This window comes from Streptomyces phaeochromogenes (assembly GCF_001418655.1).
Taxonomy (GTDB): domain Bacteria; phylum Actinomycetota; class Actinomycetes; order Streptomycetales; family Streptomycetaceae; genus Streptomyces; species Streptomyces phaeochromogenes.
This window is the reverse complement of record NZ_LIQZ01000204.1, coordinates 1-48313: the sequence shown is the minus strand read 5'-3', so window position 1 is coordinate 48313 and position 48313 is coordinate 1. Positions and strand designations below refer to the sequence as shown.

Below are 48313 nucleotides of genomic sequence, written 5' to 3'. Positions count from 1 at the left end.
GCCCCAGCCCCTGCAGGAAACGCAGCACAAGGAGCAGCACGGGAGCGGCCGTACCGATGGAGTCGTACGTCGGTACGCAGCCGACCGCGACGGTCGCGGCGCCGGTCAGCAGCAAGGAGAGGACGAGAACGGGCCGCCGTCCGTGCCGGTCCCCGATGTGCCCGAACAGGACCGAGCCCAACGGCCGCGCCACGAACCCGACCCCGAACGTCCCGAAGGCCGCCAGCGTCCCCGCCACCGGCGAGAACGTGGGGAAGAAGAGCGGGCCCAGGACGAGCGCTGCCGCCGTCCCGTAGACGAAGAAGTCGTAGAACTCGATGGCCGTCCCCGCGAGGGAGGCCGCCGCGAGCCGCGGCATGGAAGGGGGCTTTACTGTGCGTGCACGGTGCATGCCGCGTCAACTACCCACGGTCACCAAGGGTTACGGGGGGCGCACGGGGGCCCGGTGGCCTCAGTAGGTCACCGTGATGCGCCGGGCGGGACCGTCCACGCGAATCACGCCCCCGTAGGGGATGACGATCTGTGGGTCGGTGTGTCCGAGGTCCACATCGAAGACGATCGTGGTGTCGGGGGCGTACGCCCGCATGGCGCGCAGTACGGCCTCGCGCTGTTCCGCCGCGTAACGGGCGCCCTCCTGAGGGCTGTTGGGGCGTTCGAAGGACCATGTCTTCGCCCGGCCCATCAGCAGCGCGGAGAAACGCTGGAGCAGTCCGCGCTCGCCCATGTTCCGCAGGACGCGGAACACCTCCTCGCTGCTGGGCAGTTCCTCCGAGGTCTCCAGGAAGAGCACGCCGCCGTCGTGGACCGAGAGGTCGTGCGGGATCTCCCGGTCGGCCATCAGCAGCCCGGCCAGGATCTCCAGACAGCCGCCCCAACTGCGGCCCTCCACCACCCGGTCGGCGTTGACCCAGGTCCATCCGGTGCCGGGCCGGGTCCCCGGTTCCGACTCGAAGGTCGCCGGGTCCGCCCAGTCGCGGTCGACGTCGCGCCACCGCTCGGCCGGACGCAGTTCGTACTCGCCCGAGGTGAAGAGCGCCGCCCGCACGGATTCGGCGGTCAGCGGGTCCATGGCGCCGGGCCGGCCCAGTTCGCCCATCACACTCGCGCCGTGGTAGCCGACGATCCCCGTGTTCCACAGGTGGGCGAGCAGGTTCGTGTTGTCGCTGTACCCGAAGAACGGCTTCGGGTTGGCGCGGATCAACTCCCGGTCGAGCAGCGGCAGCACGGTGATCTGGTCGTCACCGCCGATCGACGCCATGACCGCCTTGACGTCCGGGTCGGCGAACGCCGCGTGGATGTCGTCGGCCCGCTCCCGAGGCGTGGAACCCATCCTCCGGGTCGCCGGATACTCGACCGGTTCGAGGCCGTACTCCGTGCGCAGCCGCTCCAGGCCCAACTCGTACGGGAGCGGAAGGATCCCCGGCAGCCCCGCGGACGGCGAGATCACGGCCACCCGGTCGCCAGGCACGGGCTTGGGCGGGTACGCGGGAGTCGTCATGCGAGGGAGGGTAGGGGCCGTCCCGGTGTCGGCGCACCGTGATAAACCGGGTCTGAGCAGCGGTCCCGAACGGGCCGAGCCATCCGACCGGACCGGAGGAACCGTGCCCCGCACCCTCGCCAACGCCCCGATCATGATTCTCAACGGCCCCAACCTGAACCTCCTCGGGCAGCGCCAGCCGGAGATCTACGGCTCCGACACCCTCGCCGACGTCGAGGAGATGTGCGCCAAGGCGGCGGCCGTGCACGGCGGCACGGTGGACTTCCGCCAGTCCAACCACGAGGGCCAGCTGGTCGACTGGATCCACGAGGCACGCCTCGGGCACTCCGGGATCGTGATCAACCCCGGCGCCTACTCACACACCTCCGTCGCGATCCTGGACGCCCTCAACACCTGCGACGGGCTGCCCGTGCTGGAGGTCCACATCTCCAACATCCACAAGCGCGAGGAGTTCCGGCACCACTCGTACGTCTCGCTCCGCGCCGACGGCGTGATCGCGGGCTGCGGAGTGCAGGGTTACGTGTTCGGCGTGGAGCGGGTCGCGGCGCTGGCGGGAGCGGCTCGGGCGGAGGCCTGACGGGAGCGGATGACCGGCGGCCTGACGGGAGGTGCCGGGCGGACGGCGGCCGATTGTCAGTGGCGGGTGCCACCATCGACGCATGACCTCGATCCAGGATTTCCGAACGCCGTCCACGTCCACCCCGGGCCGTGAATCCCTCCCCGCCCCGCGCCAGGCCGTCGACTACAGCCGGCCCGCCTCCACGATCCGGCGCAGAAAGCGCCGCGTGCGTTCCTCGCGCGGGTCGCCGAACACCTCCTCGGCCGTGCCCCGTTCCAGTACGACACCGCCGTCGAGGAAGCAGACCTGGTCCGCGACGTCGCGGGCGAAGCCCATCTCGTGCGTGGCCAGCACCATGGTCATGCCGTCGTCCTTCAAGTCCCGCACGACAGCGAGGACTTCACCCACCAGCTCCGGGTCGAGGGCCGCGGTGATCTCGTCGAGGAGCAGCAGCCTGGGGCGTACGGCCAGGGCGCGGACGATCGCGGCCCGCTGCTGCTGGCCACCGCTCAGCCGGTCCGGGTACTCGCCCGCCTTGGCGCCGAGCCCGAGCCGGTCGAGCAGCTCACGGGCGTGCGCCTCCGCCTCCGCGCGGTCCACGCCGTGCACGCGGCGCGGGGCCAGCGTGATGTTCTGCAGGACGGTCATGTGCGGAAAGAGGTTGTACGCCTGGAAGACCACACCGATCCGGCGGCGCACCGCGTCCTGGTCGGCCCGGGGGTCGGTGATCTCCTCGTCGTCCAGCCAGATCGCGCCGTCGTCGATCTCCTCCAGCAGGTTCGCGCAGCGCAGGAGCGTCGACTTGCCCGAGCCTGAGGCACCGATCAGCGCTGTCACCGTGTGCGGGGCGACCTCCAGATCGACGTCCCGCAGGACGACCGAGTCGCCGAAGGTCTTGCGGACGGCCTCCATCCGCAGCACGGGCACGCCGGAGTCCACGGGTGCCTTGCCGGGCGTCTCGCTCATATGCTCCCTCCCTGCGCCTGCCGCCGGTCCATCCGTGCCGTGACCCAGTCGGTGAAGCGGGTCATCGGGATGGTCAGCGCGACGAAGACGAGTCCCGCGACGATGTACGGCGTGTAGTTGAGGCTGCGGCCCACGATGATGTCCGCGGCGCGTACGGCGTCGACCGCGCCGCCGATCGAGACGAGCCCGGTGTCCTTCTGCAGGGATACCAGGTCGTTGAGCAGCGGCGGCACCTGACGGCGTACGGCCTGGGGGAGCACCACGTACCGCAGGGCCTGCCGGTTGCTCAGCCCCAGCGAGCGGGCCGCGGCGCGCTGCGAGGGGTGGACCGACTCGATCCCGGCGCGGAACACCTCGGCGACGTACGCCGAGTAGGTCAGGGTGAGCGCCGTCCCGCCAAGCAGCACCGGATCGACCGTGATGCCCTGCAGCCGCAGCGCCGGCACGCCCAGGACCACGATCATCAGGTTGATGATCAGCGGCAGCCCGCGGAAGAAGTCGGTGTACGCGGCGGCCAGCGCCCTCAGCGGGAAGAACACCGGACCGCGCAGGGTGCGGGCGACGGCGATCAGCATGCCGAGGACGAGGACCGCGGCGCCGCACACCAGCAGGAGCCGGACGTTCAGCCACAGCCCCTCCAGGACCTTGGGGAACGCCTCGCGCGCGTACTGCGCGCTGAAGAACGTCTCCTTGGTGCGCGGCCAGCCGGGCGCGTTGACGACGACGAGGTAGAGGACGACGCCGGTCACGAGGGTGGACAGCGCGGCGATCGCCGTCGCGCGGCGGGCACGGGAGCGCTTGTACCGCTCCCGCTCGATCCGCCGCGGCGACGGGACGTACGCCTCGCGTGCCTCTCCCTCGCCGGAGTCTCCTTCCGGCTCCCCGGCCGACTCCTCCTTCACGAGCGTCACTTGAGGACCGGTGCGTCGACGGCGTCGGACAGCCACTGCTTCTCGACGGCGGCGAGGGTGCCGTCCTCGCGCAGGGCGTCCACGGCGTCCGTCACGCACGAGGTGAGAGCGCTGCCCTTGTCCAGGACGAGTCCGAACTGCTCGGGCGCACCGCCCTGGTTCTCGAACTGTCCGACGATCCGCGCGTCCGTCACCTCGGCCGCGGTGATGTAGAACGCGGTCGGCAGGTCGACCACGATGGCGTCCACCTGGCCGTTCTTCAGCGCGGACTTGGCCTGGTCGTTCTTCGCGTACGCGGCCGGCTGCTCGGTCGGCTTCACCACGTCGTTGATGTAGTTCAGGCTGGTGGTGCCGACCTGGGCGCCCAGCTTCACGCCCTTGAGGTCGGCGATGCTCTTCGCCTTCGCGGCCTTGGAGTCCTTCAGCGCGATGACGGCCTGGCGCACGTCGTAGTAGCCGGACGAGAAGTCGACGGCCTTCTTGCGCTCGTCGCTGATCGACACCTGGTTGATGTCGAAGTCGAAGGTCTTCTCGCCGGGCGCGAAGGCCTTGTTGAAGGGCACGCTCTGCCAGACGACATCACCCTTGTCGTAGCCGAGCTGCTTCGCCACGGCGTACGCGACGGCCGACTCGAAGCCCTTGCCGTTGGCCGGCTTGTCGTCCTTGAACCACGGCTCGTACGCGGGTTGGTCGGTCGCGATGGTCAGTTTCCCGGAGACTTCCGTGCCCAGTTCGCCCTTGGCGCACGCTTCGGCGCCGGAGCCGGAGGGCTTGTCGGAGGCCTTCTCCTCGGGCTGCGGGGCGCAGCCGACGGCGACGGCGAGCAGAGCGACGGTGGCGGTGGACGCGGCGCGGCGCAAGGCGCGTTGGGCAAGATGCATGGCGGGAGAGTGACAGTGGGCAGGCCCGTCTGTCGAGGTCACAGGGGCAACTGTCCGCATGATGGGAACGGGTGTTGCAATGTTGTGAACTCGTGGGGCGCCGGGGCGTCATGGTGTCCTGGGCGGTGGCCGCCGGACGTCGGCCACCGCTGCCAGGGCGGGGCCGCCGGCCGAGGGCGGGGATCGACAGGCCGGCGACCCGTCCGCGCAGGAGCCGTCATCCTGTGCGGGACCAGCTACCAGTGGACCGCGCGCTCCCCGTGCGCCGGGAGCGCGTGCGGGGCACCGGAGTGTGCGCTCCGTTCACACGGGGCGCGCACCGGCGCGCACGGCCGGGGACCGCACACCTGCCATCGGACGCCTCACCAACGCCTTGCCCGGACCAACGCCCCGCCCGGGCCAACGCTCGCCCGGCGATCGGCGATTCGCCTCCGCACGGGCGTGGTTCACCAACCCCGCGCGTGCCACTCCGGCAGATGCGGACGCTCGGCGCCCAGCGTCGTGTCGTCGCCGTGTCCCGGGTAGACCCAGGTCTCGTCCGGCAGCGGGTCGAAGATCTTCGTCTCGACGTCGTGGATCAGGCTGGCGAACGCCTTCGCGTCCTTACGTGTGTTGCCCACACCACCCGGGAAGAGACAGTCCCCCGTGAACACATGCGGGTGCCCGTGCGGGTCGTCGTAGACCAGGGCGATCGAGCCGGGCGTGTGGCCCACCAGGTGGCGGGCGGTCAGTTCCACGTGCCCCACCCGGATCGTGTCGCCGTCCTGGACGGGTACGTCCGTCGGTACGGGGATGCCGTCGGCGTCGTCCCGTCCCGCGTACGTGCGCGCGCCCGTGGCCGTCACGACCTCCGCGAGTGCCTGCCAGTGGTCGCCGTGCTGATGCGTGGTGACGACGGACGCGATGCCGTCGTCACCGATCAGCGTGAGCAGCGTACCGGCGTCGTTGGCCGCGTCGATCAGCAACTGCTCGTCCGTCGCCCGGCAGCGCAGCAGATAGGCGTTGTTGTTCATCGGGCCGACCGCGACCTTGGAGATCATCAGGTCCCGCAACTCGTGCACATCCGCAGGGCCGCCGACCGTCACCACTCCGCTGTACGTCATGACGCTCAGCCTATAGCGGGGGGAGTGCGGGCAGCGGACCGCCGTCGACGCTGAGCGCGGACCCGTCGCGGCGGCCCGCGAGCCAGCCGAGGAGGGCGGGCGCGGGGCCGGTCACGGTCACCTCCGGACCATCCCCGGAGCCCTCGGCTCCCTCCGCGCCGCCGTCTCCGGAGACGCGTCCCGTGCTCCACGCGCGCGTGCCGTCGGTGACGCGCGTGTGCGGCACCTCGGGGTGCCCGGCGAAACGGTCCGTGAGGAAGACGATCTCCCGCTCCACGAACTCCTCCGGGAGGTCCTCCAGGTCGTATCCGATCCCCAGATCGACGTGGTGCAGCTCGACCTCGATCCACCGTCGGAACGGCACCCCGGACGCCGAGTCGGTGACGCCGTTGCGCAGCTCCACCGTGCGGGACCAGTCCGCGGGCGCGGCGCCCGTCTCCTGGAAGCGGACCGCGCTCTCGCGGAGGTCGGTGAGCTGTGTCTCCACGGGGCGCGGGGCGTCCCGCCCGATGTCGGCGTCCCGGGCCTCCCCGGAGATGTACATCGGCCGGCCTTCGAGGACGTTCACGAGGGCGTCCGCGTTGCGGGCGAGGTGGGCCAGGACATGGCCGCGGCTCCAGCCGGGCAGCCGTGACGGTTCGGCCACGGAACCGTTGTCCAGTTTGCCGACTGCGGTGAGGAGCCGCTCGGTCGCGTCACGTACAGACGCCAGGTCGCGCACATGATCGTTCATGGGCCCGACGATAGTCCCGCCACACGTTTGGGTGAAGGTTGCGGACGGCCGCCGTAAATCGAATGCGCGTGCTATATGGTCGGGTGCGGCGTCGGGCATGCTGGAGGGCCCGGGATTGTTGTGAAGCAGGGAAACCAGACCGGCGCTGTCAGTGGCTCCCTCTAGTCTGAAAAAGACGGGGGCCCCGTCGTCTGAAAAGCCGGGGGCCTCGCCCCTGTCACTTATCTCAAGAAAGGTGCGGACCGGCGTGGCCGACCGTCTCATCGTCCGTGGAGCGCGCGAGCACAATCTGAAGAATGTCTCGCTCGACCTTCCGCGCGACTCGCTCATCGTCTTCACGGGCCTGTCGGGGTCGGGCAAGTCCTCGCTGGCCTTCGACACGATCTTCGCCGAGGGTCAGCGGCGCTATGTGGAGTCGCTCTCCTCGTACGCCCGGCAGTTCCTCGGCCAGATGGACAAGCCGGACGTCGACTTCATCGAAGGCCTCTCCCCGGCGGTCTCCATCGACCAGAAGTCGACCTCGCGCAACCCGCGCTCGACGGTCGGCACCATCACCGAGGTCTACGACTACCTGCGGCTGCTCTTCGCGCGCATCGGCAAGCCGCACTGCCCCGAGTGCGGCCGACCCATCACGCGCCAGTCGCCGCAGGCCATCGTCGACAAGGTCCTGGAGCTGCCGGAGGGGAGCCGCTTCCAGGTCCTGTCGCCGCTGGTGCGCGAGCGCAAGGGCGAGTTCGTCGACCTCTTCTCCGATCTCCAGACCAAGGGGTACAGCCGCGCCCGGGTCGACGGCGAGACGATCCAGCTCACCGAGCCGCCCACGCTGAAGAAGCAGGAGAAGCACACCATCGAGGTGGTCATCGACCGCCTCACGGTCAAGGAGGGCGCCAAGCGCCGGCTGACCGACTCCGTGGAGACCGCCCTCGGTCTCTCCGGCGGCATGGTGGTGCTCGACTTCGTCGACCTCCCCGCCGACGACCCCGAGCGCGAGCGCATGTACTCGGAGCACCTGTACTGCGCTTACGACGACCTGTCCTTCGAGGAGCTGGAGCCCCGCTCCTTCTCCTTCAACTCGCCCTTCGGCGCCTGCCCGGACTGCACGGGTATCGGCACGCGCATGGAGGTCGACCCGGAGCTGATCGTCCCGGACGAGGACAAGTCCCTCGACGAGGGCGCCATCCACCCCTGGTCGCACGGCCACACCAAGGACTACTTCGGACGCCTGATCGGAGCCCTCGCGGACGCGTTGGGATTCCGGACCGACATCCCCTTCGCCGGTCTTCCGCAGCGCGCCAAGAAGGCACTGATCCACGGACACAAGACACAGATCGAGGTCCGCTACCGCAACAGGTACGGCCGAGAGCGTGTCTACACCACGCCCTTCGAAGGGGCCGTCCCTTTCGTGAAGCGGCGGCACAGCGAGGCCGAGAGCGACGCGAGCCGCGAGCGCTTCGAGGGCTACATGCGCGAGGTGCCCTGCCCCACCTGTCAGGGCACGCGCCTCAAGCCGGTCGTCCTCGCGGTCACGGTCATGGAGAAGTCCATCGCCGAGGTCTCCGCCATGTCCATCAGCGACTGCGCGGACTTCCTGGGCGAGCTGAAGCTCGACGCCCGCGACAAGAAGATCGCCGAGCGCGTCCTGAAGGAGGTCAACGAACGACTGCGGTTCCTGGTCGACGTAGGCCTGGACTACCTCTCGCTCAACCGCGCCGCGGGCACCCTGTCCGGCGGCGAGGCTCAGCGCATCCGCCTCGCGACCCAGATCGGCTCGGGCCTCGTCGGCGTCCTGTACGTGCTGGACGAGCCCTCCATCGGCCTGCACCAGCGCGACAACCACCGGCTCATCGAGACCCTGGTCCGGCTGCGCGACATGGGCAACACGCTCATCGTCGTCGAGCACGACGAGGACACCATCAAGGTCGCCGACTGGATCGTCGACATCGGCCCCGGCGCGGGCGAGCACGGCGGCAAGGTCGTGCACAGCGGTTCCCTGAAGGAGCTGCTGGCCAACGAGGAGTCGCAGACCGGGCAGTACCTGTCCGGCAAGAAGGCCATCCCGCTGCCCGACATCCGGCGCCCCCACGACCCGTCCCGGCAGCTCACGGTGCACGGCGCCCGTGAGAACAACCTCCAGGACATCGACGTGTCGTTCCCGCTGGGCGTCCTCACGGCCGTCACGGGAGTCTCCGGATCCGGCAAGTCCACGCTGGTCAACGACATCCTGTACACGCACCTGGCCCGCGAGCTGAACGGCGCGAGGAGCGTTCCCGGGCGGCACACGCGCGTGGACGGCGACGACCTCGTCGACAAGGTCGTGCACGTCGACCAGTCGCCCATCGGCCGCACCCCCCGGTCGAACCCGGCGACGTACACCGGAGTCTTCGACCACGTCCGCAAGCTGTTCGCCGAGACGACCGAGGCGAAGGTCCGCGGTTACCTGCCCGGCCGCTTCTCCTTCAACGTCAAGGGCGGCCGTTGCGAGAACTGCGCGGGCGACGGCACGATCAAGATCGAGATGAACTTCCTCCCGGACGTGTACGTCCCGTGCGAGGTCTGCCACGGTGCCCGCTACAACCGGGAGACCCTGGACGTCCACTACAAGGGCAAGTCCATCGCCGACATCCTGAACATGCCGATCGAGGAAGGCATGCACTTCTTCGAGGCGGTCCCGGCGATCTCCCGCCACCTCAAGACGCTGAACGACGTCGGCCTCGGCTATGTCCGGCTCGGCCAGTCCGCGACGACCCTGTCCGGTGGTGAGGCCCAGCGCGTGAAGCTCGCCAGCGAGCTCCAGAAGCGCTCCACCGGCCGCACGGTGTACGTCCTCGACGAGCCGACCACCGGTCTGCACTTCGAGGACATCAGCAAGCTGCTCACCGTGCTGTCCGGCCTGGTCGACAAGGGCAACACGGTCATCGTCATCGAGCACAACCTCGACGTCATCAAGACCGCCGACTGGGTCGTCGACATGGGCCCCGAGGGCGGTGGCGGCGGTGGCCTCGTCATCGCGGAGGGCACACCCGAGGAGGTCGCCGGGGTTCCGGCCAGCCACACGGGCAAGTTCCTGCGAGAGGTCCTGGGCGCCGAGCGTGTCAGCGACGCCTCGGAGGTGAAGGCCCCGCGCAGGACGGCTGCCAAGACGGCCACCAAGAAGGCGGTGGCGGCCAGGTCGACGACGAAGAAGACGGCGACGGCCAAGACCACCACCACAAAGGCCACCACCGAAAAGGCCACCAACAACACGGCCACCAAGAAGGCAGCCGCGGTCACGAAGAAGGCGACCCCGGCGAAGAAGACGACGAGGGCCCGCAAGGCCTGAGGCGGCTCCGCGGCCCACGTACAACGCGCCGCGCTCCATGGGAACTCACCCTGGGGCGCGGCGCGTTGGCGCTCCCGCCTCGCCGAGCCCCCTCCTGCCCGCCTGCCTAAAAAACGCCCACCTCATGCGCGTACGGCGGTTCCGCGCCCGCCCGTGAGCAGGTGATCGCCGCGGCCCGTGCGGCGAAGCGCAGCAACTCGGCCCAGCCGTCGGCGCCCAGACCCGCCAGCGCCGGCCCGGAGAGCGCGTCGCGGGCGGCGAGGCCGTGCAGCAGCGCGGCGTTCACCGTGTCGCCCGCGCCGATCGTGTCCACCACGTCGACGGGTTCGCCCGGCACGGAGTACTCCGCGCCGTCACGGGTGAAGGCGGTCAGCCCGTCGCCGCCCCGCGTGACGACCACGGCGGAGGGGCCCGAGGCCAGCCACTCGCGCGGAGTGCCGCCGAGCCACTCCGCGTCCTCCTCGGACAGCTTGAGCAGCGACACCGACGGCAGCCAGCTCTTGAACCGGGCCCGGTAGGCGTCCGCGTCCGGGATCAGCACCGCGCGGATGTTGGGGTCGAGCGCGGTGAACACACCCTGTGCGGACGCGATCCGCATCAGGTCCTCGTACGCGGTCGCGCCCGGCTCCAGTACGAGCGAGCAGGTTCCGAACGACACCGCGCTTGTCCCGTCCGGGAGTTGGGAGGGCGCGGAGAACAGCCGGTCCGCGGTGCCCTCGACGTAGAAGGAGTAACGGGCCGAACCGCCCGCGCCGATCGACGCGACGGCGAGGGTCGTCGGCTCGGCGCCCCGCTGTACGGACGACACGTCGACGCCCGCCTCACGCAGTCCGCCGACCAGGGCCTCGCCGAAGGCGTCCCCCGAGACCCGCGAGCAGAAGGCCGCGGGGGAGCCGAGCCGGCCCAGTGCCACCGCCGTGTTGTAGGGGCCGCCGCCGCGGCGCGGGTCGAGCCCCGCGAGCGCGCCCGCCTCCCGCGGCACCAGGTCGATCAGGGCCTCACCGGCGACGACGATCACGAGTCGGATCCTTTCTCGGGGCAGCCGCACGAGGTGCGGTGCACGAAGGCGGAGGGCAGCCGGACCGTACGGGCCTCGCGGCCGGGGGAGTCCAGCCGGTCGAGCAGCAGCCGTACGGCCTGGGCGCCGATCTCCTTGCTGGGCTGGGAGATCGCGGTGAGCCGGGGCGAGAAGAGGTCCGCCCAGGAGAAGTCGTCGAAGCAGCACAGGGCCAGGTCGCCGGGCACGGACAGGCCCCTCGCGCGCACGGCCCGCAGCGCGCCGATGGTCATCGCGTTGTTGGCGGTGACCAGTGCCGTCGGCGGCGCCGGGAGGGACAGCAGGGCATCGGTCGCGCGCTCGGCGCCCGCCGCCTCGGAGTTGCCGGGGACCACGAGCCGCTCGTCGTAGGGGAGCCCCGCGTACGCCAGGCCGTGCCGGTAGCCGGAGATCCGCTCACTCGTCGTGCTGAGCCCCGGCAGGCCCGCGACCAGGCCGATCCTCCTGTGACCCAGTTCGGCGAGATGCCTGACCAGGAGCGTGACGGGTTCGGTGTTCTCCGCGCAGACCTGGTCGAACACGAAACCGGGTGGCGTCCGGTCGCCGGCCACCAGCCGGTCCAGGAACACCGTCGGTACGTCGTGCCGCCCGAGGTAGCAGAGAAGATCCTCCGGATGCGCGGACGGCGCGACGAGCATGCCGTCCACCCGCCGCTCGTGCAGCAGCTGGACCACCTTGCGCTCATGCACCGGATCGTCGTGCGGGTCCGCGATCAGCAGGCTGTAGCCGCGCTCCAGGGCGCCGGCCTCCACGCCCTGCAGGATCTCCGTGAAGTACGGGTTGCTGATCGCCGACACCGCGAGCCCGATCGACCGGGTGCGCGAGGTGACGAGGGATCTGGCCAGGGTGTTGGGCGTGTAGCCGAGTTCGTCGATGGCGTCGAGCACGGCCTGGCGGGTGGCCGGCCGCACCGGGCGGGTGTCGTTGAGTACGTGCGAGACCGTCGCGACGGACACACCCGCGCTCCGGGCCACATCGACCATGGTCGCCATGGGTGAGCCCCTCCCTCGCCCTCGCCGACGCCCGCTTCGGACGCCGTCCCGGATCGGACCGTACCCGATGCCGAGGGAGACGTAAACGCTTACGTAAGCGTTTACGTCAAGAGCTCCGAGGGCCGCCCCTCACTCCCAGTCCCACCCGATCCCGACGATCCCCGACCGCACCCGCTGCTCCACCACGTGGACCGACCGGTGGGGGTCGTTCAGTGTCAGCTCCTGCCGGCCGCTGCGAGGTGCCGCGGCCGAGTGCTGGGTGAACCGGTGGCAGCGCACGGGCAGCGTGTCCTCGGCGAAGCGCACCTGAAGGGCGTACTGCCCGCCGGAGAAGCCGAACCCGCGGACGTACTCACCGCACGCGCCGGCCGTGCCGTCCTCGACGCCGTAGCGGAACAGGAAGGTGTCGCCCGCGCGCAGCCGCGTGTCGAAGAGCAGCTCGGCGACGAGGACCCCGGTGTCGTGGTGCCACAGGACGCGTCCCGTACGGCAGTTCTCCAGAGCGTGCACCGCCATGTCCTCCGGGGCGCATCCCGGGTCGCCGTGGTGGATGGCGACGAAGCGGTCGATGCCCTCCTTGTGGGCGCGCACGATGTGCTGGGACTCGCGTCCCAGGAGCTCGCGCCGGGTGCCGATCCGTACGCGCTCGTGGTGGCCGATGGTGTGCAGTCCGCCGTCGAGCGGTGAGTCCAGCTCGGCCAGCAGCTTCTCCAGGGCACCGGAAGCCTCCACGAGGGAGCGGTACGAGCGGGCCGCGGCGCGCTCCGCCTCCGGGCGCTCGTCGGCCTTCGCGAGCAGCCGGATCAGTGACTCGTCCGGCAGCTGGAGTATCTCCTCCAGGGCGCGCACGGCCCGCAGCGACTCGGGGCGCTGTGGACGCCGGGCGCCCTGCTGCCAGTAACTCAGGCTGGTCACGCCGACCTTGACCCCGTACCGCGTCAGGTGGTGCTGCACACGCTGCAGCGGCAGGCCACGGGTGGCGATCGCGGCGCGCAGGGCGACATGGAAGGGGCCGCCCCGAAGGGCCGTCTCCAGCTCCGCCGTGGCAGCGTCCGCGTGTGGTGTGCCGTCCCGCATTCAGGGGCCCTTCTGTGAGTGCTCGCAACGGCTGGTCGGGCCGTTCGCGCTGGTCGGAGGGGCCACACGGTCGGCGTGCGGGGGACGTTCGCGTCCCCGCGCGGTGTGCCCGCCCCAAGTCACCCCGCATTGAAGCGTGTTGATCAGGCCCGGACAACACCTGGTGCGCAACCTCGCTGTCCGTACGCGCTCCCCACGCTCTCGGTCAGTGCGTCCGGCCGCCTCGGTCGGGGTGTGGGCCTCATGACTCCAGCAGGTCCCGGATCGTCCGTGCCGACAGCGCCGACTTGGGCAGGAAGCCGCGGGCGGGGCTCTCCGCCACCAACTCCTGGAAGTCCTCCAGGGAGTGCGTCGAGATGAGGATCACGGCGGGCACGGCGTCCGCGAGCACTCCCGCCACGTCGAGGCCGCTCTCGCCGTCCAGGTCGAGATCGACGAGGGCGACGTCCGGGGCGAGGTCCCGCGCGCGCGTGAGCGCCTCCGCGCCCGTCGAGGCGACGCCGACGACCCGGACCCCGCCACGCTCCAGCAGGGCGCGCGCGGCCTCCAGGAACCGGGCGCTGTCATCGACGATGAGACAGCGCATGGACATGCGGACAGCTTCCCAACCGGCCGCCGGGTTGGCTTTCCGGCTAGCGGGAAAGTGCTGAAGTCCCGTGCCGCAAAGTGCTGAAGTCCCGTGCCGGAGAACTTCATTCGTGCTTACGGAGCGCAGTGCAGGGTGACGCGCGGTAGCATGACGCTGCCCTGGGGTGACCGTGTCCTGTCGGTCTGGTGGGGGTGCGCGATGAGGAAACTCAACAGGAAAGCAGGGACGCACGGGACGCGCCGTGTGGTCCTCGCGGGAGTGCTGTCCGGGGCCCTGGTCGTCGCCGGCTGCGACAGTGGCGGCGGGGACGAGCGCGGGGGCGGGGACGAGCGCTCCGCGAAGCGCGGCGGCGACACCACGTGCGACGGCAGGCTCGAAGGCACCACCGACATCACCGTGTGGTTCCACGCGGGCCCGAGCGGAGAGCTCGACACACTGCGCGGCCAGGTCAAGGACTTCAACGCCGGACAGAAAGACGTACGGGTCGAGTTGATCACGCTCCCCGAAGAGCGCCCGTACGACGAACTGGTCGTCTCCGCGGCTGCCAGCGGCGAACTGCCCGACCTGCTCGACTTCGACGGCCCGAACCTCTACAACTACGCCTGGTCGGGCAAGCTCAAGCCGATCGACTCCTGTGTGCCCGAGGCGGTGAAGGCCGATCTCCTGCCGTCGATCCGCGAACAGGGCACCTATGAGGGCCGGTTGTGGGGCGTCGGCACCTTCGACTCCGGGCTCGGCCTCTACGTACGCCCCTCCGCCCTGAAGAAGGCCGGAATCCGCGTCCCCAGCGGCCCGGACGACGCCTGGACGGCCACCGAACTGACCGGCATCCTGAGGAAGCTGCGCAAGGAGGGCTACGAAAAGCCCCTCGACCTGCGCCTGAACTACGCGCGCTCGGGCCAGGAGTGGAACACGTACGGGTTCGCGCCCGTCGTCTGGTCGGCCGGCGGCGACCTCATCGACCCCAGGGAACTGCGTACGGCGGAAGGTTTCCTCAACGGGCCCGAGGCGGTCGGGGCGATGACCACCCTCCAGAACTGGGTCAAGGAGGGGCTGGTCGACCCGAACAAGGACGACAAGGCCTTCACCGGGGGGCGCAGCCCCATCTCCTGGGTGGGGCACTGGACGTACCCCGAGTTCAGCAAGGCGTTCCCGGACGACGTGAAGATCGTTCCGCTGCCCGACTTCGGCAGGGGAACCGTGACCGGGATGGGCTCCTGGCAGTGGGGTGTCACCGCGGGCGCCGTCGACGGGGACGCGGTCTGGCGATTCCTCGCCCACCTCCTGAAGCCCCGGGAGGTCCTGCGCATGAGCCGGGCCAACGGGGCGGTCCCGGCGACGGACAGCGCAGTCGAGCTCTCGCCGAGGTTCGCCGAGGGCGGTGCCGAGCGCCTGTTCATCGAGCAGTTGAAGAGCGGTGTCGCGCGGCCCCGGTCGCAGACCCCGGCCTATCCGGCGGTCAGCGGTGCCTTCGCGCGGGCCTTCGCGGAGATCATGCTCGACCGCGTCCCGGTGAAGGCCGCCCTGGACAAGGCGGTCCGCCGGATCGACAAGGACCTGGCCGACCACCAGGGTTACCCGTCGGCCGGGCCATGAGATCCGGCGGACGACGTACCCCCGGCGGTATGCGCGGGCCTGGGGACGCGGAACGCAGGCAGTCGGGCATCGTACGGAGATCGGCCGGCGCACGCGGCCCCGTCAGCCTGCGGAGGCCCATAAGCCTGTGGAGGCCCAAACGGACCGGCCGGGCCTCCACAGACGGACGGCCCGGACAGCCGGGACAGCCCGGACGAACCGGCCGCCCGCGCGCCGGGACCCCGCTGCTCGCCCGCCTGCGCGTCGGCACCAAGCTCATGCTGCTGGTGCTGCTGCCGGTCTCCGGGCTCCTCGCCTTCACGGTCTTCTCGGCCGTGACCGACTGGCGCGAGGCGCGCACCCTGCGGGACTTCAGGACCGCCACACGCGTCTCCTTCGCCCTGACCGCGCTCACCGAGGCCCTGGCCCGCGAGCGCCTCGCCGAGGTCCTCGTGGCGGCGGCCCCGGACCGGCGGGGCGTGACGGCCGAACGGGACGCGGCCCGGCGCGCCACGGACCGGGCGCTGACCGCCGCACGGGACGGCGCCGCGGACGGCACCGGGCAGCCGGACGTCCTCGGACAACTCGACGCGAAGGGCCGGCAGCTCTTCGCGACCCGGGTGGAGGCGGGCGGCGGCTCGTTCACCGCGACGGAGACCGAGCAGACGTACGCGAGCCTCACGAACGACCTGCTCAACACCGTCCACCACCTCGACTCGGGCCGCCCCTCACGGGCCTCCGGCCGCGCCGCGGACGGCTATCTGGCCGCACTGGAGGCCATCGAGGCCGCCGAACGCGAACGCGCCGACCTGGCCGTCCTGTTCGCGACGGGCCCCGGCAACGCCCCTGATACCACGGGCGACCCCTGGCAGGCACTGGAGGCGGCCCAGCTCGACACCTTCCGGCAGAACGTCTCGGGGCGGCTCAAGGTGCGGCTGTCGGGCGTGCTGCTCCAGCCCGCGGGCCGGACGGTCCGGGCCACGCGCGAGGCCCTCGCCGCGGGCGACACCACGAAACTGCCCTCCCTGGAGCGCTGGTTGGCGGCCTCCACCGGCCGCCTCACCGCCCTCCGCGCGATCGCGGACGCGGCCGAGGACGAGCTGGCGACCGCCGCCGACCGCGACCTGCGGGCCGTGAAGGACCGCGGAGAACGCGAACTGGGCCTCTCCGTAGTGGTCCTTCTCGCCGTCACCGTCCTCGCGCTGGCCCTGCGCCGCTCGATCAACCGCCCCCTCACCGAGGTGTCCGGGGGCGCCAAGGCACTCGCCGACGGCGACCTGTCGTACGACATCCGCTACACGGGACGCGACGAGATCGGCGACGTGGCCGACACCTTTCGCGAACTCCACGTGACCAGCGAGCGGTTCGCCGCCGAGATCCGCACCATGAACACGGCGATCGACGACAACCGGCTCGGACACCGGGCCGACGTCGCGGCCTTCGGCGGGACCTGGGCGCAGCTGCTGCGCGGCATGAACGCCACCATGGCGTCCTTCGCCGCCGCCCACGGACGGCGCCACAAGGCCGAACAGGAGCTGGAGAGCATCTTCAACCTCTCCCTGGACCTGTTGTGCATCAGCGGTCTCGACGGCTACTTCAAGCGCGTGAACCCGGCCTTCGAGAGAACGCTCGGCTACCCCGGCAGCACCCTGCTGTCCCGGCCGTACCTCGACTTCGTGCACGAGGAGGACCGGGACCGCGTCCGGGCCATCCTCGACCGGCTGGCGACCGGCGCCGAGGTCGCCGAGTTCGAGAACCGCTACGTACGCGGCGACGGCACCGACTGCTGGCTCCAGTGGAGCTGCCGTCCCGTGATCGAGGAGGGCCTCATCTACGCCGCCGCGCGCGACGTCACCGACAGCCGCCGCGCCGCCCGTGAACAGGCCGCGCTGCGCAGCGTCGCCACCCTGGTGGCCCGCGGCGTCCCGCCGCACGAGGTGTTCACGGCCGTCGCGCACGAGGTGGGACTGCTGCTGAGCACGAGCTCCGCGGCCGTCCTGCGGTACGAGGCCGACGGCGCCGCCACCGTCCTCGGCTCGGCCCGTACGGCCGCGACGGAGGCCCAGGGGGCGGCGCGGGCGGTGGCCGCGACCGGGCGCGCGGTCCGCGTCGGCCGTTCCGTCGGCGCGCCGATCGTCGTCGACGACCGCCTGTGGGGCGCCGTCGTCGTGTCCGCCCCGCACGCCGAACCGCTGCCCAGGGGAACCGAGTCGCGCCTCGCCGACTTCACGGAGCTCATTGCCACCGCCATCGCAAACGCCGACAGCCGCGCCCAACTGGCCGCCTCACGCGCGCGCGTGGTGGCCGCCGGCGACGCGTCCCGGCGGCGGATCGAACGCGATCTGCACGACGGCGTCCAGCAGCGTCTCGTCTCGCTCCAGCTGGACCTGCGCACGGCCGAGTCCATGACGGTGGACCAGCCGGCCGAGCTCGTCGAGCAGCTGGCGCACATCGGCAAGGGCCTGGACGACGCCTTCGATGACCTGCTGCAGATCTCCCGGGGCATCCATCCGGCGATCCTCTCCAAGGGCGGCCTCGGCCCCGCCCTGCGCGCCCTGGCCAGGCGTTCCGCCGTGCCCGTCGAGCTGGATCTGGAGCTGCCGGGGGCCCGCCTCCCGGAACGGATCGAGGTGGCCGTCTACTACGTGACCTCCGAGTGCCTCACCAACGCCGCCAAGCACGCGCGCGCGACGGTGGTCGAGGTCCGGGCGAGGGTGTACGAGGACGTCCTGGAGGTCGTCATCGGCGACGACGGGGTCGGGGGAGCCGAACCCGGCGGCGGCTCCGGGCTGATCGGGCTCACCGACCGGGTCGAGGCGACCGGCGGCAGACTGACCGTCAGAAGCCCGCCGAGCAGAGGGACCACGCTGATCGCACGGCTGCCCGTGCCGCGGTCCGCCGCGGAGTGAACGGCGGCGGCCCTCTCCGGACCGCCCGGCTGTCGTCCCCGGACACGTGACTGCCCGGAACGCACGCCGCGTTGGAGGCCCAGTGAAGGGGAGTCCTGGACTCGGTGGCGTACGTACGCTCCGGGCGGCCCGTACGAACAGTGCGGCGGCCGTCCGGCTTCAAGGGCGGGGTGTCCCGCCGTCCGGTGCCGACCGCAGGCGCTTGGCGCGTACGACGTCGGGGTCGCGGGGGTCGAGGCCGGCGCGCAGGCCGTCCGCGTACCGCTCCTCGTCCCCGTACGGGGAGAACTCGTCCTCGTACGGCCGCACACGGACCGACCGCCGTCGCTTTTCGATCCGTGTCTGTCGCATCTTCCGCAGCCTTTCGGTCATCGGCCCGCCGCCCCTCGCCCGGGGCGGCGGGCCACCTGCATCTGCACTGCTACGAGCATTCCCTCGAACTGTTTTCGTGTCGTCACGGCCGGCCCCCGAAACGGCTTCCGGTTCTCCACCATTGCCCACCTGCGGCTAGCCGTAACCGGCCATGTCCGGCAGGCTGTTGGAGGCGTACCGCAGACGCGCACCGCACCGGTCGGCCGAGCGGACGGGGAGCACCATGGACGCAGCACAGCCTCCCGCGCGCGGGAGGGTGGTCCTGGCCGACGACGACGTCCTGCTCAGAGAGGGTCTGGCCAGTCTCTGCGAGCGCCTCGGCTACGAGGTGGCGGGCCAGGCCGGCGACGCGAACGCGCTCCTGGAACTGGTCGCCGAGCACGTGCCGGACCTGGTGATCGTCGACATCAGGATGCCGCCCACCCACTCCACGGAGGGGCTGAAGGCGGCCCGCGGCATCCGTGAGCGGTATCCCGACCTCGGCATCCTCGTCCTGTCCGCCTTCGTGGAGGTCGAGGACGCCCTGGAGCTGCTCGCGAGCGGGCGGCGGATCGGCTATCTGCTGAAGAGCCGGGTCACGGTCGTGGACGAGTTCATCGAGGCGCTGGACCGCATCCGCAAGGGCGGCTCGGTCGTCGACCCCTCCCTGGTGCGGGAGCTGGTCTCGGCCCAGCGCCGCGACGACCCGCTGTCCTTCCTCAGCACCCGGGAGCGGGAGGTCCTGGAGCTGATGGCCGAGGGCCGCTCGAACGCCGGCATCGGGCGGCGTCTGTGGGTGACCGAGGGCACGGTCGAGAAGCACGTCCGCAGCATTCTCGGCAAGCTTCGCCTGCCGGAGGCCGCGGACGATCACCGGCGGGTGCTGGCGGTTCTCACGTACCTGGAGTCTCGCTGAGCGCTCCGCGGGGGCGGCCGGATTGAAGGTGCGGGTCCTTCGTGGCTGGTCGCGCAGTTCCCCGCGCCCCTTGACGGGGCACAGAACGTCCGGCACGGCATCCGCGCTGTCACACCCCGCCAGTAGGGTGTGAGACATGGCCGACCCCTCCAGCTACCGCCCCAAGCCGGGACAGATCCCCGACTCGCCGGGGGTCTACAAATTCCGCGACGAGCACCGCCGGGTGATCTACGTCGGGAAGGCGAAGAGCCTGCGTCAGCGCCTGGCGAGTTACTTCCAGGACCTCTCCAACCTCCACCCGCGGACGCGCACGATGGTCACCACGGCCGCGTCCGTGGAGTGGACGGTGGTGTCCACGGAGGTCGAGGCGCTGCAGCTGGAGTACTCCTGGATCAAGGAGTTCGACCCCCGGTTCAACGTCAAGTACCGCGACGACAAGAGCTATCCGTATCTCGCGGTCACCATGAACGAACAGTTCCCGCGTGTGCAGGTGATGCGCGGCCAGAAGAAGAAGGGCGTGCGCTACTTCGGTCCCTACGGACACGCGTGGGCGATCCGCGACACCGTGGACCTCCTCCTGCGCGTCTTCCCCGTACGGACGTGCTCCGCGGGCGTGTTCAAGAACGCCGCGCGCACCGGCCGCCCCTGTCTGCTCGGCTACATCGGCAAGTGCTCCGCCCCCTGCGTCGAGCGGGTCTCCCCCGAGGAGCACCGCGAACTCGCCGAGGAGTTCTGCGACTTCATGGCCGGCCGCACGGGGACGTACATCCGCCGCCTGGAGAGCCGGATGACGGACGCCGCGGAGGAGATGGAGTACGAGCGGGCCGCGCGCCTGCGCGACGACATCGAGGCCCTCAAGAAGGCCATGGAGAAGAGCGCCGTCGTGCTCGCCGACGCGACGGACGCCGACCTGATCGCGCTCGCCGAGGACGAGCTGGAAGCGGCCGTGCAGATCTTCCACGTCCGCGGCGGCCGGGTCCGCGGCCAGCGCGGCTGGGTCACCGACAAGGTCGAGGCCGTCACCACGGGTGACCTGGTCGAGCACGCGCTCCAGCAGCTCTACGGAGAGGAGACCGGCGACTCCGTACCGAAGGAGGTGCTCGTCCCGGCGCTGCCCGAGCTCGTGGAGCCGGTCCAGGAGTGGCTCGCCGAGCGCCGGGGGTCGAACGTGTCGCTGCGGATCCCGCAGCGCGGCGACAAGAAGGCCCTCATGGAGACGGTCCAGCGCAACGCGCTCCAGGCACTCGGCCTGCACAAGACCAAGCGGGCCTCCGACCTGACGACCCGCTCCCGGGCCCTGGAGGAGATCGCCGAGGCCCTCGACCTGGACAGCGCGCCGCTGCGGATCGAGTGCTACGACATCTCGCACCTCCAGGGCGACGACGTCGTGGCGTCCATGGTCGTGTTCGAGGACGGGCTGGCGCGCAAGAGCGAGTACCGCCGCTTCCAGATCAAGGGCTTCGAGGGCCAGGACGACGTCCGGTCCATGCACGAGGTGATCACCCGCCGCTTCAGGCGGTACATCGCCGAGAAGGAGAAGACCGGCGAGTGGGCCGACGGCGAGACCGGGCTCACCGAGGAGGACGGGCGGCCCAAGCGGTTCGCGTACCCCCCGCAGCTGGTCGTCGTCGACGGCGGACAGCCGCAGGTCGCCGCCGCCAAGCGGGCGCTGGACGAGCTCGGTATCGACGACATCGCCGTGTGCGGCCTGGCCAAGCGCCTCGAAGAGGTCTGGGTGCCCGGCGAGGACGACCCGGTGGTGCTGCCACGTACCAGTGAAGGGCTCTATCTTCTTCAGCGTGTGCGCGACGAGGCGCACCGCTTCGCGATCACCTACCAGCGCGCCAAGCGGGCCCGGCGGTTCAGGGCGAGCCCGCTGGACGACGTGCCGGGCCTCGGTGAGACTCGCAAGCAGGCGTTGATCAAGCATTTCGGCTCGGTGAAGAAGCTGCGATCCGCGACGATCGACCAGATCTGCGAGGTTCCCGGCATAGGCCGCAAGACGGCCGAGGCGATCACCGTGGCCCTTGCCCAGGCGGCCCCGGCGGCACCTGCCGTGAACACCGCGACTGGAGAGATCATGGAAGACACAGAAGACACAGCAGACGCAACAGGCACGACAGACGCGGAATCCGAAACGACGGCGGGTTCCACGGGGGAGCCCGTGTCCGCGGGCTCCTCGGACGAACGACGGGGGCAGGAGAGATGACCGAGCACGAGCAGGAAGAACCCTCGGCAGGGCGCACGGCGGAGACCGAACCGCGTACAGCCGGAACCGGGGAACCGCACACGGCCGAAACAGAGGCATCGCACAGCGAAGCACGCGAGGATCAAACGCAACGAGAAGCGGCCGGCGAAACAGCCGGCCAGGAAGCCGACGAAGCGGCACAGAAAGACGGAGCGGAAGTGAACACGGGCACGACCATCGAGACGGCCGGCGTCCCCGAGGCGGCCATTCCGGAGCTGGTGATCATCTCCGGGATGTCGGGCGCGGGCCGGTCCACCGCCGCCAAGTGTCTGGAGGACCTCGGCTGGTTCGTCGTCGACAACCTGCCGCCCGCGCTGATCCCCACCATGGTGGAGCTCGGCGCCCGCTCGCAGGGGAACGTGGCACGGATCGCGGTCGTCGTCGACGTCCGCGGACGGCGATTCTTCGACAACCTGCGCGAGTCCCTCGCGGACCTGGAGACCAAGCACGTCACCCGGCGGATCGTCTTCCTGGAGTCCTCGGACGACGCCCTGGTGCGCCGCTTCGAGGGAGTGCGTCGCCCGCACCCCCTCCAGGGCGACGGCCGCATCGTGGACGGCATCGCCGCCGAGCGCGAACTGCTGCGCGAACTGCGCGGCGACGCCGACCTGGTGATCGACACCTCCAGCCTGAACGTGCACGAGCTGCGCGCCAAGATGGACGCCCAGTTCGCGGGCGAGGAGGAGCCCGAGCTGCGGGCCACCGTCATGTCCTTCGGCTTCAAGTACGGCCTGCCGGTCGACGCCGACCTGGTCGTGGACATGCGGTTCCTGCCCAACCCGCACTGGGTCCCGGAGCTGCGCCAGTACACCGGCCTGAACGAGGAGGTGGCCGCGTACGTCTTCAACCAGCCCGGCGCCAAGGAGTTCCTCGACCGGTACGCCGAGCTGCTCCGCCTCATCCAGACCGGCTACCGCCGCGAGGGCAAGCGCTATGTGACCATCGCGGTCGGCTGCACCGGCGGCAAGCACCGCTCCGTCGCCATGTCGGAGAAGCTCGCCGCCCGTCTGGTGTCCGAGGGAGTGGAGACGGTCGTCGTCCACCGGGACATGGGCCGAGAATGACCGGACGTAGTCCGCGGCTGAGCAGACTGCGGCGGATGGCCCCCGAGACACGCGGGGGCAGGCCCGTCGAGAGCCGTGGCGCCAAGCCGCGCCGCCGCGGCGCCCAGCCCAAGGTCGTCGCGCTCGGCGGCGGCATGGGCCTGTCCGCCTCGCTGGCCGCGCTGCGCCGCATCACCGGCGATCTCACCGCGGTCGTCACGGTCGCCGACGACGGCGGCTCCAGCGGCCGGCTGCGCGACGAGCTGGGCGTGCTCCCGCCCGGCGACCTGCGCAAGGCCCTGGCCGCGCTGTGCGGCGACGACGAATGGGGCCAGACCTGGGCGCGCGTCATCCAGCACCGCTTCCAGTCCAAGGGCGAGCTGCACGAGCACGCGGTCGGCAATCTGCTGATCGTCGCCCTCTGGGAGCAGCTCGGCGACCACGTCCAGGCCCTCGACCTGGTCGGCAGGCTGCTGGGCGCGCACGGCAGGGTGCTGCCCATGTCCGCCGTGCCCCTGGAGCTGCAGGCGCTCGTCAAGGGCCACGACCCGGAGCGGCCCGAGGACATCGACACCGTCCGCGGCCAGGCGACCGTTGCGCTCACGCCCGGCGAGGTGCAGTCCGTGCACGTCGTGCCGCACGACCCGCCGGCCGTCCCCGAGGCCGTCGCGGCGGTCCTCGACGCGGACTGGGTGGTCCTCGGCCCCGGCTCCTGGTTCTCCTCGGTGATCCCGCACCTGCTGGTGCCCGAGCTGCTCGACGCGCTCACCGAGACGAAGGCCCGCCGGGTCCTCTCCCTGAATCTCGCTCCGCAGCCCGGAGAAACCGATGGCTTCTCCCCGCAGCGTCATTTGGAGGTTTTGGGACGACACGCCCCTAAACTCGCCCTGGACGTGGTGCTGGCCGACGAGGCCGCCGTGCCCGACCGCGATTTACTGACCGATGCCGCCAAGCGGTTCGGCGCCGCGGTCGAGCTGGCGCCCGTGGCCCGGACCGATGGGTCTCCGAGGCACGATCCGGAGCTGTTGGCCGCCGCGTACGACCGTATTTTTCGGATGCATGGAAGGATCGGCCCATGGCGATGACGGCAGCGGTGAAGGACGAGATTTCCCGGCTTCCCGTCACCCGGACCTGCTGCAGAAAGGCGGAGGTCTCCGCCATTCTGCGGTTCGCGGGCGGCCTTCACCTGGTGAGCGGCCGCATCGTGATCGAGGCGGAGCTGGACACGGCGATGGCGGCGCGCCGGCTGAAGCGGGACATCCTGGAGATCTTCGGCCACAGCTCCGAGCTGATCGTGATGGCTCCGGGCGGTCTGCGCCGCGGCTCCCGTTACGTCGTACGGGTGGTTGCGGGCGGTGACCAGCTGGCCCGCCAGACGGGGCTCGTGGACGGTCGTGGGCGCCCGATCCGGGGTCTGCCGCCGCAGGTGGTCTCGGGGGCCACCTGCGACGCCGAGGCCGCCTGGCGCGGGGCCTTCCTGGCGCACGGCTCGCTCACCGAGCCCGGCCGCTCGTCCTCCCTTGAGGTGACCTGCCCGGGCCCGGAGGCCGCGCTCGCGCTGGTCGGCGCAGCCCGCCGCCTCTCGATCGCCGCGAAGGCCCGCGAGGTACGGGGCGTGGACCGGGTCGTCGTCCGGGACGGGGACGCCATCGGCGCCCTCCTCACCCGCCTCGGCGCACACGAGTCCGTGCTGGCCTGGGAGGAGCGGCGGATGCGCCGCGAGGTCCGCGCCACCGCCAACCGGCTCGCCAACTTCGACGACGCCAACCTGCGCCGCTCGGCCCGCGCGGCCGTCGCCGCCGGGGCCCGCGTCGGGCGCGCCCTGGAGATCCTCGGCGAGGAGGTCCCGGAGCACCTCGCCGCCGCCGGACGGCTGCGCATGGAGCACAAGCAGGCCTCCCTGGAGGAACTGGGCGCGCTCGCCGACCCGCCGCTGACCAAGGACGCCGTCGCGGGCCGTATCCGCCGGCTGCTCGCCATGGCGGACAAGCGGGCCCAGGACCTCGGCATCCCGGGGACGGAATCCACGCTCACCGAGGAGATGGCCGACAACCTCGCGGGCTGACCGGCGAAGCCGTGGCGGCCCCTTCCACGGACTCTGTCGCGGACCTTTCCACGGACTCCGTGGCGGGAGGGCCCGCGGGCTCATCGCCGCCTCGGCCGGATGATTCACGGGCTGTCCCGTCGCGGTGGCGAGATGGTTCGCGGACCTGGTAGCCCCTGTGGCGAGGCGGCCCGCGGACCCCGTCGGCCGCCCGGCGAGGCGGCCCGCGGACCCCGTCGGCCGCCCGGTGAAGCAGCCCACGAACCCCGTCGGCCCGTCGCGCAGCGGCTCGCGGATGCCGCAGGAAATGGCCCGGCTTTCTCAACACGCCGGTGCGTGCGCCCATTTGGGGCAACCGCACCGGCGTTTTGCTGCCCTCGTGGCGCTCTTGACTTGACCATGAAGTGTCATGAGCCTGGCATCTGTTCGCTGCTGTGGCGGACAACTGCAAGGGGGGCTCATGAGACGAAGAGCGAGATCGATCCTCGCTGCCGGCGTACTCCTGCTCGGCGGAGTGGCCATCGCACCCATGGCACAGGCAGAACCCGGCGCGACCACCGCCCCGGGCGCGGACGAGGTCAAGGTGTTCCGCGCGGACGTCACGAAGGAGCAGGTACCCCTGCTCCTCGCGGCGGGCCAGGACAGTCACGAACTGGGCGAACAGGTCCCGGACAAGGGCACGGCCACGGTCGAGGTCTACCTCACCGACAAGCAGGCCGACCAGCTGGAGAACAAGGGCGTCGACCTCGCCGAGCACAAGCTCTCGGCCAAGGCACGCGCGCGCGTGGCCGCCGCGGGGGACGGCGTCTACCGGCCCTACAGCGGCAAGGGCAACCTCCAGGAGGAGATCCTCAGGACCGGGCAGCAGAACCCGTCCCTGACGAAGGTCGTCTCCATCGGTAAGACCCTCCAGGGGCAGGACATCCTGGCCCTCAAGCTCAGCAAGGGCGCCAAGACGACCAAGGACGGCGCCAAGCCCTCCATGCTGTACATGTCCAACCAGCACGCCCGTGAGTGGATCACGCCGGAGATGACCCGGCGCCTGATGCACTACTACCTGGACAACTACGGCAAGGACCAGCGGGTCACCAAGCTCGTGAACTCCACCGAGCTGTGGTTCGTCCTGTCCGCCAACCCGGACGGCTACGACTGGACGTTCAAGGCCGAGGGCGACCGCCAGTGGCGCAAGAACATGCGCGACATCAACGGCGACGGCGCCTGGACCACCGGTGACGGCGTCGACCTCAACCGCAACTTCTCCTACAAGTGGGGCTACGACGACGAGGGTTCGTCCCCGTACCCGACCAGCCAGACCTACCGCGGCGCGAGCCCCGGCTCCGAGCCCGAGACCAAGGCGCTGGACGCCTTCGAGAAGCGCATCGGCTTCGACTACGGCATCAACTACCACTCCGCCGCCGAACTGATCCTCTACGGAGTCGGCTGGCAGGTGGCGACGCCGAGCCCGGACGACGTGCTCTACAAGTCGCTCGCCGGAACCCCCGAGAACCCGGCGATCCCCGGCTACCGCCCGCAGGTCTCCTCCGAGCTCTACACGACCAACGGCGAGGCCGACGGACACGCGTCCAACGTCAACGGCACGGCGATGTTCACCCCCGAGATGTCGACCTGCCAGACCGCGTCGAACCTCGACCCGAACGACGCCTGGAACGCGGTGGACTGCGAGTCGATCTTCACCTTCCCGGACGACGAGAAGCTGATCCAGCAGGAGTTCGCCAAGAACGTCCCGTTCGCGCTCTCCGTCGCCGAGAGCGCCGCCAAGCCCGACCAGCCGAAGTCCTCGGTCGGCATCGACGCCCCCGACTTCACCCCGGCCCCCTTCACCACGTCGTACTCCCGCGGCGCCGACCAGGAGATCACGGTCGTCGCCCGTAAGTCCGTACGCGACAAGGAGCTCAGGTACCGCGTCAACGGCGGCCGTACGGAGGACATGGCGCTCAAGCCCTGGAAGGGCGGCGAGACCTTCGGCGGCGAGGACAACCTCTACTTCGACGAGTACCGCGCCTTCGTGGCGGACGGCGACCCCGGCGACAAGGTCGAGGTCTGGTTCACCGGCGAGACGAAGAGCGGGAAGCCCACCTCCAGTGAGCGCTTCACCTACACCGTGGCCGAACGGCCGCGCGCCGACACGCTGGTGGTGGCCGAGGAGGGTGCCGCCGCCGCGACGCAGGCACAGACCTACGTCGACGCCCTGAAGGCCAACGGCCGCAAGCCCCTCGTCTGGGACGTCGCCACCCAGGGCGTGCCGGACGCGCTCGGCGTCCTCGGCCACTTCAAGAACGTCGTCCACTACACCGGCGCCGACCGCCCCGGTTACGCCACCCAGCTGCAACTGCGCGCCTACCTCAACGAGGGCGGCAAGCTGATCGAGGCGGGCGAGCAGGCGGGCGGCAACGTCGCACTGCCGGGCGCCCTGACGAACGACTTCAGCCAGTACTACCTCGGCGCCTACTCCCGTACGACGACGCCGGGCGTCACGTCCTTCACCGGCTCGGGCAAGCTCGCCGGAGCCACCGGACCGCTCGGCGGCGCACCCGGCAACCCGCTGAACGCGGCGGGCGCCTACAGCGTCACCTCGGACACGCTGCCCGTCGAGACGTTCCCGCAGTTCGCGAGCGCGGGAGCGGGAGCGTACCCGGGGACCGTCAACCCCTACGGTCCCTTCGAGGGCGCCTCCATGGCGGCGGTCACGCACTCCGACTACGCCTGGAACCGTCTCACCCGCACGATCGACCTCACCGGGGTCACCGCGGCCCAGGCACCCACCCTGCGCACGCAGCTCCTGTGGGACACCGAGGCCGGCTACGACCACGCGGCGCTCGAAGCGCACACGGCCGGGGCCGACGACTGGACGACCCTCCCCGAGAAGGGCGGCGCCACCAGCACCGCGGTTCCCGTGGAGTGCGAGGCCGGGTACTTCATCCAGGCGCACCCCGCCCTCAAGCGCTATCTGACCCCGGGCTCCGCCGGCTGCACCGCGACCGGCACGAGCGGTTCCTGGAACAGCTTCACCGGGGCCTCCGACGGCTGGCAGGAGGTCAACTTCGATCTCTCCGCGTACGCCGGAAAGACGGTGGAGGTGTCGCTGAGCTACATCACCGACCCGGGATCGGGCGGCCACGGTGTGCTCGCCGACAACGCCTCCGTCGTCATCGGCGGCACGGCCGGCCAGACCGACGGCTTCGAGACGTCGCTCGGCGCCTGGAGCGTCCCGGGGCCGCCCGCGGGCAGCCCCGCGGTCGTGAACGACTGGGGCCTGTCGGGCGAACTCTTCAAGACGTACGGAGCGGTCACCACGCGTGACACCGTGCTGCTCGGCTTCGGCCTTGAGCACGTCACCGCGGCGGCCGACCGGACGGCCCTGCTCGGCAAGGCCCTGGCGGCTCTGCGTAGCTGACAAGGGCGAACAAGGGCGTCAAGCCCGGGCGGTCCGTACCCCTACTGGTGGGTACGGACCGCCCTGCCGTGTATGCGGCACTCGATGTCACTCCGGGAGCGTCAGGGAGGTAGGGTCGTAGGCGGTCGGGGACATCCCATACAAACTCGCCGGCGTCCAAAGCCGGCGTTCCTAACGAGGAGATCGGTTCGTGACGATCCGCGTAGGCATCAACGGCTTTGGCCGCATCGGTCGTAACTACTTCCGCGCGCTGCTGGAGCAGGGTGCAGACATCGAGATCGTGGCTGTCAACGACCTGGGTGACACCGCGACCACCGCTCACCTGCTGAAGTACGACACCATCCTGGGCCGACTCAAGGCCGAGGTGTCGCACACCGCCGACACGATCACCGTCGACGGCAAGACGATCAAGGTTCTTTCCGAGCGCAACCCCGCCGACATCCCGTGGGGCGAGCTGGGCGTCGACATCGTCATCGAGTCGACCGGCATCTTCACCAAGAAGGCCGACGCCGAGAAGCACATCACCGGTGGCGCCAAGAAGGTCCTCATCTCGGCTCCGGCCAAGGACGAGGACATCACCATCGTGATGGGCGTCAACCAGGACAAGTACGACCCGGCGAACCACCACGTCATCTCGAACGCCTCCTGCACCACCAACTGTGTGGCGCCGATGGCCAAGGTTCTCGACGAGAACTTCGGCATCGTCAAGGGCCTGATGACGACGGTCCACGCCTACACGAACGACCAGCGCATCCTGGACTTCCCGCACTCGGACCTGCGCCGCGCCCGCGCCGCCGCCGAGAACATCATCCCGACCACCACGGGTGCCGCGAAGGCCACCGCCCTGGTCCTCCCGCAGCTCAAGGGCAAGCTGGACGGCATCGCGATGCGCGTCCCGGTCCCGACCGGCTCGGCCACCGACCTGGTCGTGACGCTGCAGCGCGAGGTCACCAAGGACGAGGTCAACGCCGCGTTCAAGAAGGCCTCCGACGACGGCGACCTCAAGGGCTACCTGGCGTACACCGAGGACCCGATCGTCTCCTCGGACATCGTCAGCGACCCGGCCTCCTGCACCTTCGACTCCTCCCTGACCATGGTCCAGGAGGGCAACACGGTGAAGATCCTCGGCTGGTACGACAACGAGTGGGGCTACTCCAACCGCCTCGTGGACCTCACGGTCTTCGTCGGCGGCCAGCTCTAAGTCCCGGAGCAGGCACTTCGATGTGAGCACAGGGCTCGGGCAGCGCACCGCCGCGCTGCCCGAGCCCTGTGCCGCGTGCTGATCGACCAGCCCTCTCGGACCACTTGAGCCCTCTTTAGGAGCCCCCTCATGAAGACGATCGACGAACTTCTCGCCGAAGGTGTGGAAGGCAAGCGGGTCTTCGTCCGCGCCGACCTGAACGTGCCGCTGGCCGAAGGCCTCATCACCGACGACGGCCGCATCCGCGCCGTCCTGCCCACCGTCAAGGCCCTCGCCGAGGCGGGCGCCAAGGTGATCGTCGCCTCGCACCTGGGCCGCCCCAAGGGCGCCCCGGACCCCGCCTTCTCGCTGCTCGCCGCCGCCGAGCGCCTCGGCGAGCTGCTGGGCGCGCCCGTGGCCTTCGCCCAGGACACCGTCGGCCCCGCCGCGCACGACGCCGTGAACGGGCTGCAGCCCGGCCAGGTCGCGGTCATCGAGAACCTGCGCTTCAACGCCGGTGAGACCTCCAAGGACGACACCGAGCGCGGCGAGTTCGCCGATCGGCTCGCCGCGCTTGCCGATGTCTACGTGGGCGACGGGTTCGGCGCCGTGCACCGCAAGCACGCCTCGGTCTTCGACCTCCCGGCGCGGCTGCCGCACTACGCGGGCTACCTCATCGCCACCGAGGTCGGTGTCCTGAAGAAGCTCACCGAGGACGTCAAGCGCCCCTACGTGGTCGCGCTCGGCGGCGCCAAGGTGTCCGACAAGCTCGCCGTGATCGACCAGCTGCTCGGCAAGGCCGACCGGCTGCTGATCGGCGGCGGCATGGCGTACACCTTCCTCAAGGCCAAGGGCTACGAGATCGGCAAGTCCCTCCTCCAGGAGGACCAGATCCCGGCGGTCCAGGAGTACATCGAGCGGGCCGAGAAGAACGGCGTCGAGCTGGTCCTCCCGGTCGACGTGGTGGTCTCCGCGGGCTTCCCCGACCTGAAGGCCAAGGCGCCCACCAACCCCACCACCGTCGCCGCGGACGCCGTCCCGGCCGACCAGATGGGCCTGGACATCGGTCCGGAGTCCCGCAAGCTGTACGCATCGAAGCTCACCGACGCCGCCACGATCTTCTGGAACGGCCCGATGGGCGTCTTCGAGCACCCCGACTACGCCGAGGGCACCAAGGCGGTCGCCCAGGCCCTTCTCGACTCCCCGGCCTTCACGGTCGTCGGCGGTGGCGACTCCGCCGCGGCCGTCCGCATCCTGGGCTTCGACGAGACGGCATTCGGCCACATCTCGACCGGCGGCGGCGCCTCCCTCGAATACCTAGAGGGCAAGACGCTCCCCGGCCTCGCCGCACTGGAGGACTGACCCCGTATGACCACTCGTACGCCGCTGATGGCGGGCAACTGGAAGATGAACCTCAACCACCTCGAGGCCATCGCCCATGTCCAGAAGCTCGCCTTCGCCCTGGCCGACAAGGACTACGAGGCCTGTGAGGTCGCGGTCCTGCCGCCCTTCACCGACCTGCGCTCGGTGCAGACCCTGGTCGACGGGGACAAGCTCAAGATCAAGTACGGCGCCCAGGACATCTCGGCGCACGACTCCGGTGCCTACACCGGCGAGATCTCCGGCTCGATGCTGGCCAAGCTCAAGTGCACCTACGTGGCGATCGGCCACTCCGAGCGCCGCCAGTACCACAACGAGACCGACGACGTCGTGAACACCAAGGTCAAGGCCGCCTACAAGCACGGCCTCACTCCGATCCTGTGCGTCGGCGAGGAGCTGGACGTCCGCGAGGCGGGCAACCACGTCGCGCACACGCTCGCGCAGGTCGAGGGCGGTCTCAAGGACCTCCCGGCCGAGCAGGCCGAGACGATCGTGATCGCGTACGAGCCCGTCTGGGCCATCGGCACCGGCAAGGTCTGCGGCTCCGACGACGCCCAGGAGGTCTGCGCGGCGATCCGCGGCAAGCTCGCCGAGCTGTACACGCAGGAACTGGCCGACGCCGTCCGAATTCAGTACGGCGGCTCCGTCAAGGCCGGCAACGTCGCCGAGATCATGGCGAAGCCCGACATCGACGGTGCCCTGGTCGGCGGCGCGTCCCTGGACTCCGAGGAGTTCGTCAAGATCGTCCGTTTCCGCGACCAGTGAGCCGCGTTCCGTAGCGATCCGGCAACCTGCGTGTAGGCCGTAGCGGCGTTACGTCGTACCCTTGCGGGGGCCGGGCGGCTTCGTACCCGAAGCGCCGGCCCCCGTCGTCCGTTCCAAGTCCGAGGAAGTTGGTCCAGCCGTGGTTATGGGGTTCTCGATCGCCCTGATCGTCTTCAGCCTGTTGCTGATGATGCTGGTGCTGATGCACAAGGGGAAGGGCGGCGGCCTGTCCGACATGTTCGGTGGCGGCATGCAGTCCTCCGTCGGCGGCTCCTCGGTCGCCGAGCGCAACCTCGACCGCATCACCGTGGTGGTCGGTTTGCTGTGGTTCGCGTCCATTGTGGTGCTGGGTCTTCTGATGAAGGTCAACAACTGATCACCGCCCGACACCGGATCGCCAGCACAAACGCACATTACGCAAGCACATTCCGCACGTAAGGCCCCATGTACGGTACGCGCCCGCAAGCGCGGCCTATCATGGGGCTTGCGTCTTGCGGCGGGGTGTAACTCCATCTACTAGACGCGCGTTGGGCCTTACGTAGACTGAGGCGCTCGCAGCGAAGCGAAACGCCGACTCGCTTTGCGGCACCATTACGCAGGGAGTTACGACCGTGGCAAGTGGCAACGCGATCCGAGGAAGCCGGGTCGGGGCGGGGCCGATGGGCGAGGCCGAGCGTGGCGAGTCCGCGCCGCGGCTGCGCATCTCCTTCTGGTGCTCGAACGGGCACGAGACGCAGCCCAGCTTCGCCAGCGACGCGCAGGTCCCCGATACCTGGGACTGTCCGCGCTGCGGCTTCCCCGCCGGACAGGACCGGGACAACCCGCCGGACCCGCCGCGCACCGAACCGTACAAGACGCACCTCGCGTACGTACGGGAACGGCGCAGCGACGCGGACGGCGAGGCCATTCTCGCCGAGGCGCTCGCCAAACTGCGGGGCGAGATCTAGGAGTTGAGGTCCGGCCGGACACCCACGGGTGTCCGGCCGGACTCGTTTGGGACGCGCACCGGGACTGTGCCCGTGCCTTCTCCCCTGCTGTGCTGATACGCGTGCTCCAGCCGGACGTATCTGTTGTTGAGCCGGACGACGGCGGGACGACAGCTCACGTTCCGCCCTGATCAATTAGGTTGGGACCGGCAGCGGGGCAAGGTACGCGGCACAGGCAGGAAAGAGGCGGAAGTCCCACATGAACGCAGACAGCCGTACCAGGCTCGACCAGACACCCGAGTGGACCGCTCTGGCCGGGCACCGGGAGGAACTCGGCGAGGCACAGCTCCGTGAGCTGTTCGCCCGGAACCCCGGACGCGGTACCGGATACACGCTTCAGGTCGGCGATCTGCACGTCGACTACTCCAAGCACCTCGTCACCGACGAGACCCTGCGGCTGCTGCGCGCGCTGGCCGCCGCCACGGACGTGTTCGGACTGCGGGACGCCATGTTCCGCGGCGAGAAGATCAACACGACCGAGGACCGCGCGGTCCTGCACACCGCGCTGCGCGCCCCGCGTGACGCCGTCGTCGAGGTCGACGGCGAGAACGTCGTACCGGCCGTGCACGCCGTCCTCGACAAGATGGCCGGCTTCGCCGAGCGCGTCCGTTCGGGCGAGTGGACCGGGCACACCGGCAGCTGCATCAAGAACGTGGTGAACATCGGCATCGGCGGCTCCGACCTCGGCCCGGCGATGGCGTACGAGGTGCTGCGGTCCTTCACCGACCGGGACCTGACCGTCCGCTTCGTGTCGAACGTGGACGGGGCCGACCTCCACGAGGCCGTCCGCGACCTGGACCCGGCCGAGACGCTGTTCGTCATCGCCTCGAAGACCTTCACCACCATCGAGACGATCACCAACGCGACCTCCGCCCGGAACTGGCTGCTCACCGAGCTGAAGGCCGGTCAGGAAGCCGTCGCCAAGCACTTCGTGGCGCTGTCGACCAACGCCGAGAAGGTCTCCGACTTCGGTATCGACACGGCCAACATGTTCGAGTTCTGGGACTGGGTCGGCGGCCGTTACTCGTTCGACTCGGCGATCGGTCTGTCGCTGATGGTCGCTATCGGCCCGGACCGCTTCCGGGAGATGCTCGACGGCTTCCACCTCGTCGACGAGCACTTCAGGACCGCGCCCGCCGAGTCCAACGTGCCGCTGCTCCTCGGCCTGTTGGGTGTCTGGTACGGCAACTTCCATGACGCCCAGTCGCACGTGGTGCTGCCGTACTCGCACTACCTGTCCAAGTTCACCGCGTACCTCCAGCAGCTCGACATGGAGTCCAACGGCAAGTCCGTGGACCGCGACGGGCGTCCCGTGGAGTGGGAGACGGGTCCCGTCGTGTGGGGCACGCCGGGCACCAACGGCCAGCACGCGTACTACCAGCTCATCCACCAGGGCACGAAGCTGATCCCGGCGGACTTCATCGGCTTCGCCGAGCCGGTCGCCGATCTGATGCCGGGTCTGGTCGCCCAGCACGACCTGCTGATGGCCAACTTCTTCGCGCAGACGCAGGCGCTGGCCTTCGGCAAGACGCCGGACGAGGTGCGGGCGGAGGGCGTGCCCGAGGAACTGGTGCCGCACAAGACGTTCCAGGGCAACCACCCGACGACCACCATCCTCGCCCGCGAGCTCACCCCGTCGGTGCTCGGCCAGCTCATCGCTCTCTACGAGCACAAGGTGTTCGTGCAGGGCGCGATCTGGAACATCGACTCCTTCGACCAGTGGGGCGTCGAGCTCGGCAAGGTCCTCGCCAAACGCGTGGAGCCCGCGCTGACGGAGGGTGCGGACGTGCCGGGCCTCGACGAGTCCACCACCGCGCTCGTGGCCAAGTACCGGGAACTGCGGGGCCGGAAGTAGTCGTGGAGTAGTCGTGTGGGTCGGGAGGCGGACGGTGGAACAGCCGTCCGCCTCCCTTAGAATTTCGGGCGATCATGACGTCGAGGGCTCGGGGGAGCTGAACATGGCTGGTTCGCGCGGAAGATGGCTCAGCCGCAATCTGTCGGTGGCGTCGATTCTGCAGCCCAAGGCCGTGGCCCAGGCGGTGTTCCACCCGGCGTGGATCCCGCCGGCGGTCGATCCGTCGGTGGAGCGCCTCAAGCGTGTACGTGTCGTTGCCGGAGCTGTGGCGGCGTTCGGCGTGTACACGTTCGTGGAGGGCAAGTTCGACTTCAACGAGGTACTCGAGAACATCGTGGTGGCGGCCCTCGTGCTGCTGTTCATCACCCCGCTGACCGTGGGCGTGATGCTCTTCGTCTGGCGGCGCACCGGCCGGATCCGCGAGCTGCGCGGCTCCCTGTTCAACTCGCTCAAGCTGCTGCTGCTCTTCATCGTCATGGTCGTCGGGACGGTGCTGCTGTGGCAGCTGTCGATCCAGCTCGGCACCATCTGGACGGTGGTGCTCGGCCTGCCGGCGATGTGGATCACCGGCATGCTGATGTACGGGGCCGTGCAGCTGTCCGGGAACTTCTTCGGTTCCGCCGCCGTGCACCGCGCCCTGCCGGCGCTGCTCGCCACCGTGACAACGTGGCTGATGGCCCTTCCGGACCTGGTCACCGGTGATCTGCACGGGCTCAGCTTCAAGCTGGGGGTCGTCTTCATCCTGGGCGCCCCGCTGACGGTCACGGGCATCGCCGCCCTGGAGCTGCACCGGCTCCGACGCCACCACGGCATCCGGCTGAGCGCGCATCCGTCGACACTCCCGTCTCCGCGCCCGTACGCACCGAACAACGGATTCGTGCCGCCCCAGGGGAACATGTACCCGCCGCCGGGGCAGCCGTACGCGCCTCCCGGTCAGCCGTACATGCCGCCGGGCCAGCCGTACCCGCCCGGCAACGGTGTGCCGTATCCGCCGTACGGCCAGGGCAACCCGTACGGACCGCCCCAGCCGCCGCAGTCGCCGTACCGGTCCTGACCGTCCGGAGTGGTGACCGACCCGGCCTGACCCGACCCGACCCGGCGGCTCAGGCCACCGCGCTCAGTGTGTCCGCGAGCCGGCGGCGGGCCGACCTGGCCGCGGGCAGGGCGGCCAGCGCGGCGGCGCCGAGCACGGCGGCCGTGCCGAGGAGGAGCAGGAGTCCGGGGGAGGGCCCCCGGGCGATCCCGGCGCCGATACCGCTCGACCTGCCCTGCGCGTCGATCAGCCAGTGGGCGAGCGGCACCCCCAGCGCCGCGGCGACGAGGACCGCGCCCAGCGCCGTGCACCCCGTGGCCGTCACCGTGATCGCGGTGATCTGCCGTGGAGTCAGCCCGATCGCCTTGAGCGCCAGCAGGTCCCGCTCGCCCTCGCGGACCGTGCCGCCGATCGCCGTGAGCAGCTCGATGAGGCCGATCAGGGCCAGTACGGCGATCAGTCCCACGACGACTCCGCGCAGCGGTGAGAGCCCGTCGGCCGGGTTCGGCACGGCGTGCACGCTGATGTCCCCGTGCGCGGCCTCGGTCAGCTCCGCGGCCACCCGCTGAGGGTCCGCGCCGGGGCGCAGCTGGAGCTGGTAGAGGGCCGGCCCGAGCCCCGGGTGGTTCTCCCGGAGGGTGTCGAGCGAGGTGGAGATGACCCGGCCGCCGTTCTCCGGCTCGATGCTGCGCCCGACGATGTGCAGGATCTGCGGCTCCGCGCCCACCGTGATCCGCACCCATGCCCCGACGCGTACGTCCAGCAGGTCGAGCAGACCCTGACCGGCCACCGCCTCGTCGGGGCCGAGCGCTGGGCGTCCCTCCGCCAGCGAGAACGGGTACGGATCCTTCTGCGTGCCGAGTCCGCGCAGGGCGATCGTGCCCGTCTGGCCGGGGACCAGGGCGGCCACCTCGACGCCCGGGTGGACGGCGTCGACCTGCGGGTTCCGGGCCAGCAGGGCGCGTACGTCCGGATCGGTCAGGGTCTCGTCGGCCCGTACGGTGAGCGCGGCGGCGAGACCGATCTGGTCGGGCCTGGTCTGGAAGCGGTCGATGGTGCTCCAGGCGCTCATCGCCACGACGATCAGCAGCAGCGGCAGGGCCAGCCGGGCGAGTGTGGCCAGCGAGCGGGGGCGGCGCGAGAACGCCTTGTGCCAGCCCAGGACCAGCGCGGACGGCAGCCGCAGGCCGAGTGCCCCGCGCGCCAGGCCCGACAGCCGGCCGCCGAGCGGGGCCGCGGCCCGCAGCCCCGGCACCGGAGGCACCTGTCCGGCACGCCAGGCGGCGAGCCCGGTCGTCGCGGCGATGAACAGCACCGCGGCCACGGGTACGGCGAGCAGTGCCGCCGTGTGCCCCGGCAGCCCCTGCCACACCCCGACCGCGTCCCCGAGACGCCCCGGGACCCGGCTGCCCAGGGCCTGGATGAGGACGGTGGCGAGCACGGCGCCGAGGAGCGCGAACGCCACATGCTGGAGCAGGAAGATCCGCACCACCTGGCCCGGGGTGAAGCCGATCGCCTTCAGGACCGAGATGTCCCGCAGATGGCCGCGGATACGGGTGCCGATCGCGCCGTGCACGGCGAGCGCGGCGGCGACCAGGGCGCCAAGACCGAACAGGCCGAGAACCTGGCCCAGCAGCCGGTTGCCGCCCTGGGCCTCCGACCGTGCCTGCTGCCAGTGCGAGACGTCGGTGACCGCTCCGGCGCCGAGCAGGGTGACGGCCCGCTGGACGGCGTAGTCCGTGTCCCCGGGATCGGTCAGCCGCAGGCCGGTCACCTGGCCGCCGCGCCCGTCGGTCTGCCGTACGGCGGAGGGGAGGGCCCACACGAGGCCCGGCCGCTCCCCGGGGCTGTAGCGGGGCTCGGCACTGTCGGCGACGCCCAGGACGGTCAGGGTCCGTGCGGTGCCGGGCACGGTGAGGGTGTCCCCGGGCTCGGCCCACAGCGCCCGGGCGAGGCTGCTCTCCAGCACCACACCGTCCGGCGCGGCGGGGTCGAGCCAGCGGCCGGAGGTGAGCAGCGGACGGCCGGTCGAGGGCCGGCCGACGATGCCGCGCAGCTCGACGGAGGCGCGGGTGCCGCGGGACTCGACGGTGGCCGCGGCGGTGGGGTACGGGCCCGCGACGGACGTGACGCCGTCCACGTCGGAGAGTTCGCGCGCGTCGGCCGACGGGCCGGTGTGGATCCATACGTGCGCGCCCTGCGACTGGGTGAAGACACGCTGCCAGGGGTTGGTCGCGTACCCGAAGAGTGCCGTGGCCAGCAGCAGCGAGGCGACGATCCCGGTGGTGGCGAGCACGATGAACAGCGCCTCGCCGCGATGCGTGCGCAGATCGGCGTGCGCCCAGCGCAGGGTGGCCCGCACGGCGGCTCAGCCCCTCGGCTCGCGCACGAAGGGCCGGCTCCGGGGTCCGTGCGCGAAGGGCTGCTTCCGCGGCCCGCGCGCGAAGCAGCGGCTCCACGGCCCGTGCACGGCGGAGAGGTCCGGGGAGACGGTCTTCGGCAGAGGCTCGCGCACGCCGCTCAGTCCCTCAGTTCCAGCACGCCGGATATCCCCGTGCCGCGGCGCGCGGGCGCGGTGTCCAGCTCCGCGTCGTCGGCGATCCGGCCGTCGAAGAAGCTGATCACCCGGTCCGCGGCGCTCGCGAGCCGTGCGTCATGGGTGACCAGCACGATGGTCTGGCCGCGCTCGTGGAAGCGGGACAGCAGCCGGGTCACCTCGCGGGTGCCCTTGCTGTCGAGGCTGCCCGCGGGCTCGTCGGCCAGCAGCAGGGGCGGGTGGTTGACCAGGGCGCGGGCCAGCGCGACCCGCTGCTGCTCGCCGCCGGACAGCTCGCCCGGCATGCTGCGCTCCTTGCCCTCCAGGCCCAGCTCGGCGAGGAGCCGCTCGCGCTCGGCGCGCGCCTGCTTGGGGGAGAGGCCGGCGAGCAGGGCGGGTAGCTCGACGTTGTCGGCGACCGACAGGTTCGAGACCAGGTTGAAGAACTGGAAGACGATGCCGATGCGGCGCCGGCGCTCGACCGCCCAGCGGGCCTCGCTGTACGCGTCCGTGCACACGCCGTCCAGCCAGATGCTGCCGGAGTCCGGTCGCTGGAGCCCGCCGAGCAGATGCAGCAGCGTCGACTTCCCGGCGCCCGAGGGGCCCGTGACGGCGACGAACTCACCCTGCCGTACGGCGAGGTCCACGCCCCGTACGGCATGCGCGGGGGCGCCCTCGCCGTAGTGGGTCTTGACCAGGGCCTCGGCACGCAGCAGGGGAGCGCCCTCGGCGTGCGACGAAGGAGCGGTGCGGCTCACTCCAGCTCCTCCAATTCCTCCTGGCAGCGTTCCAGCCAGTCGAGGTCGGCCTGCAGATGCAGCATGGCGCCCTCTATGAGCAGCTGGGAGATGCGGTTGTCCCGGCTCTCGGTGGCGGCGAGTTTCGACAGGCTGCGCATGGTGTTCAGGTACTCGCGCCGCTGTTTGTTGATCAGGGTGATCTGGTCGGCGAGTCCGGTCTGCGGCGCGAGGGCGAGCTTCATGAAGAACTCGTCCCGCACGCGCGGCTCGTCCGCCGTCTCCTCGTACCAGGCGCGCAGCGCCTCACGCCCGGCTTCGGTGAGGTGGTAGATCTTCTTGTTGGGCCGGCTCGACTGCTCGACTTCCTCGCCCTCGATCAGTCCCGACTTCTCGAGGCGGCCGAGCGTCACATAGATCTGGCCGACGTTCGGCTGAGGGTACGCGGAGCCCAGCAGTTGCTCAAGGTCCTGCTTGAGCTCGTATCCGTGGGCCGGGCCGCGCGCCAGCAGGGCCAGGAGGGGCAGCCGCACCAGTGCTCTCCTCCGCCTTTTCTCTCGGTTCGCCTTCGGGGCGCTCCAGCCGGTGTTGAGGGGCCGATGTGCCGCAGGCCCTAGTATCGCCCATACCTAACAGGTATACATGGCCTCTGACTCCGGGCGAAGGTGCCCGGCAGCCGGAGTACCAAGGAGGAACCTATGCGGTGGATACATGCCGCGGGTAGGGGACTCCTGGTCGCGGCGGTGGTTCTGACCGGTTACGTCGCCTCGGGCGCGCAGGCGGACGGAGCGCGCGGCGGCGGCCGGGGTCCGCTCACGCTGGCCACCGCGGGGGATCTCACCAGCTATCTGGGTCCGCTGCTCGACGGCTGGAACCGTACCCACCCCGGCGAGAAGGTCACCCTCGTCGAACTCCCGGACTCCGCCGACGAGACCCACGCGCAGATGACCACCGACCTGCGCGGCGGCGACCGGAACCGCTTCGACATCCTCAACATCGACGTCGCCTGGACCTCGGAGTTCGCCGCCGCCGGCTGGATCTCCCCGCTGTCCCGGGACCGCTTTGCGCTCGACGGCTTCCTGCCGCAGGTCGAGGACACGGCGACGTACGACGGACGGCTGTACGCGGTCCCGTACGTCACCAACGCGGGACTGCTCCTCTACCGCAAGGACATCCTCGACAAGGAGGGCGTCGCGCCCCCGCGCACCTGGGCCGAGCTGGAGAAACAGGCGAAGGCCATCGCGCCGAAGTACGGACTCGACGGCTACGCGGGCCAGTTCCTGCCCTACGAGGGGCTCACGGTGAACGCCGCCGAGGCGGTCTACTCGGCGGGCGGCACGATCCTCGGCGACGAGGGCGAGCGCGTCACCGTCGACTCGGCGGCGGCCCGCGAGGGCATCGGCTTCCTCGCCCGCGGCGTGCGGGACGGCTGGATCCCGAAGAAGGCGCTGACGTACAAGGAGGAGGAGTCCAAGCAGGCCTTCCAGGACGGCCGTCTTCTCTTCCTGCGCAACTGGCCGTACGCCTATGTCGGCGCCTCCGCCAAGGGCTCGGAGGTCGCCGGGAAGATCGGCGCTGTGCCGCTGCCCGGGCCCGACGGGCCGGGCACGAGTGTGCTCGGCGGCTCCAACCTCGCGGTCAGCGCGCATGCCCATCACCCCGATTCCGCCGCGCGCCTCATCGCCTACCTGACGAGCGAGCGCGTGCAGCGGCAGGTCCTCACCAAGGGTGCGCTGCCGCCCGTGCGGGCCGCGCTCTACCGGGACCCGGAGCTGATCCGGCGGTTCCCGTATCTGCCGACGCTCCGCGCGAGCGTCGCGGCGGCGGCGCCGCGTCCCAAGAGCCCGCGCTACGACCAGGTCAGCCTGGCCGTGCAGGCCGTGGTGCAGGACGCGATGACCGGGCGCCAGACGCCCGGGGCCGCGGTGCGGCGTCTCGCGCGCGAGCTGGCGGACATCTCCCGCCGGGGCTGAGCCTTCTTCCCTCGCACTCGACGGTTCCTAGTTACTTGTTAGGTAACGCGCGCGTCTCACCTTCGGTCTCATTGGATAGAAATATCCTGTTATTAAACCCCAATTTCTGAGGACTCTCCGCCAACTCGTTGACACCTGCGCGACACGGCTACTTAACATGCATGCATAACCGGAGGCACGCACAGACAGGTCAACGGGTGACGATCGACAAGCACCGCTGGTGGCGCGACGCAGTGATCTACCAGGTCTACGTCCGGAGCTTTCTGGACAGCACCGGGGACGGCATCGGCGATCTCGCCGGAGTCAGGGCCGGACTGCCGTATCTGAAGAAGCTGGGCGTCGACGGCGTCTGGCTGAGCCCCTTCTACCCCTCGCCGCAGCACGACCACGGCTACGACGTGGCCGACTACTGCGACGTCGACCCGGTCTTCGGTGACCTCAGCGAGTTCGACCTGCTGATGACGGACGCCCGGCGGCTCGGCATCAAGGTGCTCCTGGACATCGTCCCGAACCACTGCTCGGAGGAGCACCCGTGGTTCCGGGAGGCACTGGCCGCGGCACCGGGCAGTGAGGCCCGCGCCCGCTTCCACTTCGCCGACGGCCGGGGCCCGGACGGGTCCGAACCGCCCAACAACTGGCACTCCATGTTCGGCGGCCCCGCCTGGAGCCGGGTCACCGAGCAGGACGGCACCCCCGGCCAGTGGTACCTGCACATGTTCACGACCGAGCAGCCCGACCTGAACTGGCGCAACCCCGAGGTCGGCGCCCACTTCGACCACGCCCTGCGCTTCTGGCTCGACCGGGGCGTCGACGGCTTCCGCATCGACGTCGCCGCCGGCCTCTACAAGCACCCCGACCTGCCGGACTCGCCCGACCCCGAGGCCGACGCCCGCACCCGCGACTCGGTCAACCCGCTCGCCTGGAACCAGCCCGAGGTGCACGACGTCTGGCGGCACTGGCGGTCGGTGTGCGAGGAGTACACCGCCCGCGACGGCCAGGAGCGGCTGCTCGTCGGCGAGGTCTCCGTGCCGACCGCCCGCGAACACGCCCTGTACGTACGCCACGACGAGCTGCACCAGGCCTTCTTCTTCGACCTGCTCAGCGCGCCCTGGAACGCGGACGCCTTCCGCAAGGTCATCTCCCACGCCATGCAGGACATCGCGGGCACGGGCTCGACGGTCACCTGGGTCCTCAACAACCACGACCAGGTCCGCACGGTCACCCGCTACGGCGAACTGGGCACCGAAGGCAGCGGCCTGGGTGCCGCCCGCGCCCGCGCCGCCGCGCTGCTGATGCTGGCGCTGCCCGGAGCCGCGTACATCTACCAGGGCGAGGAACTCGGGCTGCCCGAGGTCGTCGATCTGCCCGACGACGTGCTCACCGACCCGATCTTCCGCCGCACCGGGAGCCGCGCCCGGATCCGCGACGGCTGCCGGGTGCCGCTGCCGTGGTCGGGGCACGCCTCGCCGTTCGGCTTCACCTCCGGCGCCGAGAGCGCCAAGCCGTGGCTGCCGCAGCCCGCCTACTTCGCCGAGTACGCCACCGACCGCGCCCTCGCCGACACCCACTCCTTCTGGCACCTCTACCGCGACGGACTCCAACTGCGGGCCGGACTGCCCCAGTTGGGCGAGGGCGCGCTGCGCTGGCTGGACACCCAGCCCGGCGTCCTCGCCTTCGTCCGCGGCGACGGCCTCGTATGCGCCGTCAACTTCGGTACGGCACCGACGCCCGCGCCGGTCTCCGGCACCCCTCTGTTGTCCAGCGGCCCCTGCGCGCCCGGCGTCCTGCCCGGCTCGACGGCCGCCTGGTGGATCAGCGACTGCACCAACCCCTGAGCCGCCGACTCCCGCACCACTCACCTCGGCTGACTGCCCGTCAATTTCCCTGCCCTCGAAGGACATCAATGATGATGCGACGACGCACGACCCTGCTCACGAGCTGCATAGCCCTGGCGCTGTCCCTCGGTGCCACCGCCTGCGGAGGCGGCGACGTCTCCGCAGGCGGCGGCGACAAGCCGCTCAACGGCCAGACGATCAACGTGGCCGGTGTCTGGTCCGGCAGCGAGCAGAAGAACTTCCAGAAGGTCCTGGACGCGTTCGCCGAGAAGACCGGCGCCAAGACCCAGTTCACCTCCACCGGTGACAACGTCTCCACGGTCGTCGGCAGCAAGATCGAGGGCGGCAACGCCCCCGACGTGGTGATGGTCCCGCAGGTCGGCGTGCTCCAGCAGTTCGCGAAGGAGGGCTGGCTCAAGCCGCTCTCCAAGACCGCCCAGCAGTCCATAGGCAGCAACTACGCGAGCGTGTGGAAGAACTACGGCAGCGTCGACGGCACCCTGTACGGCCTGTACTTCAAGGCCGCCCACAAGTCGACCGTCTGGTACAGCCCCGACGCCCTCGACGAGGCGGGCGTCAAGACACCGACGACGTACGACGCCATGCTCAAGGCCGGGCAGACCGTCTCGGAGTCGGGCCTCGCCGCCTTCTCCGTCGCCGGACAGGACGGCTGGACCCTCACCGACTGGTTCGAGAACGTCTACCTCTCGCAGGCAGGACCCGAGAAGTACGACGCCCTGGCCGCCCACAAGATCAAGTGGACCGACCCGACCGTGGTCGAGGCCCTCACCACCCTCGGCAAGCTCTTCAAGGACAAGGAGCTGATAGCCGGCGGCCAGAAGGGCGCGCTCAACACCGACTTCCCCGGCTCGGTCGAGAAGGTCTTCGGGCCCGAGCCCACGGCGGGCATGGTCTACGAGGGCGACTTCGTGGCCGGTGTCGCCAAGGACCAGTTCGGCAAAAAGATCGGCGAGGACGCGGACTTCTTCCCCTTCCCCGCGGTCGGCACCGGCAAGGCGCCCGTGGTCAGCGGCGGCGACGCGGCCGTCGTCCTCAAGGACGGCAAGAACCAGAAGGCCGCCATGGAGTTCCTGGAGTACCTTGCGACCCCCGAGGCCTCCGCGGTCTGGGCCGAGGTCGGCGGCTTCCTCTCCCCGAACAAGAAGCTCGACCTCGCCTCCTACGGCGACGACATCACCCGCGAGACCGCCAAGTCCCTGGTGGACGCCGGGGATTCGGTCCGCTTCGACATGTCGGACCAGGCCCCGGCGGCGTTCGGTGGCACCAAGGGCGCCGGCGAGTGGAAGCTCCTCCAGGACTTCCTGCGCGACCCGTCCGACCCGAAGGGGACCGCTGCCGCGCTGGAGCAGGCGGCTGCCAAGGCGTACAAGGGCTGATCGCCGTGACCGCCACGCTCCTCAAAGAGGCGAGCCCGCCGCCCGCCGCCCCGGCCGACCACGAACGCAAACGCCGTGCCCGGCGCCGGGCACGCGTCATCGCCCTCGCGTTCGTCTTCCCCGCCCTGCTCCTGCTCGGCGCGCTCGTCGTCTACCCCGTGCTGTTCTCCGTGGGCCGCAGCTTCTTCGACGCCTCCGGTGACCGGTTCGTGGGCGGCGACAACTACACCGAGATGTTCCGCGACCCCGCCACGCTCACGGCCGTCCGGAACACGGCCATCTGGGTCGTCGTCGCGCCGACGCTGCTCACCGGGCTCGGCCTCGTCCTGGCCGTCCTCGTCGAGAAGATCCGCTGGGCGACGGCGTTCAAACTCCTGCTGTTCATGCCGATGGCCGTCTCCTTCCTCGCCGCGGGCATCATCTTCCGCCTCGCATACGACGAGGACCCCGAGAAGGGCGTCCTGAACGCCGCCGCCGTCTCCGTGCACGACGCCTTCAAGGACGCGTCGTCGTACCCGAACGCCCGGGCCCGCGACGGCCAGGGCCTGACCAAGGCCGCGGACGGCTCGTACGGTACGACGGCCGCCGCGTCTCCCGGCGACACCGTCGGGCTCGGCCTGGTGGGCGTACGCGCCGAGGACCTGCCCGGGGACGCGCGGCCGGCGTACCCGGCGTCCGGGCGGAAGGCGTCGGCCGACGAACTGCGCGGCGTCGTCTACCTGGACTTCACACGGGGCGGGGGAGGGGAGCAGGGCAAGGTCGACAGGACGGAGAGCGGGCTGCCGGGGATGAAGGCCGAGGCGGTGCGCGACGGAAAGGCGGTCGCGAGCGCCACCACCGCGGCCGACGGCTCCTTCCGCTTCAAGGGCCTCGATCCGGGCTCGTACACCGTGCGGCTGCCCGCCTCGAACTTCGCCGCGCCGTACGAGGGCATCTCCTGGCTCGGTCCCGCGCTCGTCACGCCCGCCATCATCGGCGCGTACCTGTGGATCTGGACCGGCTTCGCGATGGTGCTGATCGGGGCCGGGCTCGCCGCCCTGCCGCGTGACGCGCTGGAGGCGGCCCGGATGGACGGCGCCAACGAGTGGCAGATCTTCCGACGGATCACCGTGCCGCTGCTCGCGCCCGTCCTCACCGTGGTCTTCGTGACCCTGGTGATCAACGTGATGAAGGTCTTCGACCTCGTCTACATCATCGCGCCGGGACCGGTGCAGGAGGACGCCACCGTGCTCGCCACCCAGATGTGGCTGGTGTCCTTCGGCGGCGGCAACAACCAGGGCCTGGGCAGCGCGCTGGGAGTGCTGCTCCTTCTCCTGGTCATCCCCGCCATGGTCTTCAACGTCCGCCGTTTCCGAGGGAGTCAGCGATGAACGCGATCAGGCGGGGGCTCGCGAGCAGCCTCGTGCAGGCGTTCCTGGTGGTGATCGGCCTGGTCTGGCTCACTCCGCTCGCCGGGCTGTTCCTCTCCTCGCTGCGGTCCGCGCAGGAGACCGCGACGGGTGGCTGGTGGACCGCGCTGGCCTCTCCCGGGCAGCTGTCCTTCGACAACTACTCGGCACTGCTGGGCAATTCGGGGATGACGCAGGCGTTCTGGAACACCGTGCTGATCTCGGTGCCGACCACATTCCTCGTCGTGGTCATCGCCGCGCTCGCCGGGTACGCCTTCGCCTGGCTGGACTTCCCCGGCCGTGATCCCCTTTTCCTGCTGGTGGTCGCGCTGTTGGTGGTGCCCGTGCAGATCGGGCTGCTGCCGGTGGCCAAACTCTTCGGGCAGATGGGGCTGTTCGGCACGATTCCCGGAGTCGTGCTGTTCCACGTCTCCTACGGGCTGCCGTTCGCGATCTTCCTGCTGCGGAACTACTTCGCCGAGATGCCGAAGGAGATGCTGGAGGCGGCGCGGATGGACGGGGGCGGGGAGTGGCGGATCTTCACGCGGCTCGTGCTGCCGGTCGGGCGTCCGGCCATCGCCTCCCTCGCCATCTTCCAGTTCCTGTGGGTCTGGAACGACATGCTGGTCGCGCTGCTCTTCGCCGACAGTTCCTCGCAGCCGTTGACGGTTGAACTCCAGTCGCAGATCCGGCAGTTCGGCAGCAACATCGATGTGCTCGCGCCCGGGGCGTTTCTGTCACTGGTGGTGCCGGTGGTGGTGTTCTTCGCCTTCCAGAAGCACTTTGTGCAGGGAGTTATGGCCGGGTCGGTGAAGTGACGTCCCTCGGGAGGCGGGAGGCGGGAGGCGGGGGTGGATTTCCCGCCTCCCGCCCCCTACCGGTCCCTCACGGTGGTCCGGTCACGGGTACGAGGTCACCACGGACGGCACCGTGTTCGATCCGGAGGTCGGCGAGCCCGTGTCGTTGATGACGCGCTCGTACTGACCCTGACCGCCCAGCGAGATGACCATGATGTTGTGGAACTTCACGTTCGGATTGACCGGCGTCGCGAATCCGTGGTGCTGGAGGATCGCCGGATTGACGTTGTAGTAGCAGTAGCTGCCCATGCCCCATGCCTCGTGCGTGGTCACGGTGTCGGCGACCTTGTAGGCCGCGTACCCCTTGATCGTGCCGTTCTGGATGGCGGCCTGGTTCGGAGCGTCGTACGCCTTCTCGTTCTGGAAGAAGATGGTGCGTCCGCCCTGGCCGTACCACTGGACGTCGTACTTGTTGAAGTGCTCGACGAACAGCCCGGTGGCCAGCACGTCGTTGCCGTTGACGCGGACGCCGTAGTCGGCCCGGTTGGTCTCCCAGCCGACTCCGGCGCCGTGGTCGGCGCGCCAGACCCAGGTGTGGTCGATGATCGTGTGGCGGCTGTTGATCACCATGCTGGTGGTGGCCTTGCCGGCGCCCGCGCCGCCGATGCGGATGAAGACGTCCTGCACCGTGGTCGGGTTGACGGAGTGGTCGGCCGAAGCGCCGGTGGGGCCGACCTCCAGCAGCGTGGCGGAGTTGACGGGCCCGGCGTCGATGAGGAAGCCCGCGAGGCGGACGCCGTCGACATCGGCCACCTTGAGCGCGGTGACACCGTTGTCCGGGATCAGAGTGGCGTAACCGAGGCCGAGGACCACGGTGTTGGCACGGTTGACCTGGATCGGCCGGTCGAGGTGGTAGATCCCCGGCGTCAGCAGCAGATGGAGGCCTTGCGTGAGTGCCTCGTTGAGGGTGGCGGCGCTGACGCCGGGCTTCGCCACGTAGAACTGCGTCAGCGCCAGTGACGTACCGCGGGGCGTGCCGTTTCCCCAGGTGGTGCCGCGCGCGTTGACGCGCTTCTCCGGCAGGAAGACGCGGTACTCCGTGCCGTTGAGGTAGAGGAACGGCTTCTCGCGGGAGATCGGCGTGGTGTTGAGCGTGGTGTACGGCGGGTTCGGGAAGGTCTGTGCCGGTGCGCCCTCGACGCCCGAGAACACCATGTTCCAGACGGCGTTGAGCCAGCCGCCCACAAAGCTGTCGCGGGTGTACCACTGCTGCTGCGAGTACGGACCGACCGTGCCGTCGATGCGGCTGTCGGCGATGTAGCCGCCGCTGGCCCAGCCGTAGCCGTTGGGGGAGAGGTTGAGACCGCCCCGGATGTGCATGCGCCGGAACGGAGCGGCCTGCGCGACCGCCCAGCGGTTGGTGCCGTTGACCGGGGTGAGGGCGAGGTTCTCCGCCGAACGCCAGAAGTTCTGGGTCGCGTTGCCGTTGAACCAGCCCGCGTCGACGGTCACGTCCCCGTTGATCGAGGTGTCGTCGGGAGACAGGCCGAGCCCGGCGATGGAGGTGTAGAAGCCGAGTTGGGCGTTGAGCCCGTTGTACGTGCCCGGCTTGAACAGCAGTTGATAGCGGCCCGTGCCGAACTGCGCGGTCTCCTGCTGGGCGAATATCTGGTCCAGCTTGGCCTGGATACCGGAGGTGGACGGGTCGAAGACGATGACGTTCGGGCCGAGATCGCCACCTCCCGGCAGGGCCCGGGCGGGAGCTGCGGATGCCGACGACGACAGGGCGAGCAGCCCCGGCGCGGCTGCCGCCGCGGCCACGGCGCCGAGAACCGACCGGCGGGCGAGGGGAGCTCTGCCGGAGGACGAGGAATCTGTGGGGGAAGGGCTCATGGGGGCGACACTCCTGGTTCATGAAATGAACGGTGGGGGGTTCTGGGAGCGCTCTCTCGCCGATGAATGCTTCATCCACGTGAACCACACGTCAAGAGTTGTGACCGGAGTCCGTAGATGCTGTTACTGAGTGAACATCAACTGATCTCGCCGCTTCGGTCGAGATGAGGCAGGAAGCGGGGAGGGAGGCGTAAGTGCCTTCTGGGCCGGGAGAGATGAACCTTGTGCGAGGGAGCAGGGAGGCCTGCTCGGCGGCGAAGAGCACCCTCGTGGAGGAGTTGGTCCCGAAGTCCTGCGCCGCTCGGGGTGCCGGTGTTGGGGGCGGCGGTGCAGGTGCGGGTGTGCTGTGGTCGGCCGCGCAGTTCCCCGCGC

General features: G+C 70.3%; 38 protein-coding genes. 22 read left to right on the top strand and 16 right to left on the bottom strand.

Annotated elements, in window-relative coordinates; genetic code table 11:
* Positions 1-391, bottom strand: a 391-nt coding sequence (locus AOK17_RS26710; protein ID WP_157881398.1) for an MFS transporter, incomplete at its 3' end; no start/stop codon positions are given.
* Positions 392-451: 60 nt separating this feature from the next.
* Complete coding sequence (locus tag AOK17_RS26705) at positions 452-1498, bottom strand: S66 family peptidase (protein WP_055615099.1); 1047 nt, start codon at positions 1496-1498, stop codon at positions 452-454.
* A gap of 103 nt (positions 1499-1601) precedes the next feature.
* Between AOK17_RS26705 and aroQ the strand changes: the two genes are divergently transcribed.
* Positions 1602-2075: a type II 3-dehydroquinate dehydratase gene (gene aroQ / locus AOK17_RS26700; RefSeq protein WP_055615098.1), complete on the top strand. Its 474-nt coding sequence runs from the start codon at positions 1602-1604 to the stop codon at positions 2073-2075.
* A 165-nt stretch (positions 2076-2240) separates the two neighbouring features.
* Here aroQ and AOK17_RS26695 read toward each other — a convergent pair whose 3' ends face one another.
* From AOK17_RS26695 to AOK17_RS26675, 5 genes are all read right to left on the bottom strand, one after another.
* On the bottom strand, positions 2241-3023 hold the full coding sequence (locus AOK17_RS26695) for an amino acid ABC transporter ATP-binding protein (protein WP_055615097.1): 783 nt from the start codon (positions 3021-3023) through the stop codon (positions 2241-2243).
* Entirely contained in the window at positions 3020-3934 is a 915-nt protein-coding gene (locus AOK17_RS26690) for an amino acid ABC transporter permease (protein WP_055615096.1), read from the bottom strand. The genes AOK17_RS26695 and AOK17_RS26690 overlap by 4 nt, the downstream gene beginning before the upstream one ends.
* On the bottom strand, positions 3931-4815 hold the full coding sequence (locus AOK17_RS26685) for an ABC transporter substrate-binding protein (protein ID WP_055615095.1): 885 nt from the start codon (positions 4813-4815) through the stop codon (positions 3931-3933). Before AOK17_RS26685 ends, AOK17_RS26690 begins: the two co-directional genes overlap by 4 nt.
* A gap of 446 nt (positions 4816-5261) precedes the next feature.
* Positions 5262-5918: an MBL fold metallo-hydrolase gene (locus AOK17_RS26680; RefSeq protein ID WP_055615094.1), complete on the bottom strand. Its 657-nt coding sequence runs from the start codon at positions 5916-5918 to the stop codon at positions 5262-5264.
* A gap of 10 nt (positions 5919-5928) precedes the next feature.
* The gene (locus AOK17_RS26675) at positions 5929-6651 is read right to left on the bottom strand and encodes a maleylpyruvate isomerase family mycothiol-dependent enzyme (protein WP_055615093.1); all 723 of its coding nucleotides are present in this window, start codon (positions 6649-6651) and stop codon (positions 5929-5931) included.
* A 247-nt stretch (positions 6652-6898) separates the two neighbouring features.
* On the opposite strand from AOK17_RS26675, the gene uvrA reads away from it, so the two are divergent.
* Positions 6899-9970 (top strand): excinuclease ABC subunit UvrA, encoded by a 3072-nt coding sequence (uvrA, locus tag AOK17_RS26670; RefSeq protein WP_055615103.1) that lies wholly within the window; start codon positions 6899-6901, stop codon positions 9968-9970.
* A gap of 106 nt (positions 9971-10076) precedes the next feature.
* On the opposite strand, the gene AOK17_RS26665 is transcribed toward uvrA, so the two are convergent.
* The 4 genes from AOK17_RS26665 to AOK17_RS26650 form a co-directional block, all read right to left on the bottom strand.
* On the bottom strand, positions 10077-10988 hold the full coding sequence (locus tag AOK17_RS26665; RefSeq protein WP_055615092.1) for a carbohydrate kinase family protein: 912 nt from the start codon (positions 10986-10988) through the stop codon (positions 10077-10079).
* Positions 10985-12019, bottom strand: coding sequence for a LacI family DNA-binding transcriptional regulator (locus AOK17_RS26660; RefSeq protein WP_055615091.1), 1035 nt, complete (start codon positions 12017-12019; stop codon positions 10985-10987). Before AOK17_RS26660 ends, AOK17_RS26665 begins: the two co-directional genes overlap by 4 nt.
* A gap of 129 nt (positions 12020-12148) precedes the next feature.
* Positions 12149-13096, bottom strand: coding sequence for a hypothetical protein (locus tag AOK17_RS26655; RefSeq protein ID WP_055615090.1), 948 nt, complete (start codon positions 13094-13096; stop codon positions 12149-12151).
* A 241-nt stretch (positions 13097-13337) separates the two neighbouring features.
* A complete protein-coding gene (locus tag AOK17_RS26650; RefSeq protein WP_055615089.1) occupies positions 13338-13688 on the bottom strand; it encodes a response regulator in 351 nt (116 codons plus the stop codon).
* A gap of 144 nt (positions 13689-13832) precedes the next feature.
* Here AOK17_RS26650 and AOK17_RS26645 point away from each other — a divergent pair, with 144 nt between their 5' ends.
* Together AOK17_RS26645 and AOK17_RS26640 are read left to right on the top strand one after the other, a co-directional pair.
* Positions 13833-15281, top strand: coding sequence for an ABC transporter substrate-binding protein (locus tag AOK17_RS26645; RefSeq protein WP_079053300.1), 1449 nt, complete (start codon positions 13833-13835; stop codon positions 15279-15281).
* 29 nt (positions 15282-15310) lie between these two features.
* On the top strand, positions 15311-18169 hold the full coding sequence (locus AOK17_RS26640) for a nitrate- and nitrite sensing domain-containing protein (RefSeq protein WP_342671521.1): 2859 nt from the start codon (positions 15311-15313) through the stop codon (positions 18167-18169).
* A 159-nt stretch (positions 18170-18328) separates the two neighbouring features.
* Here AOK17_RS26640 and AOK17_RS26635 read toward each other — a convergent pair whose 3' ends face one another.
* On the bottom strand, positions 18329-18520 hold the full coding sequence (locus AOK17_RS26635; protein ID WP_055615101.1) for a hypothetical protein: 192 nt from the start codon (positions 18518-18520) through the stop codon (positions 18329-18331).
* 244 nt (positions 18521-18764) lie between these two features.
* Between AOK17_RS26635 and AOK17_RS26630 the strand changes: the two genes are divergently transcribed.
* The 13 genes from AOK17_RS26630 to AOK17_RS26570 all read left to right on the top strand — a co-directional run bounded on the left by AOK17_RS26630 (position 18765) and on the right by AOK17_RS26570 (position 35406).
* On the top strand, positions 18765-19436 hold the full coding sequence (locus tag AOK17_RS26630; RefSeq protein WP_055615087.1) for a response regulator: 672 nt from the start codon (positions 18765-18767) through the stop codon (positions 19434-19436).
* Positions 19437-19572: 136 nt separating this feature from the next.
* On the top strand, positions 19573-21645 hold the full coding sequence (gene uvrC, locus AOK17_RS26625; RefSeq protein ID WP_055615086.1) for an excinuclease ABC subunit UvrC: 2073 nt from the start codon (positions 19573-19575) through the stop codon (positions 21643-21645).
* On the top strand, positions 21642-22748 hold the full coding sequence (rapZ, locus tag AOK17_RS26620) for an RNase adapter RapZ (protein ID WP_055615085.1): 1107 nt from the start codon (positions 21642-21644) through the stop codon (positions 22746-22748). The genes uvrC and rapZ overlap by 4 nt, the downstream gene beginning before the upstream one ends.
* On the top strand, positions 22745-23812 hold the full coding sequence (locus AOK17_RS26615; protein WP_055615084.1) for a gluconeogenesis factor YvcK family protein: 1068 nt from the start codon (positions 22745-22747) through the stop codon (positions 23810-23812). Before rapZ ends, AOK17_RS26615 begins: the two co-directional genes overlap by 4 nt.
* Positions 23803-24792 carry a DNA-binding protein WhiA gene (gene whiA, locus AOK17_RS26610; RefSeq protein WP_055615083.1) on the top strand — a complete coding sequence of 330 codons (990 nt, stop codon included), beginning with the start codon at positions 23803-23805 and terminating at the stop codon, positions 24790-24792. Before AOK17_RS26615 ends, whiA begins: the two co-directional genes overlap by 10 nt.
* Positions 24793-25231: 439 nt before the next feature.
* Complete coding sequence (locus AOK17_RS26605) at positions 25232-28186, top strand: M14 family metallopeptidase (RefSeq protein WP_055615082.1); 2955 nt, start codon at positions 25232-25234, stop codon at positions 28184-28186.
* A 190-nt stretch (positions 28187-28376) separates the two neighbouring features.
* Positions 28377-29387 carry a type I glyceraldehyde-3-phosphate dehydrogenase gene (gene gap, locus AOK17_RS26600; RefSeq protein ID WP_055615081.1) on the top strand — a complete coding sequence of 337 codons (1011 nt, stop codon included), beginning with the start codon at positions 28377-28379 and terminating at the stop codon, positions 29385-29387.
* Between the two features lie 129 nt (positions 29388-29516).
* Positions 29517-30728 carry a phosphoglycerate kinase gene (locus tag AOK17_RS52515; RefSeq protein ID WP_055615080.1) on the top strand — a complete coding sequence of 404 codons (1212 nt, stop codon included), beginning with the start codon at positions 29517-29519 and terminating at the stop codon, positions 30726-30728.
* Between the two features lie 6 nt (positions 30729-30734).
* Positions 30735-31511, top strand: coding sequence for a triose-phosphate isomerase (gene tpiA / locus AOK17_RS52510; RefSeq protein WP_055615079.1), 777 nt, complete (start codon positions 30735-30737; stop codon positions 31509-31511).
* A 145-nt stretch (positions 31512-31656) separates the two neighbouring features.
* Entirely contained in the window at positions 31657-31887 is a 231-nt protein-coding gene (secG, locus tag AOK17_RS26585) for a preprotein translocase subunit SecG (protein WP_055615078.1), read from the top strand.
* A gap of 235 nt (positions 31888-32122) precedes the next feature.
* A complete protein-coding gene (locus AOK17_RS26580) occupies positions 32123-32458 on the top strand; it encodes an RNA polymerase-binding protein RbpA (RefSeq protein ID WP_003957010.1) in 336 nt (111 codons plus the stop codon).
* 238 nt (positions 32459-32696) lie between these two features.
* Positions 32697-34352 carry a glucose-6-phosphate isomerase gene (gene pgi, locus AOK17_RS26575; protein WP_055615077.1) on the top strand — a complete coding sequence of 552 codons (1656 nt, stop codon included), beginning with the start codon at positions 32697-32699 and terminating at the stop codon, positions 34350-34352.
* Positions 34353-34455: 103 nt separating this feature from the next.
* On the top strand, positions 34456-35406 hold the full coding sequence (locus AOK17_RS26570) for a DUF3824 domain-containing protein (RefSeq protein ID WP_055615076.1): 951 nt from the start codon (positions 34456-34458) through the stop codon (positions 35404-35406).
* 49 nt (positions 35407-35455) lie between these two features.
* On the opposite strand, the gene AOK17_RS26565 is transcribed toward AOK17_RS26570, so the two are convergent.
* From AOK17_RS26565 to AOK17_RS26555, 3 genes are all read right to left on the bottom strand, one after another.
* A complete protein-coding gene (locus tag AOK17_RS26565; RefSeq protein ID WP_055615075.1) occupies positions 35456-37747 on the bottom strand; it encodes an ABC transporter permease in 2292 nt (763 codons plus the stop codon).
* A 158-nt stretch (positions 37748-37905) separates the two neighbouring features.
* The gene (locus AOK17_RS26560) at positions 37906-38679 is read right to left on the bottom strand and encodes an ABC transporter ATP-binding protein (RefSeq protein ID WP_055615074.1); all 774 of its coding nucleotides are present in this window, start codon (positions 38677-38679) and stop codon (positions 37906-37908) included.
* Entirely contained in the window at positions 38676-39191 is a 516-nt protein-coding gene (locus AOK17_RS26555) for a PadR family transcriptional regulator (RefSeq protein ID WP_055615073.1), read from the bottom strand. Before AOK17_RS26555 ends, AOK17_RS26560 begins: the two co-directional genes overlap by 4 nt.
* A 165-nt stretch (positions 39192-39356) precedes the next feature.
* Here AOK17_RS26555 and AOK17_RS26550 point away from each other — a divergent pair, with 165 nt between their 5' ends.
* From AOK17_RS26550 to AOK17_RS26530, 5 genes are all read left to right on the top strand, one after another.
* Complete coding sequence (locus AOK17_RS26550) at positions 39357-40631, top strand: ABC transporter substrate-binding protein (RefSeq protein ID WP_055615072.1); 1275 nt, start codon at positions 39357-39359, stop codon at positions 40629-40631.
* Between the two features lie 161 nt (positions 40632-40792).
* On the top strand, positions 40793-42466 hold the full coding sequence (locus AOK17_RS26545; protein WP_055615071.1) for a glycoside hydrolase family 13 protein: 1674 nt from the start codon (positions 40793-40795) through the stop codon (positions 42464-42466).
* Between the two features lie 71 nt (positions 42467-42537).
* A complete protein-coding gene (locus AOK17_RS26540) occupies positions 42538-43863 on the top strand; it encodes an ABC transporter substrate-binding protein (protein ID WP_055615100.1) in 1326 nt (441 codons plus the stop codon).
* Between the two features lie 5 nt (positions 43864-43868).
* Positions 43869-45233: an ABC transporter permease gene (locus AOK17_RS26535; protein ID WP_055615070.1), complete on the top strand. Its 1365-nt coding sequence runs from the start codon at positions 43869-43871 to the stop codon at positions 45231-45233.
* The gene (locus AOK17_RS26530) at positions 45230-46069 is read left to right on the top strand and encodes a carbohydrate ABC transporter permease (RefSeq protein WP_055615069.1); all 840 of its coding nucleotides are present in this window, start codon (positions 45230-45232) and stop codon (positions 46067-46069) included. The genes AOK17_RS26535 and AOK17_RS26530 overlap by 4 nt, the downstream gene beginning before the upstream one ends.
* An 81-nt stretch (positions 46070-46150) precedes the next feature.
* Here AOK17_RS26530 and AOK17_RS26525 read toward each other — a convergent pair whose 3' ends face one another.
* Positions 46151-47941: a hypothetical protein gene (locus tag AOK17_RS26525; protein ID WP_055615068.1), complete on the bottom strand. Its 1791-nt coding sequence runs from the start codon at positions 47939-47941 to the stop codon at positions 46151-46153.
* Positions 47942-48313 lie beyond the last annotated feature (372 nt).

Bases quoted from the DNA above. Each gene is read 5' to 3' on its own strand.
- AOK17_RS26705 (WP_055615099.1), bottom strand. From the start codon at position 1,498: ATGACGACTCCCGCGTACCCGCCCAAGCCCGTGCCTGGCGACCGGGTG.
- AOK17_RS26695 (WP_055615097.1), bottom strand. From the start codon at position 3,023: ATGAGCGAGACGCCCGGCAAGGCACCCGTGGACTCCGGCGTGCCCGTG.
- AOK17_RS26685 (WP_055615095.1), bottom strand. From the start codon at position 4,815: ATGCATCTTGCCCAACGCGCCTTGCGCCGCGCCGCGTCCACCGCCACC.
- AOK17_RS26680 (WP_055615094.1), bottom strand. From the start codon at position 5,918: ATGACGTACAGCGGAGTGGTGACGGTCGGCGGCCCTGCGGATGTGCAC.
- AOK17_RS26675 (WP_055615093.1), bottom strand. From the start codon at position 6,651: ATGAACGATCATGTGCGCGACCTGGCGTCTGTACGTGACGCGACCGAG.
- AOK17_RS26660 (WP_055615091.1), bottom strand. From the start codon at position 12,019: ATGGCGACCATGGTCGATGTGGCCCGGAGCGCGGGTGTGTCCGTCGCG.
- AOK17_RS26655 (WP_055615090.1), bottom strand. From the start codon at position 13,096: ATGCGGGACGGCACACCACACGCGGACGCTGCCACGGCGGAGCTGGAG.
- AOK17_RS26650 (WP_055615089.1), bottom strand. From the start codon at position 13,688: ATGTCCATGCGCTGTCTCATCGTCGATGACAGCGCCCGGTTCCTGGAG.
- AOK17_RS26645 (WP_079053300.1), top strand. From the start codon at position 13,833: ATGACGCTGCCCTGGGGTGACCGTGTCCTGTCGGTCTGGTGGGGGTGC.
- AOK17_RS26640 (WP_342671521.1), top strand. From the start codon at position 15,311: ATGCGCGGGCCTGGGGACGCGGAACGCAGGCAGTCGGGCATCGTACGG.
- AOK17_RS26635 (WP_055615101.1), bottom strand. From the start codon at position 18,520: ATGCGACAGACACGGATCGAAAAGCGACGGCGGTCGGTCCGTGTGCGG.
- AOK17_RS26630 (WP_055615087.1), top strand. From the start codon at position 18,765: ATGGACGCAGCACAGCCTCCCGCGCGCGGGAGGGTGGTCCTGGCCGAC.
- uvrC (WP_055615086.1), top strand. From the start codon at position 19,573: ATGGCCGACCCCTCCAGCTACCGCCCCAAGCCGGGACAGATCCCCGAC.
- rapZ (WP_055615085.1), top strand. From the start codon at position 21,642: ATGACCGAGCACGAGCAGGAAGAACCCTCGGCAGGGCGCACGGCGGAG.
- AOK17_RS26615 (WP_055615084.1), top strand. From the start codon at position 22,745: ATGACCGGACGTAGTCCGCGGCTGAGCAGACTGCGGCGGATGGCCCCC.
- whiA (WP_055615083.1), top strand. From the start codon at position 23,803: ATGGCGATGACGGCAGCGGTGAAGGACGAGATTTCCCGGCTTCCCGTC.
- AOK17_RS26605 (WP_055615082.1), top strand. From the start codon at position 25,232: ATGAGACGAAGAGCGAGATCGATCCTCGCTGCCGGCGTACTCCTGCTC.
- AOK17_RS52515 (WP_055615080.1), top strand. From the start codon at position 29,517: ATGAAGACGATCGACGAACTTCTCGCCGAAGGTGTGGAAGGCAAGCGG.
- tpiA (WP_055615079.1), top strand. From the start codon at position 30,735: ATGACCACTCGTACGCCGCTGATGGCGGGCAACTGGAAGATGAACCTC.
- secG (WP_055615078.1), top strand. From the start codon at position 31,657: ATGGGGTTCTCGATCGCCCTGATCGTCTTCAGCCTGTTGCTGATGATG.
- pgi (WP_055615077.1), top strand. From the start codon at position 32,697: ATGAACGCAGACAGCCGTACCAGGCTCGACCAGACACCCGAGTGGACC.
- AOK17_RS26570 (WP_055615076.1), top strand. From the start codon at position 34,456: ATGGCTGGTTCGCGCGGAAGATGGCTCAGCCGCAATCTGTCGGTGGCG.
- AOK17_RS26550 (WP_055615072.1), top strand. From the start codon at position 39,357: ATGCGGTGGATACATGCCGCGGGTAGGGGACTCCTGGTCGCGGCGGTG.
- AOK17_RS26545 (WP_055615071.1), top strand. From the start codon at position 40,793: ATGCATAACCGGAGGCACGCACAGACAGGTCAACGGGTGACGATCGAC.
- AOK17_RS26540 (WP_055615100.1), top strand. From the start codon at position 42,538: ATGATGCGACGACGCACGACCCTGCTCACGAGCTGCATAGCCCTGGCG.
- AOK17_RS26530 (WP_055615069.1), top strand. From the start codon at position 45,230: ATGAACGCGATCAGGCGGGGGCTCGCGAGCAGCCTCGTGCAGGCGTTC.
- AOK17_RS26525 (WP_055615068.1), bottom strand. From the start codon at position 47,941: ATGAGCCCTTCCCCCACAGATTCCTCGTCCTCCGGCAGAGCTCCCCTC.